Source organism: Marinobacter sp. 3-2 (genome assembly GCF_003751355.1).
Classification (GTDB): domain Bacteria; phylum Pseudomonadota; class Gammaproteobacteria; order Pseudomonadales; family Oleiphilaceae; genus Marinobacter; species Marinobacter adhaerens.
Window position 1 is genome coordinate 56,596 of the sequence record NZ_RJUQ01000016.1, and the last position, 57,671, is coordinate 114,266.

The window sequence follows — 57,671 nt, forward strand, 5'->3', positions numbered from 1 at the left end:
CAGTTGGCTGAGGCGTTCAACTGGCCATCTTCGAACCATTTGATGGACAGATTGTTGTAATCGTAGGTCGTGTTTTTCACCTTGGTGTAAGGCTTGATCCACTCAAGGCGCTTGCCGTGCTCACCCCAGAAGGTATCCGGGTCTTCGACTGACTGACGATACATTTCTTCATACTGTTCCCGGTTCAGAAGGGCCTGTTTGGCCACTTCCGGGCTTACCGGATATACCTGTTTACCAGTCATTGTGCTCCCCCTTTAGTCAGAGTCTGTTGTCATTGTCGGTTTTGGAATTCAGACGTTGAGGCCTCTCCGGCCCTTTAGACGGATAGTGGTAGTTCACCATGCTAGCCACTACACAATGAATTAGACTAACGTCCTAATCCGCCTGAACTTTTAGCCCAAAAAGGTCGGTAACCCGCAAGAAAACAACGGTAAATTGCGCCGAACGAGAAGCTTTTTAAAGGATAGTTGGATTGGAGCCGATGGCAAACCCTGGAAGGAAACGACCACGCATAAAAAAGCCCGGTCGTTGCGACCGGGCTCCTGGGTTCACGCTGCCTTTTTTCGGGCCTTGGCAGAGCGCAGGCTGTAAACCTTGCGCTCCTTGAGGGCGTATCGGTTCAGGCCTGCCAGGTGGATCTTGCGCAGATAGACCGACCAGTCAATCTGGCGGGCATCTACCGGGAACAGCACCTTGTCCAGCTCACCCATCCTCGATGCCAGGGCCAGCAGATCATCATTCCGGAAGATATAGTCTGGCGCGGTGTAGAAACCGAAAATGGTCGCCAGCGAGCGTGTCGTGTCCAGATTCCGGAGCACTTTCAACTCGCGATTCTGGCCCAGCATGCGCAGAACCTTCCCGGTAATGCTCAGTGGAATGCGCACCCCACCTACGACGGCATCGAAAAGTCTGCGATTGACTGCAATGAAGGGTTTGGTCGGCTGTCGGTAGAACAGCTGATCGTATTCGGCGAAGTTGGCTTTGGATTCCGCCATCAGGTGGTCAATAAACTGCCCAAGGGAAACCGGGTTGGAGCTGCCACTGCAACACTGGTAAATCCGGTGACGTGGCGAATCAGCAACGGCTTCAGCCGCCGCCAGGATGATGGCATTGGCCACCAGATCCACGGGAATAACATCGATGACCCCAGCGCGTTTGCCAGGGAAGAGCGTAACCTTCTCGCGGGCATACGCAAGGATAATGGCATCCGCCACCTTCACGCCTTCAATCCAGCCTGGCGCGGGTTCCTCGAGTGCACTTTCAATAATGGATGGGCGCACAATGGTCAGTGCCCGCCCGGACAGGGCCTTGAGCAGGAGTTGCTCACCGAGCCACTTGGTAAAGGTATAGGTATCACTCCAGCCATAATGGTTGGCTTCTCGGATGCCAAGGTCCACCAGCTTCTTTTCCAGTGCCTTGCCGGAGTAGCGGGAACGCACGTCCGCTATCTTGTCCTCCAGCAGCCGGACAAGTTCTTCGATTTCATAGTAACCTTCAGTGCTCCGGGGTATGGCCTCACCTCCCGGCTTGATCACGGTCTCCGTGATCTGTCCGGAATTCATGCCGTTTACATAGCAGGTGGAAACCTGCAGCACCGCCAGCGACTTGTTCTGTCGCGCAAGCTCGGCCACGTTGTCGAGACAACGGGTATTGATGGCAAGCGCTTTATCGAGCTCTTCCCGGAAGTTCACACTGGCTGCGGAGTTGACAACCACATCGATACCGCCAGCCAGCTTTCGGAAACGGTCAGCGGACAGACCAAACAAAGGCTCGGTCACCTCCCCGGTTACGCAATGCACACGATCTTCAATGAAGGTTTCGAAAGCCTCGTTGTCGTCCTGCCGCAGACGATCGAAGACTGACGACGTGGCGATCTCCTCAAAAAAACGATCCCGCGCATCGGGGTGACGTTTGTTTCCACGGATCAGCAGATGAATGCCGCCTATGTCCGGAACGGCGCGAATGAGCTTTTCCAGAACCACCTTGCCGAGAAAGCCCGTGGTGCCGGTAATCAGAACGTGCTTGCCCCGGAGCCGCTCAAGTACTTTTGATGATGCATCGGGATTCAGCTGCTGTGTTGCCATGGGAGAACTCCTTCTCATTTCAATTCGTTGTCGCCGCACACCCGCCAACCAGAGGAAAGTTTGCGAATCAGATTCGACAGATGTGCTGCATATTGCGGGCCACGATTCAGATTGATGCTCAATCCTTGCACAACTTCGGTGACAGAGCGGTGACACACAGCAAAGTTACGCTACAAAAAACGTAAAAAAAATGACGGAAAAAAGGGTGGGTATTTCTGCCTATCGGGAGCCGCCCTGGTCATTGCCGGAGAGAGATCGCAGAAGCTGATCCAGCGAGATATCTGCAGGCTGTTCCTTCAGTACGCGCACCAGGCGATCCTGCTCACCAAAGCTGATGCGATCGTAAAACGGCTCGCGGAGCAGGGATTGATGCGGCTCCGCAGGCTCCGCTTTACGTTCGAGGGGTGAAATCTGGTCCGCCAGCTCGCGAAGATGAATGGCCAGATGATTCTTTCGCTCGGGGCTGAGACTCTCCCACTGGAACGACCCGAGACCGGTTTGCACAATCTCGACGGCATCACTGTCCAGCGTGCTCCCCAGCAGTGCAAAAAGACGGGTAAATGCTTCATAACGCAGCATGGGATCGATCGGCCCTGCATTGAAAACAGACTCAATCTCGCCTACGGCCTGCAGGCACCGATCTTTCAGGGTATGAGCCTCACTTTCGGTTTCAGGCTCCGGCTTGGTCACTGTTTTGAGCGGGCTCTCGGATCCTCGTTTGGACACCTTATGCCAGTAGGCTGCAATGCCAGCCTTTCGTCTCGGCAACTGGGACAGCCGCACATCAAGCATATCTGCGAGGGTATGAAACTGGCGGCAGGAAGGGTCTGAAACAGGCAGAAGCGCGACCGGCTTCTGGTTGAGAACCGACTGCCGAAGGGTCTCGTCCCGCCAGATCCCACCCATATAGTGGAGCGAGATTCCCAGGTGGCGCTGGGCAGCGGCGTCCAGGCGCTGGAACACGGATCGTGCCTGACTGGCGCCCTGGGCCATATTCACCAGAATGCTCGGAACCCGGTTATAGCCCCTGCGCCGGAGAACCTTGATCAGGGAAAAGGCGTCGGTCAGGGACGCGGGGTCCGGGGTCACAACCATGCAGGCCAGCTCTGTCGCGGCAATCATATGCAGCCCGGCAGCCTGCAGCCCGGCAGCCGTGTCGGTAATGACGTAATCGTAGCGGTTTTCCAGGTTATACAGTGCCCGGAGTATGCGAAGGCTCTCCGTTGGCCCCATATCCATGCATTCCTGCACGCCGGAGGCCCCCGGAACAATATGCAGGCCGTAGTCGGTCTCCAGGATGATATCCTCAAGACGGCACTCTCCGGCCATCACATTGGCAAGGGTTTTTCTCGGATAAAGGCCAACCATGATGCTGACGTTGGCCAGATCGGTGTCGCCATCCAGCAACAGAACGCGGTTATCCTGCCTTGCGAGGGTGAGCGCAAGATTCAGGGCGACCGAGGTCTTGCCCACCCCACCCTTGCCACCCGTTATGGCGATGGTGCGAGGTTGGTTCGGATTGTGCTTGACAGGTTCTCTGGCGTTCATCACCGGCAATCTAGGTCCCTGATTTTTCGGTTTTCTGTATTTTAACCTGTAAAAATTCTACACATATCACGAATCAGATAATATATTGCTTAAAAAAAGAGCAATAAGTATTTAATAACGACGGATTATTGTCTAAGCTCTTTTCGGACAATAAGAATGAACGCTCCGTCAGTTACTGACTTGTTTCGCAGCACGGCAGGTAAGCCCATGCACATTGCGCCTGATTTACAGCTACCGAGTCTCCCGGAAGTCACCTTGCGGGCGCTCGATGCTTGTCATCAGGACGAGAGCTACCGAAAAATCAGCGAAATTGTCTCTGCCGATACCGCGCTGGTAGCTCGTATTCTAGCGCTGGCCAATTCCGCACTTTATGGCCCATCTACTCCGATCCGCTCCGTTGACCAGGCACTCCTGAGACTCGGCACCCGACGTTTTCACACGCTGGTGCTGACCGCAGCCCTCCGCCAACTGCTTTTCGAACTGGGCGGTGACGAATGGCAACAACTCAGAGACTTCTGGCGACACTCGCTGACCACCGCGTTGACCGCCCGGGCCCTGGCAACGCTGACCCGTTATCCGGAGCCTGACGAAGCCTTTATGTTGGGCATGCTTCACAACATTGGCGAGCTGATCGCTATTAAAACGCCAGCCACCGAGGCGAAGCAACACTATCTTGATCATCAGTCCGACATCGCTGCGGAACTCGTTGCCTCCTGGGGGCTGGGGCCAATGGCCGCCGATGCCATGCGCTACCAGCAGGCACTACCCTCGGAGCTACGGGATGCCGGACATCTGGTGAAGCTGATCAGCCTGGCCACCCGACTGGCACTCTCCGATGCCGCCGGCATTGCAGCGGCAGGCACGGTATTCGGGCTGAACGAGGAACTGACCCGGGAGATAAATCGCCGCATCGGCCACGAAGTCTCGGGTATGGCTGCATCGCTGGGGATTCCTCTGGAAGAGAATTACTGCGGCGAGAGCGCCTCGCGACAGCTGAAACAGACAATTCTGCGCCAGGCCATGGCAAACCAGGCGATCAACCTTGCCGATCTGACCGGAGAAACCGAGGACATTCTCGCCGAGACGGTCAACAGCCTCACGCTGATCACCGGCTTGCCGGCGCTGTGCTTTGGGCACACAGGCGAAAACCTTGTGCTCCTGTCCGGGACCATTGGCGACATCCCTGACCTGGCGGTCACCGCCAAGCCCGGCGGCAGCGTCCTTACGGAAGCCTTTATTTCTGGCCTGCCAGTCAGCCTTGGTGATCGATCCCCGACAGTACTCGACCGACAGTTGCTGTCACTGCTCCATACGCCCTCCATACTTGCAGTACCGGTTAACAATGGCGGGGACTGCCCTGGTGTCTTCGCCCTGGGCACAGACAACGAGCATCTGCCAACAACCCTGGAACTGGCCGATATCTTCACGGCTCAGTTGGCATCGGTACTGGCAGACCGGGTGCCGGCCCAAACCGGTGCCGAAGCCAGTACAGAGAGCCTGGATCAGGAGATCGCCCGCGACCGGCTGCGTAAACAGGTTCACGAAGTCAGCAACCCACTGACCATAATCCGACAGTATATTTACCAGCTGCGAGGCAGGCTTGAAGATGCGGGTGTCCAGCAGGAGCTGGACGTAATCCGGGATGAGCTGGATCGGGCGGGCAATCTTTTACTGCAAATGAGCCATACTGACACCGTGGATCAGGGCGATGACGGGGTTGAGCTAAATGCCGAACTGGAAAGTCTGGCTCGTATCCTTGAAGATAGTCTGTTCAGCTCAGATAGCCGCAGCCTTCGGTTATCGCTTTGCAGCGAGCCAACGCGGGTTGCGGCTGGCCCCACAAGGATTCGGCAGATTGTGATCAATCTGGTTCGAAATGCGGCGGAGAGCCTGGCGGATGATGGCGGCACGGTTGAAATACGGACGTCTTCGCCAGTGTGGCAGAACCACCGAACCTGGGTTGAGTTGGAAATCTCGGACACAGGCAGAGGAATACCCGGTGAGGTCAGGGACGCCCTGTTTTCACCGGTGAAAACCACAAAGGGAGAGGGCCACAGCGGTTTGGGCCTGAGCATTGTGAAACAGCTCGTTGATGACATGGAGGGCATCATTGCTTGTCGCACGGGGCAGGAAGGGACCACCTTCAGGATTCTGCTGCCAGCGGCCAGCCACAAAAAGAATGAGACCGACTGACGCAGAAACAACGGACACAGACCGATGGCACCTGAACATACTGATCAGCCTTTCAGTCACGGGTTAACGGCACGGATACTGGTAGCAGATGACGAACCCCGCCTGCTCAATACACTGGCTTCGCTGCTGCGTAGCCGGGGTTATGACGTTGCGGAAGCTCACGGGGGCCGAAAAGCCTGCGAGCTAATCGACCAGCAAACCTTCGACCTGGCCTTGCTGGATCTCCGGATGCCCGAGGTCACAGGTTTCGACGTTATGGCACACCTTGCCATCGGGCAGCCGGATTGCGGCGTGATCGTGGTCAGCGGCGAAAGTTCGTTCAGTGCTGTGAGCCGCGCACTGCGGCGGGGCGCCCTGGACTACATCCGTAAACCCTTTGATCCTGAGGAACTGCTGGCCACCGTTGAGAGCGTGATCGGAAAAAAGTCACTCCTCGAAGCCCACGAGCATATCCAGATGCGGCTGGAGAAATCCGAGGCGCTGCATCGTTACATCGTTAACAGCTCTCCTGACATCGTGTTCATGCTTGATCAGGACGGTCACTTTTGCTTCGTGAACAGCAAGGTAGAAAGCCTGCTCGGATATAAGCCAGCGGAACTTTGCGGCCAGCATTTCCGCCACATTCTCGACGACCGGGACGTGACCCGCGGGACGCTGGCCCTGAAGGGACCAAACATCACTGCAGATAACCCTCGAACCCTGGAAGTCCGCCTTAAAACCCGTGGCAGCCGGCGAGCAACCCGTCATTTCGAGATAACCGCTTTTCCCATCGATCCGCAAACCTGGCCGCACTCCGGTAACACGCAAGGAGGCGGCAGTGGCAACGGCGCCACCTATTATGGGACCGCTCGTGACGTTACCGAGAGGAAGGAAGCCGAGGCCTTCATCAATTTCCAGGCCTACCATGACCTTTTAACGCGATTGCCGAACCGTGCACTTTTCAAGGACCGACTTGAGCTGGCGATCACCCACGCCAACCGTGGTGGCCAGAAGCTGGCGGTTATGTTTCTGGACCTTGACCGTTTCAAGGTCATCAACGATACCCTCGGCCACGCGATGGGAGATCGGTTGTTGCAGGCAGTGACCCACCGGCTCGAGAAATGCCTGCGCAAGGGCGACACCCTTTCCCGATTCGGTGGCGACGAATTTACCCTGCTCCTGCCCTCCATCCACAATCACGAAGACGCCAGACAGATCGCCAAGAAGCTGATTGATGCCCTGCGGGCACCTTTTCAACTGGGGGATCACGAAGTCTTTGTGGGTGTCAGTATCGGCATCGCAATCTTCCCCGAGGCCGGCGAGACCATGGATCAGCTGATCCAGAACGCCGACATTGCCATGTACCACGTCAAAGGCAAGGGCAAGGACGGTTACCGCTTCTATTCCGACAGCATGAGTATCGATACGGCCAACAGGCTGAACCTCGAGCGGGATCTGCGTCAGGCCCTTGAACGGGACGAGTTGCGAGTGTTCTATCAGCCCCAGGTGTGCTCAACAACCAACCGGGTCGTGGGTCTTGAGGCCCTGGTTCGCTGGCAGCACCCGGAGCGGGGACTGCTTTACCCGAGAGACTTCCTGCCCCTGGCGGAGGAAACCAAATTGATAGGCCAGCTCAGTGAGCGTGTTCTCGACCAGGCCTGCCAGGATGTCGGCCGCTGGATCCAGGAGGGCCACACCCACCTCCGGTTGGCCGTCAACCTGTCCCCCATACAGGTTGAGCATCCGCGGTTTGTAGAAACCCTGATGCAGCAGGTAAAGGCCCACAACTTCCCGGCCGGCAACCTGGAAATCGAAATCACTGAAAACGTGATCATGAACGATCTGGAACAGATCTCCCAGAAGCTCCGTGAACTGGCAGCTCTGGGTGTCCGGATCGCGATCGACGATTTCGGCACAGGCTATTCGTCACTGAATTACCTGCATCGCCTACCCATTCACACCCTCAAAGTCGACCAGTCTTTCGTGAAAGCCATCCGCAGTGGCGACGACGGTGCATGCATCGTAAACGCCATTGTCGCCATGGCCCACGGACTCAAGCTGGAGATCGTTGCAGAGGGCGTGGAAACCGACGAGCAACTGGATTATCTGCGGAGCCTGGGTTGCCACCAGGTCCAGGGTTTCTTCTACGGCCCTGCCAGGCCCGCCGCCGAGATTTCCAGAACTCTCGGATCCACCAGAGCCAAAGCTGCCTCATTCTGACATACGATTATCGATTGTCAGACACTCCGATATAAAAGCGCGATAGGGTTTGCAAAGTATTGCAGTACGTTACTTTGTGTATCCTGAAATGCGCATTACTGCACATATTTCTCCCACCCTGTTCTCTAAGCTCGAATCCATAGGCGCTGATTACCGGAATGTCCGACATTCTCGGACCAATAACGACAAAAACGGTGACAGCATCCAAGGAACAAGAACAGGCAGCAGTCATCATGCGCGACAAGTACAAATACATCGGTCCCGTCTACGATTTTCTCAGCAATCTCTATAGCGGCAAGAATATTCACCGCTGCAAAACCGCCATGCTGGATGTGGAAACCGTCCGGCCCGGAGACAGGATTCTGTTTGCCGGAGTTGGCCATGGCCGGGACGCCATTCGGGCGGCCGAGCTGGGTGCAGACGTGACCGTGGTGGATTTGTCCGAAACCATGCTGCGGAAGTTTGCCGAAGCTCAGGAAAAAGAGGCGCCACACCTCACGATCCGACGCATTCACAACGACATCATGAAAGTGGATGAGTGCGAGCAGTACGACATGGTCGTGGCCAATTTCTTCCTGAACGTGTTCGATGAAGACATGATGGTCCGGGTCCTCGAACATCTGATACGGCTGGGCAAAGCCGACGCCCGGGTCGTTGTTGGTGACTTTTCCTACCCCACTGGCAACCTGCTTTCCAGAATGTTCAAGAAGCTTTACTGGTACATGGCCGTCTTCATTTTCTGGCTGTTCGCCAACAATGCCTTCCACAAAATCTACAACTATCCCGAGCACATGCAGCGGCTGGGCCTTCAGGTCACGGACAAGAAGCACTTCAAGCTTCTGAACATGAACTGCTACTGGTCCATTCTCGGACGCAAGCAGGCCTGAGCACTTTGCTAGAGATTCACCCAACAAAAACAATCAGGGAGCAGCAGCATGTCGGATCAGATACTCGCACTGGACAGGGTTGGCACACTTGAGAGCGGCTCATTCACGTTTACCGAGCGGGTCGGCTTCCTGAAGAAGTACGGTACCCATTCCCAGTCGTTTTCAACGCTCCAACCGGGCATGCAATATTTTGATGTACCGGGCATGGGGTATATCGCCTACATGCGCAAATGGGGCGGCACCTTCGTGCTCTCGGATCCCGTCTGTGCGCCGGAAGACTTTGGCAACCTGCTGGAAAGCTTCCACCAGCGCTTTCCAAACGCCAGTTACATCCAGGTCTCCAAGCCCGTCGTCGATTTCCTGCACCTGCGATTTGGTCTCTATGGCACCCAGTTTGGCAGCGAATCCCGTATCGATCTGGGCCGCTGGTCCCTCAGCGGAAAGAAAAAACAGATCCTGCGAACCGCTTTGAACCAGGCAGAAAAAAACGGTATTACGGTGAAAGAGCGTTTCAGTGACGATCACACCCGTGAAATATCCGAGGCCTGGATTCGAACCCGCAAATGCAAGAGCAATGAAATCCGCTTTCTGATACGTCCCATGGAAATGGACTATCGCGAAAACGAACGGCATTTCTACGCCTATCAGGACGGCAAGGCCGTTGGGTTTATCTATTTTGACCCGATTTATCGCAACAACGAGATTATCAGCTACGTGCCCAATATCTCCCGGGCCAACGCCGATTTCCGACAGGGCATTTTCTATACCCTGATGGCTCATGCGATGGAGGTCTTCAGGGTGGAAGGCGTGCCTTATCTGGATCTCGGACTGATCCCCCTTTCACTGGATCCTGCAACAGAGCATCAGGAGAGCAGGCTGTTGAAACGCCTGTTGCACGGGCTCTACGAGAAGGGCAATTTTCTATACAACTTCAAAGGCTTGGAGTTTACAAAGTCGCGCTTTAGGGGAGACAACTTCAAGACCTACTGTTGTCACAAACGGTCGATTCCGGCGCTGGAGTTTCTCGCCATGTTCAAGCTGACCCGGTTGCTGTAGCCCCCAGGGGCTCTCCCGGCCAGTGTTCGCTCACCCGTTTGACCTCCAGCCCCAGGCCCGCCATGAAGGGCGCGATGCCCTTCGGTGCCGGCCCTGAAAACAGCGCAGCGCTCACAGGTTGTTTCCCTGCGCTGGCAACTGGGCCTTGAGCAACATCAAGCCGACCGGTCTGTTCCAGCAGCCAGGCTACACGTCGGGCAATGGCCTCGCCCGAGTCCACCCAGAAACGAACCGTCGGCAGACTCGCCCTCAGACTCTCCAGCAACAGTGGATAGTGAGTGCAACCAAGCACCACGGTGTCCACACCGGCCTCTTTAAAAGGCCTCATGGCTTCGCTCAGCTCGGCAAGCGGAACCTCGATTCCGGAAACCAGGTCCTCTGCCCAGCGCACCAGCCCCGGATGGCCAATACGCTCAATCCTGCAATCGCCAGCGAATTCCTCGACCAGCCTGTCGAGATAAGGCCTGCGAACCGTTGCCGGTGTCGCCAGCAGCCCCATTCGCCGATTCACGGACTTTGCTGCCGCCGGTTTGATGGCCGGCACCACCCCCACAACCGGCACCGCCGTCATCGCACGTAAATGCGGCAGAACCACGGTACTGGCGGTGTTGCAGGCCACCACGATGGCGTCTGACGGGTAGAGCTCGAGCGCTCTGGTGATCAGACTGCAAGAACGGTCGATCACAACCGCCTCGGATTTGTCGCCATAGGGAAAGCCTGCGTTGTCTGCCAGATAGACGATTTCCAGTCCCGGCAGTTGCCGGTGAATGCAGGCCGCAACGCTCAGACCACCGACACCGGAGTCAAACACCAGAACCCTTGGAGGTGACTGCCTGCTCAAACCGGAATGCCTCCCCGGGAAATCTCGTGTTCCATGGCCCGGATCAATCGGCCAGAAATGGTGGTTTCCGGTGGTACCGGTGGCGTATCGCCCGGCAGGAACCAGTCGGCATCGGCAAGCTCGTCCTCCTGGAGAACCAGCTCGCCTCCGGCGTAATCGGCGAAGAAGCCGACCATGAGCTGATGGGGGAATGGCCAGGGTTGCGAGGCGTGGTAGCGGATGTTAGTGACGTCCAGCCCGGTCTCCTCTTTCACTTCACGGTGCACAGCGCCTTCCAGACTCTCGCCCGGTTCAACAAACCCCGCGATGAGGCTGTAGAAGTGCCGTTTGACCCGCGAGGACTTCGCGAGCAGAAGCCGATCATCCCGGCGTATGACGACAATCACGCAGGGCGCCAGCCTCGGGTACCAGGGAATGCCACAGGGTTCGCACCACTTGGCCCGCTCACGCGGATGGAAACCGGTTTCCTCGCCGCAGCGGCCACAGAATCGGTGGTCGCGCCACCATTGCCAGACCTGAAAGCCGGTACTGAGCATATCCGCCGGCGCATCGCTAACCATCAAAAGCGCATCCCGCAGCGGTACAACCTCCTGATTACCGACGTCGGTGTCCGGCAGTTCGGTCACGAATACACCGCGCCCATTGTAACTGCCCAGAGATACGGAATCGGACAATTCGCCCCGAAAAAAGCTGCTGTCGCCGCTGTGCAGCCAGCCGTTATCGGGCTTGACCACACCCGATCCCGACAGCGCGAGGATCAGATCGCCGTTTTCCGGCCGGCGGGTCGTCCAGCCCGGTATCCACTGAGTCATTGCGATCACCATTCGATGCATCAACTGGGTTATTGGAAGATCAATCGGAAATGTACCACATTGCCGCACCGGCCAAGAATGAAAGGTCCACCTTTCCGCCCTGTACTCAACCAAGTAAACTTGGCACCTGTTTCGTCAACGGAGTTGCCATTTATGCGTCTTTACCAGGGCATTCGCAGCCTGATCCTGACCCTTTTCCGCAAGATACTGTTTATCTGGGTCCGGACTGATGTCAGCGGCAACAGCGTTGAAGCCCTCGCCCTGGATCCCGACAAACCGGTTTGCTACGTGCTGCAATACAGCTCGCTGTCGAGCCGCCTGGTTCTGGAGCAGGAAGTTATCCGTGCAGGACTTCCTGGCGCCACCGAAGCCCTTCCGGTGAAGAACGGCCCGTCCCACTCCTTCTTTTTCCTCTATCGCCGGATCGGTGGCTTTTTCAGGGGGCGTCAGGCGCCGGCACCCACGAACGAGTTTCAGGCCCTGGTTCGCTACGGTCTCGAACATCCGGACCAGGACGTACAGATTGTTCCAGTGTCCCTGTTCTGGGGGCGCTCCCCGGACAAGGAAAAGTCCCTGGTAAAACTTTTGCTGTCCGACACCTGGTCCATCGCCGGCCGGCTTCAGAAGTTACTGATCATCATGGTTCATGGTCGCAACACCTACGTTCAGTTTAACCAGCCGCTCTCACTGAAACAGGTGATCGACGAATACCGGCACAGCGAGGAGCGGGCCAACCGCAAGCTGGCCCGGATCCTGAGAACCCACTTCCGCCGGGTTCGCCAGGCGGTACTGGGGCCAGACTTGTCCCATCGCCGCACCCTGGTGGCAGGTCTGGTGCGCACCCAGGCGGTCAAGGAAGCCATCCGGGAGACCGCTGCCAGAGACGACATACCACCTGAGAAAGTCCGCGCCAAGGCCTACAAATATGCGGATGAGATTGCGGCGAGCATGTCCGTTGTCACGATTCGATTCATGGAGGTGCTGTTGTCATGGCTCTGGAACCGGATCTACAACGGCATTGCCATCAACAATATCCGGGTGGTGAAGGAAGTGGCGCAAGACAATGCCGTGGTTTACGTGCCCTGCCACCGTTCACACATCGACTACCTGCTGCTGTCCTACGTGCTTTACAAGAATGGACTGATGCCTCCGCACATCGCCGCAGGCATCAATCTCAATATGCCCATTGTCGGCCCGATCCTGCGCCGTGGCGGGGCGTTCTTTATGCGCCGCAGTTTCAAGGACAACCCGCTGTACGCCACCGTGTTTAATGAATACATGCACGTAATGTTCTCCCGGGGCTATTCCGTCGAGTATTTCATCGAAGGCGGCCGAAGCCGCACAGGCCGCATGCTGCAGCCCCGCCCCGGCATGCTGGCAATGACCGTACGCAGTTTCCTTCGGGACCATCGCAAACCGATCGTATTCGTGCCCGTGTACATCGGCTATGAAAAGGTGATGGAAGGCCGCTCCTACCTGGGTGAACTTCGTGGCAAGAAAAAGGAAAAAGAAAGCGTATTCGGTCTTGCCAAGACCGTTCGCAAACTCAGTAACTCCTTTGGTCGGGTTTCAGTCAACTTTGGCGAAGCCATTCATTTGTCTGAGGTTCTGGACGATGTTCACGGTAGTTGGCGCGACGAGGCCTACGACGCCGAGTATCGTCCGAAGTGGCTTAACAGCGCGGTTTCAGAGCTGTCCTTCCGGGTAGCGTCGAACATCAACGCGTCGGTTGCGGTAAACCCGATCGGCATGGCCGCCACGGTTCTTCTTGGCACCGAGCGACTGGCCATGGACGAGGGACAGTTGATCCGCTTGATGGATCAATACGCCGCCCTGCTAAAGGCTTTCCCGTATGCGGAAACGGTAACCCTGCCCGAGGGGTCCGGCAAAGACTGGATCGCCTACTGTGAAGGCATGGGCCTGGTGACGCGCCAGCCGCAGAAGCTGGGCGACATTATTGCCCTCGAAGGCAGCAACGCAATCCTGATGACCTATTACCGGAACAACATCCAGCACCTGTTTGCGCTGCCCTCACTGATCGCCAGCCTTTTCGAGAACAAGGATTCGCTGGGCCGGGACAAGATTGTGTTCCTCGCCAGCGTAGCCTACCCCTACCTGCAATCGGAACTGTTCCTGAAATACCAGCCCGATGAAGCCAGGAAGGTCATCAATCAGTGGATTGATGTTCTCATCGAACATGACTTGCTGAAGCCCCTGGACGATGACCGGATCGGTCGACCCGAGGAAGGTACCGAAGCCATGCTGAGGCTCAGGGTTCTGTCCCGCTTCATCATCCAGACGGTAGAGCGCTACCACATCGCTCTGGGCATTCTCCGCAAATACGGCTCGGGCAAGATCAGCGCCGCCGAACTGGAAGAACAGAGCGCGCTGCTGGCCGAGCGGATGTCGATCCTGTTCGGCCTGAATGCGCCGGAGTTTTTCGACAAGAGCCTGTTCCGCAACTTCATTGCCAATATGCAGAACAATGGCGTTATCACCACCGATGACAATGGCCTGCTCTGCTATGGGGAGGGGCTGGATGAGGTGGCGGACGATGCCCGCCTGGTGCTGAGTGTCGAGAAGCGACAGGCAATCCAGCAGGTCACCATGCTGGGTGCCTGATGGCGTTTACTGCGGTGGCAGCGCCCGGATGGCGTACACATCGTAGCGGCTGCTCTTGCCCTCAATGCGGGTGGTTGGCTCTGCTCCCTCAATGGCCGATGCCTTACGGGGCCGCTTGACCACCACCCGGTAACGGGCGCGCTCCAGAGCGGCCGCGAGCAATTGTGCGGAATCCTCGTCGTCTCCTACGATAGTGCGGAAAACCTGCATTTCCTTTTTTACCAGGGCCGACTTGTCCCGATGCGGAAACATCGGGTCCAGGTAGACAACATCCGCCGCCTCGGTGCCTGGTCGGGCCAGCCATTCAATACTGCTGTCCTCCAGCAGTCGCATGCGCTCGACAATGGCCGCACAATCCACATTCAGGGCTGCGCGCGCAAGGCCATCGGCCAAGAGGGCATGAATGACCGGGTTACGCTCGAACAGGGTAACCGTGCAGCCAAGGCTGGCAAGCACAAAGGCATCCTGGCCAAGCCCCGCCGTCGCATCAACGACATGCAGTGCGGCCCGTGTTTTCTGCAAGCCGACCGCCTTGGCCACCAACTGGCCCGCGCCACCGCCATGCTCCCGCCGATACCCCATCTTGCCGGTCACGAATTCTGCACGCACCGGTCCCGGCGCACCTTTACCAGTCATCTGCAGGCCAAGGCCCTGCTCATCCAGGAACAGTAAAACCGGGAAGTCGCGGATGTCTCTGGGGCGGACGACACCAAGATTCGGGACCCCGAGCGAATCGGCAAGAGCATCGGCCTGCAATCGGTCACCCAATGCACTGCGGGCAACAGCGACGATGTTCTGGAAACGTTCAGAGCGGGCGTACGGAGCGGACGGGGACGAGTCAGGCATCAGACCAGAATATCAATTCCGGCCAGGCTACCATTGCCGCCAGTTTCCTGACCGGCTGCGGCAACAGAGGCAAAGGTCGACAGCGCCCTGGCGGCTGGCAGGGACACTTCGTCTGCGCGGAACCGCTCCAGACGGGCGTCTTCAGCGGCACGACGGGCTTCTACACGCCGCTCGAGGCTTTCGGTCGCATTGCGGTCGCTGACAACACCCTGATTGCCATCGGCAAGGTCACGGCGGGCCGCGTCAGGTGTTTTTTCGGGCGTTGATGCCGGCGCACGGGCCGCATCGCTGCGCTCCCTGACCAGACTGTTGTTGCCGGTCTGGAAATTGAAATTGTTACCCGGGTTAATTCCGCCAATCATGTTCAGATACCGCTGGCCGGATGACAGGAAAACGTGAAATGGAAGTATGGAAGATTATCGCACGGAAGAAAAGACAGCTGGTCAGTTTTTACCCAAAGCGGTTTGCCCGGATCAGACCGGGCGGCCGGGGTCACTATCGACCAGGCAGTTTTTTCCAGGCCACTTCATCCCTGATGTAGACAGGTTGAGCCTGCTCCGCCGGCACCGCCTTGCCCTGCCCGAATGCGATCACCGCCAGGCGCGCAACCCAGGCTGCTCGCAGCACCAGGGTTTCATCGACGGGATCAACGCGCCCTGACACCTCCGCTGGCATGGCGGAGCGGTATTGCCAGCCCGGCCCTGCTCCGCACCAGCGCTCGGGGCCCGCTGGCAGTGTGACTGCCTCGGGTGGACAGACCTGTTCCGAAGCCAACGCCTCAGGCAGTCCTGCCCGGGCAGCGAAGCAGCCCCAATACACCTCGCCCATGCGGGCATCAAAGGCTACCGCAATACCGGTTTCCTCGTGAGGATCCAGAGCATCCATGGCACCCAGCGCCACGGCCTGCAGTGAAGACACCGGCACCACCGGAATGTCCAGCCCCCAGGCAAGACCCTGCACAACACCGGTCGCGATCCTGACACCGGTAAAAGAGCCCGGCCCGCAGGCAAAGGCCAGGGCATCAAGCTCTGCCGGAGCAAGATTCTTCTCCGCCAGAAGCTGCCGCACCATCGGCATCAATAGCCGGGTATGGCCTCTGGGGGCAAGCTCAAAGCGTTCGGAGATTTCGCCATCAACAAGAAGGGCTGCCGAGCAGCCCTCCGATGACGTATCCAGTGCCAACAGTTTCACCGGTGTGAAAACCTCAGGTCAGGATGCCAATTTATTTGAGTTCAGACAGGATCTGGTCGCGAATGCTGTCCAGACTGCCAACGCCCTCGACACGGACGTATTTCGGTGCCGCGGCCGGCTCTTTCGACGCCCAGTCCTGGTAGTAGCCAACCAGCGGTGCAGTCTGGTCGTGGTAGATTTTCAGACGCTTGCGAACCGTCTCTTCCTTGTCGTCCTCACGTTGAACCAGCGGTTCTCCGGTCTGGTCATCCTTGCCCTCGACCTTGGGCGGATCGTATTTCACGTGGTAGATACGACCGCTTCCCTCGTGCACCCGGCGACCGGACAGTCGGCTGACAATTTCTTCGTCATCCACGGCAATTTCGACCACATAGTCGATGGCAATTCCCTGGTCTTTCAGAGCTTCAGCCTGGGGGATGGTCCGCGGGAAACCGTCGAGCAGGAAACCGTTCTTGCAATCAGGCTGTTGAATACGCTCTTCGATCAGCGCGATGATGATGTCGTCAGACACCAGGCCGCCCGTTGCCATGACTTCCTTTACCTGCTTGCCCAGCTCGGACTCGGCTTTCACCGCCGCACGCAGCATGTCACCGGTGGAGATCTGGGGAATATCAAACCGTTCAGTAATGAACTGGGCCTGAGTTCCCTTGCCTGCGCCCGGCGCGCCTAACATGATGATTCGCATAACGCTGTGCTCCCGTTTTAGTCATTATCATTTGAAAAGCTGTGGCAAAAACCCGTGCCTTTGCGACAGCCTCTCCTGCACGGAACAGGTGTCAGCCGAAATCGGCGAAGGCGCATTATACGAAGTCAGCCACGTCAGAGAAAGTCGACCTCCGTATCATGCACCGGAAGTCCGTATTTCCCAGCGAATAACGACAGGGTGTCAGGATGACAGGGAGCTGGCCAGTGCGTCCAGATCCGGAGCCACACGATCCAGTTCAGCATTCAGTTCTTCCACAACATTGGGCGTCAGTCCCAGGCCTTCCAGCAAAGCGGGCACGTCGTCGGGATTGAATTCATCGCCAATACCGCGGTCCTTCAACAGGGCGTTGGCCAGCTGTACCATCAAAACATAGTTCTCGTGCTCGCCATGGTAACCCGATTGTTGATGCACGCCGGCCGCCTTGACCACAGGATCAGGCAGTTGCCATAAGCGGTGGAGGATACCGCCAATAGCGCCATGGCCCACCGACAGGATTTCCTGGCCATTGCCCTGCCCGAACACCTGCTGCTCAAGCGAGTTCATGCTGGCTTCAGGATTCGCTTCGCGAAGCTCATTCAGCTCATCAAATTCGGCCGGGAACAGATGCCCGACCAGCAACAGGCCGAAGTTGTGCAACAGGCCGCAGAGATAGCCCAGCCCCTTTTCGGCGCCACATCGCGGCGCAATGATCTGGCAAAGGAACGCGCAGTACAGGGAGTGGCGCCAGAAATTGTCCATGCCCAGAATGCCGTGACGGGGTACTTCAAAGGCACGAACGGAGGCAATGCCCAGGGCGATGTGGGCCACACGATCGAAGCCCAGCACACGGGTGACCGCCTCCTGCACCGAATTGACCTGGCCGGGATAATTGAACAGTGCAGACCGGGCGTAACGCATGATCTGGGCCGTGAGACTGGGATCAAACTCGATCAGCTCTGCCAGCTCACGAGCCGTCGCATCGGTGTTGGCAGTCAGCCGCAAAATACGCAGCGCCAGGGCCGGCATGGGGGGCAGACGGTAAAGCTTCTGTAGCTTGTCGGCCACTTCCTCGAGCGTCAGCGCCTCGCGGTTGCCGTTACCCGGCCCCCGGATAACCAGGTGGCCCGCCCTGGCACCGGCCAGGGCCAGACGGAAGGATCGGCCATCCATCTCTAGCAGTGAATGATCAGTGCCACTGGAAAACACGACCTGATCCGCCAGCATCACATCCTCGTCCACGATAACGGGCAGCTCGTAAGCCTGTCCGATGGGCGGTGTGAAGCCGGGATCACAGTCACTGAACAGGCGCATGGTCTGCCGTGCGGTCAGCGGCTGGAGACGGCGACCGGTCAGCTGGTGAACGGCATCCGGGTCCAGGGAACTGTCGAACTTGTGCACGGCCATCACGACACCGGTAATGTCGATCAGCAGAGTGGCCTGTACAAAGTTGTCCTGAGACATCCCCGAGGCAATCACTGCCGCATCCAGGCTGGTGACCTGATCTATCGGCAACTCCCGATAAGTGATGCCCTTGCGGGCGAGAAAACGTTCCAATCGTGCAGCCAGAGCCACAGCTTACTCCCTTTGTTCTTGGTCGGTGGCCAGACTACCCGGCCCTGTCCCGGCACTTTTTTCTATTCTGCTGCAAGGTCAGCCAGTATTTCGCATGCCCGCAGCGATACCTGCCATGGTGACTTTCAGTGCTCTTTCCACCAGTTCCGGCACCTCGCCCTTGCCTTCACTTTCCCGGTCCCGCCGCAGCAATTCGGCCTGAAGGTAATGCAGTGGATCCGTGTATGGGTTACGCACCCTCATCGAATGCGCAAAGACGGGTTCTCCCTCCAGCAGATCCGTTTGCTCCTTGAGTTCCAGAAGTCGCTCGATACAACCCTGGAGGCGCACGCGAAGACTCTCCCCAAGGGCTTTCAACCGATCATCGTCCAGCAGCGTCTGCTCATAATAGCTGGCGATGCGCAGATCTGCCTTGGCCAGCACCATTTCCAGCATATCCACATAGGTGCGGAAGAACGGCCAGCCCTGCATCATCTCACGCAATACCGGGAGCCGGTGGTCCCGGGCCGCCTCTTCAAGCGCCACGTCACTGCCCAGCCAGCTGGGCAGCATCAGCCGCATCTGGGTCCAGGCAAAGATCCACGGTATGGCCCGAAGGCTTTCCACGCCGCCGGTGGCCTTCCTCCGGGCCGGGCGACTGCCGAGTGCCAGTTTCCCCAGTGCCTGTTCCGGCGTGACCTGGCGGAAATAGGGCACGAAGTCAGGATTTTCCCGGACCACATCGCGGTAGGCTTTCAAGGACCGCTCGGTAAGCCAGTCCATGGTTTCCCGCCAGCTATCTTCGGGCTGGGGTGGCGGGGCCAGGGTAGCTTCGATAACCGCCGTGGTGTAGAGCGTCAGGCTCTGAACCGCCAGCCTCGGCAAACCGAACTTGAAGCGAATCATTTCGCCCTGCTCGGTAATCCGGAAACTGCCGTTTACCGAGCCCGGCGGCTGGGACAGTATCGCCCTGTTGGCTGGTCCGCCGCCACGGCCAACGGTACCGCCACGGCCGTGGAACAGGGTCAGATGCACGCCATACTGGCGGGCAACGTGGGTAAGTTTCTCCTGGGCCTGGTACTGGGCCCAGGCCGCCATCAGCTGGCCGGCATCCTTGGAGGAATCCGAATAGCCGATCATCACTTCCTGCCTGCCCTGGCAATACTCCCGATACCACTCAACCTCGTACAGCGCAGACATGCTGTCTGGAGCACCACGCAGGTCATCCAGGGTCTCAAACAGGGGCACGACCCGCATCGGAAACTTCATTCCGGATTCCCTGAGCAGCAAAATCACGCTCAATACATCAGAGGGCTTGCTGGCCATGGAGATAACATAGGACCCGAGGGCTTCCGGCGTTTGCTGCGCCACCACTTCACAGGTTGCCAGCACCTCGCCGACCGATTCCGAGGGCTCCCAATTTCGGGGGACCAGTGGGCGCCGGCCCTGAAGTTCCTTCACCAGGAATGCCTGGCGTTCCTGTTCTGACCAGGACAGATAATCCCCCAGGCCAAGATAATCGACCATTTCGGCAACCGCCTCCGCGTGGCGGCTGGCCTCCTGGCGGATGTCCAGACGAATCAAAGGCAGGCCAAAAGTATGCGCCCGGCGGATGGTATCCAGCAGCGGACCATTGGCGATGTCCTCGAGTCCGCACTCAACCAGGGATCGGTAACAGAGCTCCAGGGGACCGGTGAAATCCTCGTTCTCAAAGAGAATACCGTTGGCGTCCGCGGTCTCGCCGTTGACGCTCGCCTCTGCCCAGTCCCGGGTTCTGATCAGCCGCTCACGGAGTTCGGCGAGCACATGGCGGTAGGGTTCCCGGGAGTCACCAACAACGGCCTTGAGCTCGTCGCTGGCCTGCCACATGGACAGTTCGGCCCGCAGCGCCTGAATATCACGAAGATAGAGATCCGCTGCCATCCAGCGGCCAAGCAGGAAAACCCGGCGGGTCACCTTGTGGGTGACATTCGGATTGCCATCACGATCACCGCCCATCCAGGATGCAATGCGGATGGGGGATGCCTGCAGGGGAAGGCCCTTTCCGGTCGCGTCTTCCAGCGACGTATCCAGGCTCCTCAGAAACTGTGGCAGGGCCTGCCACAGACTGTTTTCAATAACCGCAAAGCCCCATTTGGCCTCATCCACTGCGGTTGGTCGCTCCTGACGAATCTCGTCGGTGTGCCAGGCTTCGGTAACCAGTTGAGACAGGCGATTGACGATTTCCTCCCGTTCAGCAGGCATGAGGTCGTCATGGTCCAGACGCGCCAGGCAGTCCGACATCTCGTCGTATTTCATAATAAGGGTGCGACGCGCAACCTCGGTGGGGTGGGCCGTCAGCACAAACTCGATTCGCAGATCCGCCACCCTCTGATGCAGTTCCTCCGGCGTGACATAACCTTGCTTGAGCCGCTCAAACACCTCCCCGAGCGATTCGACCATCAGATCAGACTGGTGCCCGCGTTTGCGACGAATACCATGGTACTGCTCGGCAAGGTTGGCCAGGTTCAGGAACTGGTTGAAGGCACGGGTCACCGGAAGCAGCTCATCATCGCTCAACTTGCGCAGCAGATTGACCAGTCGCTGGCCGGACCCGCTTTCCTGGCGACGGTCGGACTTGGCAGCCGCCCGGATTTCCTCAATCAGCTCGTAGCATTCCTGTCCGGGATACCGCCGTATGCTCTGGCCCAGAAGTTCACCCAGCATTCGTACGTTTTCTCGGAGTTCGGGATGTAGCTCAGTCACATTGACGTCCTTTTGAATTGACGGAGGCGAAGTAAACTTACGATACTAAGGAACAGTCGAGAAAGTCTATTGGCGATTCAAGCCTGTAGCTGCAAGGAGTTATCATGAAGGTCACTGATTTGCCCAAACACTGGGAACAGCAAAAAGAGCCCGTGGAGCGCACCCACGATTATAACCTGCGCCTGCCGCTGGAAGATGCCGCACGCGTGGCTGCACTGGCGGAACTTTACCCGGACCGCAGTGAAAGCGATATTCTGAACGACATGATTGGTGCAGCTCTGGACGATCTGGTACGCCAGAGCCCACTGAAGGACAAGCTGGAAGGGAAAGACAAGTAAATAGCGGCGGGCAGCTTTCGCTGCCCGTGTCGTCAGGCGACTGATTCCAGTTGACGGGCCTTGAGGCGCTGGATGTGCTTCTGGCTCAGGCTGACAAACTTGGGAGTCAGGCCCTGATCTTCGTAGATCTCGAAGCCATCCTCGTCGTACGCCACCACTTTGGTGCCCTGAACATACGGAAAGCTGGTCTCCATTTCGTCCAGTGCTGCAGAAATCAGATCCCGCATCAGATCCTGAGGTGACTTCATCGGATAGAGCGCTGCGAGTTTCTCGAGACGCTTGTGATGCTGGTCAGACAACGCCATGAAGTAGGCGTCTCGGGTAAGCCGACCACGTGCATGCTTGTCCCAGTAGTTGACCAGATCTTTGATTTTCATGGTGCCTTCACTCCTGCATCTTATTGATGGCGCACGGCGCACGAAAACTGTGCATCCGTTTCCGGAAGTGTAGACGAAGCCGTCGGTCCGGGGGCGAGAAAATTGGTAACGGATTGTACTTACCGATCCGCCATTTTCAGTGCTCGTTCTCTCCCCGCTCCACGCCTTTCACCGCCTGCCACACGGCATCCAGCGCCTCCAGAGATTCTTCGTCCATATCGCGACCCTCCCGTTCCAGCACACGTTCAATCGCCCGGAACCGGGCGTCGAATTTATGGTTGGTTCGATTGAGTGCCTGCTCAGGGTTAACCTTCATGAACCGTGCCAGGTTCACACAGACGAACAGGAGATCGCCGAGCTCATCTTCAACGGCATCGGGATCACCGGCCCCCGTCTGTGCGGCTTCCCATGCCTCCTTGAGCTCGTCGATTTCCTCGTGAAGTTTGTCGAAAACCGGGCCAACATTTGGCCAGTCGAAACCGTGCCTGGCTGCCCGTTTCTGGAGCTTCTCGGCCCGAGCCATTGCAGGCAGGGTCCGGGCAATGCCGTCAAGCCGACTTACTGGGGCGCTGGCTTCCGGTGCCGGCTTCATTGCCCGCTCCTCGGCCTTGATGCGCTCCCAGCTTTCCTTGATCCAGGCCTCATCCGGCCGATTATCCGGATCAATGCGGCTTTCCAGGGTCCCTTCCGGAAAAACGTGTGGATGCCGCCTTACCAGTTTGCGCACCAGATGATCGACCACATCGTCAAAATCGAAATGGCCATCTTCCCGACCAAGCTGGGTGTAGAAAATGACCTGGAACAGCAGGTCCCCCAGCTCGTCTTTCAGATGCGGGTAATCCTCTCGCTCAATGGCATCGGCGACTTCGTAGGCCTCCTCCAGCGTGTGCGGCACGATGGTCTTGTAGGACTGCCTGGTATCCCATGGACAGCCCGTCTCCGGATCCCGAAGCCTGGCCATCAGGGTTTTCAGATCCTCGATCGTATAGCTCATCCGCGTTTACGCCTTACATCAATGATATTGGGCAGGTTACGGATCTGCGCCAGCAACCGCGCCAGCTGCTCGAGGCTGGAAATCTCTACCGTCACGGTCATGGTGGCCGTGTTCTCGTCCTTGTTGCTCAGGGTATTAAGCGACAGCACATCACTCTTGGAGGCCGACAACACCTGGGTAATATCTCTCAGCAGCCCGGATCGGTCATAGGCTTCAATTTCAATGTCGACAGGATAGACAGCAGCCTGCCGGCCACCCCAGCTGACCTCAATAATCCGGTTGGGCTCGAACTCACGCAGATTCAGGAACGTCAGGCAGTCCTGGCGATGGACCGTAACCCCACGGCCAACCGTGATGTAGCCACCGATCGCGTCTCCGGGCAGCGGCTTGCAACATTTCGCCACCTGAGTCTTGAGCTTTCCGACGCCCAGGATCTGGATGTCTGATTCCGTATCGTAGGGCTTGCGGCGCTGGGCGCTGAGTTTCAGATCCAGTTGTTCGGACTTGGGCTCCAGCATCTGCTGGGCCACATTGGCGACATGCGTGGGGCGAAGGTCACCGGCTCCAGTGGCTGCAAACATGTCCTCCGCACTTTGGTAATTAACCTTCCTCGCTAGCTCACCAAGATCTACATCGTACAGGGACAGACGCCTGAACTCGTCCTCGAGAATGGCACGACCGTCAACGATATTGCGACCACGATCCTGCTGTTTGAACCAGTGGGTTACTTTGGCGCGCGCCCTGGAAGTCTGAATGTAACCAAGGCTCGGGTTCAGCCAGTCGCGGCTTGGGGCCGGATTGTTGGAGGTCAGGATAAACACCTGATCGCCGGTTTTCAGTGGATAGGTCAGCGGAACGATTCGGCTGTTCACCCGCGCACCGCGGCAGGCGTGGCCGATCTCCGTGTGAACCCGGTAGGCGAAATCCACCGGCGTTGCCCCCTGGGGCAGATCCACCACGTGGCCCTCGGGTGTGAATACATACACCCGATCCGATGCGACATCGGATTTCAGGTGGTCGGCCAGCCCGGACAGGTCGCCCAGCTCCTCCTGCCACTCCAGAACCTGGCGCAGCCAGTTGATTTTGGCATCGTAGCCGGTCGACTTGTTGCCTTTGTCCATGCCCTTGTACAACCAGTGGGCACAAACGCCCAGTTCCGCCTCCTCATGCATGGTGTGGGTTCGGATTTGCACTTCCATGACCTTGCCCTCGGGCCCGATCACGGCGGTGTGCAGGGACTGGTAACCGTTTTCCTTCGGGTTGGCAATGTAATCGTCGAACTCGTTGGGGATGTGGCGCCACAGCGTGTGGACAATACCCAGTGCGGCGTAACAGTCGCGAACCTCCGGAACCAGGATACGTACGGCGCGAACATCGTAAACCTGGGAAAAGTCGATGCCCTTGCGGCGCATTTTTCGCCAGATGCTGTAGATGTGCTTGGCACGTCCTGACAGCTCGCCCTCAATGCCATAGGCTTTCAGTTCGGTCTGCAGGGTTTCAATCACCCGCTTGATGTAACCGTCGCGATCCAGGCGCTTTTCGTCCAGCAGTTTGGCGATCTTTTTGTAGGCGGAACCATGCAGGTACCGGAAAGAAAGATCTTCCAGCTCCCACTTGATGTGACCAATGCCAAGCCGGTGTGCCAGGGGTGCGTAGATATCAAACACTTCCCGGGCGACGCGCATGCGTTTTTCTTCCGGAGCATCCTTTACCGCCCGAATGGCGCAGGTACGCTCCGCCAGCTTGATCAGGGCAACCCGGACATCGTCAATCATGGTGACGAGCATCTTGCGGACGTTGTCCAGTTGGCCTTCGCTCTGGCCCAGAACGTTACCCTTCAGCGGGTGGTGGATGGACGAGATGGCCGCCATCTGCTGCACGCCATTGATCAGGCCTGCCACCTCATCGCCAAATTCCTTGCGGATTGTCTCCAGGGGAACGCGCTCTTCACGCACGGCGCGATAAAGGATCGCCGCCACCAGGCTAGCCTGATCCAGGTGCAGCTCCGCCAGAACCTGGGCCATCTCTATGCCAATCCGGAAGCTACTGGAACCAGGTGCCCACTGGCGATCCTGCCGGAAAGCCTGAAGATCGATTTCCGCTGCCTTTTCGCAGGCCAACCGGAACTGGTCAGCGTCGTCCAGGTGCGTTTGCGAGGCTATCTGGTTTACCCAGCCCTCGATATCCACCTGGCCATCGCCAGTCATTGCGTAGTCTTCGCGAACTTTTACCATATCGGTCTTGTTATTCCTGATGGTTTCCGCAGCCATCCCTGACTGCCCACAACATCGTCAGCCGGAATCCTTCTCAAACAACGCGATGGATTCCACATGGGTGGTGTGGGGGAACATATCCATCACACCTGCGCGCACCAGTCGATAGCCGCTGCGCACCATAACGCCTGCGTCGCGCGCCAGGGTGGCCGGGTTGCAGGAGACATAGACTATTTTTTGTGCCCCGAAGGCCGTGAGGTACTTGCAGATCTCCTCGGCACCGGAACGGGGCGGATCAATCAGAATCTTGTCGAACCCTTCTTTGGCCCAGCTCTGGCCCGTGAAGTCACCGTGCAAGTCGGCACCGTGAAAAGCGACATTGTCGAGACCGTTTAGTTCCGCGTTTTCCCGGCCCCGTACGACCATGGTCTCGTCGCCTTCCACGCCAACAACCTGCCCGGCTCGCGTGGCCAGCGGCAGAGTGAAATTCCCCAGACCACAGAACAGATCCAGGACTCGCTCGCCAGGCTGGACATCCAGCCATTCCACGGCCCTGTGTACCATTGCACGATTGATGCCTGCATTGACCTGGGTAAAGTCCATGGGATGAAATTTCATGGTCAGGTCGAATTCATCCAGTCGGTAGCTCAGCCGTTCCTCATCCCGGCCCGCTGACTCGGGCCAGATCCGATGGACGGTGTCGGGCCCTTTCGGCTGCAGGTAAATATGCAATTCGTGGGCCTGACCAAAGGCGATGAGTTTTTCCCGGTCACCAACCGACAGCTCATCCATGTTACGGAACACCATCACGGCAACGTCGTCGCCACAGGCAATTTCCACCTGGGGGATTCGGCTGTAGGCCTCCAGATCATGAAGCATGTTGCGCAGCGGCAATATCCGCTCGCCAATGCGCGGATCCAGCACCACGCATCGATCGATGTCGGTCAGGAAACTGTTGCGTTTCTCCCGGAAGCCCACCAGGACAGACTCCCGGGCCTTGACGTAACGAACGCCCAGGCGAGCCTTTCGACGGTACCCCAGACTCTCTTCCGAGCGCAGGGGGGCAATCCATTCCTCGGGCTCGATGCCCCCGAAATGGGCAAAATGTTCCCGCAGGGTGTTTTCCTTGAACTCGATCTGGGCATCGCCACTCATGTGCTGAAGGCTACAACCACCACACAGGTCGGCAAACTCGCAGGGGGGTGTCTGGCGACCGGGGGCAGCGTCCAGAACCTCTTCGGTACGCAATTCATCGAACTTGCTTCGACTGGACACCACTTTCGCCATCACGGTTTCGCCTGGCAGGGCGCCATCGACAAATTGGGTTTTGCCGTCCTGACGGGCAATACCCCGGCCATCATGGCTCAGGGTTTCAATCTCACAGCGCACGGGCTCTTTTGGAAGAACCTTCCTGCGTCGTCTGCTCATACTTGGGTCTCTTGATAAAGTCGTATTCAGGCGCCGGGGAACACACCGGTGGAAAGATAGCGGTCGCCGCGGTCACAGATAATGGCCACGATGATGGCGTTTTCAACCTGCCGGGAGAGCTTGAGCGCGGCTGCAATCGAACCGCCGGAGGATACGCCACAGAAAATACCCTCTTCGGAAGCCAGGGCCCTCATCGTGGTCTCTGCTTCTTCCTGACCTACGTCCAGCACCTGGTCGACGCGGGCCGCGTCGTAGATTTTCGGCAGGTAAGCTTCAGGCCAGCGCCGGATCCCGGGGATCGAGGCGCCCTCTTTTGGCTGCAAACCGATGATGCGGATATCCGGGTTGCGCTCCTTGAGGTAGCGCGACACCCCCATAATGGTGCCGGTGGTGCCCATGGAGCTGACAAAATGGGTAACCCGCCCACCGGTCTGCTCCCAGATTTCCGGGCCGGTGGTACGGTAGTGCGCCAGCGGGTTGTCCTGGTTGCTGAACTGGTCCAGCACGGTACCCTTGCCTTCCGCCTGCATCTTGAGGGCCAGGTCACGGGCCGTTTCCATGCCTTCTTCCCTGGTGACCGTGACAATCTCCGCACCATAGGCGCGCATGGATGCCCGGCGCTCCTCACTCATGTTCGCGGGCATGATGAGCACCATGCGGTATCCCTTGATCGCCGCCGCCATGGCCAGAGCGATGCCGGTGTTGCCGCTGGTCGCCTCAATCAGGGTATCCCCTGGCTTGATGTCGCCCCGGCGCTCCGCTTCCTGAATCATGCTGATGGCCGGGCGATCCTTAACCGAGCCGGCAGGGTTGTTGCCCTCCAGCTTGGCCAGAATCACGTTACTCGTCTCACCGGGGAGACGCTGCAGGCGAACCAGAGGGGTGTGCCCGACATAATCTTCAATGGTGGGAAAATGCATATGATAACCCTGTGGTACACTTTTGGCTTCGCATGATACGCGTTATCGCCCCGGTCTCCCAATACAGCTTCTCGCTATATCCATGACCGGCGGCTATATCCGCCACGGGATTTTCCGGTACTGTCGGGACTGATACCACAGTTATCCCTTTCCGGATCAGCTATTCTTAACACGGACGTTTTCCGCTCTGCGACGCGGACAAAAGCAATAATTCAGGATCACGGTATGCGACGTTGGGGCATTCGCAAGAAAGTGTTGGTGGTAACGCTGGTTCCCACCCTGCTGACCACCCTGATGCTGGGGCTGTTCTTCACCTACAGCTGGGTTAACAATATAGAAAGCCTGCTGAAGGATCGGGGCGAATCACTCTCCCGTCAGCTCGCCGCCGGTTCCGAATATGGCCTGTTTACCGCCAATCGCAGCCTGCTCAGCAGCCTCTCCAATGCCCTTCTGGAAGAGCAGGACGTCCGCTCCATCACGTTCTTTGGCAGTGACGGCTCCCGCCTCCTCCATACGGGGCCGGGAAGCTCGGAAACCGTGCAGTCCGGGGAACTCACTGCCGAGCACGCAACCCGGATATCCCGGGAAAACAGCACCCGCTTCATTACCCCCGTTTTTCTCCAGGATCTGATGATCGAGAGCATGCTGGACCCGGATGCTCGCCAGTCGATGTCGAATCTGCGGGAGCCTCTGGGCTGGGTGGTCGTGGAAATGTCCCATATCCGCACCGAAAAAGAGACCTACAAAGCCCTGCTGATCTCCCTGCTGCTGATTCTCGGCGGCGTGATTCTGAGCATGGCCATTGCGCTGCGGCTGAGCCGGGCGTTCACCAATCCGGTGTTCGAACTCAACGAAGCCGTAGCCAGGCTCAAGGAAGGTAAGCTGGATACCCGCGTCTATACTGGCGCAGGCCCCGAGTTCGAGCAGCTGGAATCCGGCCTTAACGCCATGGCGGAGGAGCTGAGCAAGGCCCAGGCTGAAATGCAGCAGAACATTGATCAGGCCACCGAAGATCTGCGGGAAACGCTGGAGACCATCGAAATCCAGAACATCGAGCTCGATTTCGCTCGAAAAGAAGCACTCGAGGCCAGTCGGATCAAATCCGAGTTCCTGGCCAACATGTCCCACGAGATCCGCACACCGCTGAACGGCATCATAGGTTTCACCGAACTGCTTCTGAAGAGTCCCCTGCCACGCCAGCAACGGGACCACCTGAGCACCATTAGGAAATCGTCGGAGATCCTGCTCACGATCATCAACGACATCCTCGATTTCTCGAAGATTGAGGCCGGCAAGCTGATCCTCGACCGGGTACCGTTCCAGTTACGGGATATCGTTGAGGAAGTGATGGTCATGCTGGCGCCTGCGGCACACGCCAAGAATCTCGATCTGGTGCCACTGGTCTATAACGATGTGCCGGACAACATCATGGGCGATCCCCTGCGGGTCAAACAGGTGATCACGAACCTGGTCAACAACGCCATCAAGTTCACCCAGACCGGTGAGGTGGTCCTGCGGGCGAGCCTGGAAGAGGAAGAAGCTGACACCAACCGCGTTACCCTGCGCCTGAGCATTACCGATTCCGGCGTGGGCCTGTCCCGGGCCCAACAGCAATCCCTGTTCAACGCCTTCAGCCAGGCCGATGCCTCCACAGCCCGACAATATGGTGGCACCGGCCTTGGGCTGGCCATCTCGAAGCGTCTGGTGGAAGAAATGGGGGGCAAGATCGGGCTCGAAAGCGAGCTGGGTAAAGGCTCAACCTTCTGGTTTACGCTCACCTCGGAGCTTGCCACCAGTGGTGAAGCCATTGCCCCAAGGGATGCCCTGCGAGGGGAAAGGGTCATTTACCTGGAGCAACAGAAAACCACCGGGCTGGCCGTGGAACACCTGTTAAGGGACTGGGGCATGGTGGTCGACCGGGTAGCGTCACCGGGCGCCCTGCAGGAACACATTGAAGAGGCCCAGAAAAGCCAGGCGGGCTATGCCGTGGCGATTCTGGGCATCACCCGACACCTCCTCAATTCCAGCCAGTACTGCGGGCTTGTCCGTACCCTGGAGATTGAACGGGATTGCCGGACACTGCTATTGACCCCCACCCTTGAAACCCACGACACACCGCTATCGGGACTTGCCAGCGGCCACCTCACCAAACCGGTGTGCCGGGATTCCCTGTACGATGAGCTGCTGCTACTGGTGCACGGCATCAATTCCAGCGGGCGGGTCCCCGAATACGAGATTTCGGCCAACCGCGCAACGACCGCCAATGTTCCGAGAGTGCTGGCCGTGGACGATAACGATGCCAACCTCAAGCTCGTGATGACACTGCTCGAAGACTGCCAACTGGATGCCGAAAGCGCTTCCAGCGGCTTTGAAGCCCTGAGCAAGGCCAGACAGAAACCCTTCGACCTGGTCTTCATGGACCTTCAGATGCCCGGCATGGACGGGGTGGAAACCACTGCAAGGCTGAGGGAGATGGATACCGGCAATCACCGGACCCCGATCATTGCGTTGACTGCCCATGCTCTGGCAGACGAGCAGGAACGACTGACAAAGCAAGGCTTCGATGGCTACATGCCCAAACCCATCAGCAGTGGCCAGCTCAACGACATCATTCATGAGTACACCGGCTACGTGTGCCCGAAGAGCGGCAACGACGGCCGGCTTCCCGTTCCGGAAGTTCGCGACACCCGTCGGGCGCTCCGGCCTTCAACACGCAAAATGCAGCAGGACTGCGTCAGCGTGGACGAAAGCATCCAACTGGCCGCCGGCAAGGCGGACCTGGCCGAAGAGCTGTTCAGCATGCTGCTGGAGCAGGTACATGTGGATCGCGGGCGGATTTCGGAACTCTGGGCCAGCCACAGCATGGATGAGCTACTGGAATGTGTTCACAAGCTCCATGGCGCTACCCGCTACTGCGGTGTACCGGAACTGAGAGCCGCAGCCAACCATCTGGAAACGGCCATCAAATGCTCCGCTCCGGATCTGGAGCACCAGAAAGACCAGCTGCTCTCGGCCATGGAGCGCCTGCAGATCTGGAGCGACCAGACCGATTGGCAGCAGCTGTTCCGGGAACGCCATGAGGCCGCCGAAACGACCTGAGGCTGCCCCGTCTCAGACCCGGCTTCGGGCCTGATCGATGATGGCTTTCATATCCCGGACCGCCTCTTTGAGACCGGTAAAGACCGCGCGGGCTATGATGGCGTGACCGATATTCAGTTCGTTGATGCCATGGATTGCCGCCACTCGCTCTGTGTTGTGGTAATGCAGACCATGGCCGGCATTCACAATCAAACCCTTTTTGCGGGCGTAGGCGACGGCGTCGGCAATGGTTTTGAAGGCGGCGTTCTCGGCGTCAGGTGTTTCGGCCTCGGCATACTCTCCGGTGTGCAGCTCCACTACCGGCGCGCCGCAGCGGACCGCGGCATCAATCTGGACCGGATCCGGATCAATAAACAGTGACACCTCGGCACCAATCCGGGCCAGGCGCTCACAGGCCTTGGCAACGCGGGATTCCTGACCCTCGACATCCAGACCGCCCTCGGTGGTCAATTCCTCACGCTTCTCTGGCACCAGGCAAACACATTCCGGCCGCACCTGTTCGGCAAACGCCAGCATCGCATCGGTTACCGCCATTTCCAGATTCATCTTGGTCTGGAGCACTTCTTTGAGCAGCAGAACATCCCGATCCTGAATATGACGCCGGTCTTCCCTGGGATGGATCGTGATGCCGTCTGCACCGGCCTCCTCGGCCATAAGCGCTGCCTGGACCGGATCAGGGTACCGGGTACCCCTCGCCTGACGGAGGGTGGCAACGTGATCAATATTGACGCCAAGCAGTACTCTAGGATTCATGGGATTCTCCCCGAAGATGAGTGAAAAGGCTGCGACTGTTCAGGGGACGCCCCTGGAGAAGGTAATCGATCAGGACTCGCATGACCCGTTTCGCCAGTCGCCGACAGCGCTCAGATTGCAAATCTTCCCCGGCCAGATCGAGCAAAACATCGCCCGGAAGATTTCGCAGGCGCACCCCGGGCGACAGCCCGGACACTATGCCCTGCTCCGGATCATAACAATACTCCCCGCCGGGCTCGACGGATTGCCCGGTATCCGTGGCACGATCCCAGGCAAAGTCATAGCCGAGGGCGGAGGCAAAGGCGAGTTCGAAACGCCGAAGCACCGGCTCCACATCCCTGGTTTCAGACAGTTGCCCGATGGCATCGATGTAGGCTGCAAAGAGCGTGGGATGGGGATCTGCAGCGGGCAGAATCCGCTGCAACAGTTCATTCAGGTAAAGGCCACTGTAGAGCGACACTGTCCGGGTGATTGTGGGGCCGGCCCGAACATCGACCTGGGTCAGGGTTTTCAGGTCACCCCGGCCAGCCCAATCTACTATGAGAGGCTGAAAAGGTTGTAGCTGGGCTTTCAGTGGACTTTTGGCGCTGTTGGCTCCCCGGGCGATGACGGTCATCCGGCCATGGTTCAGGGAAAACAGATCCACCATGAGACTGGTTTCCCGCCAGGGACGTCGGTGAAGGACATAGGCGGGCTCCTGCAGCTCAGGCCCCTTCATAGCTGCCTCAGAGGTCGTTCATGCCCAGGCTTTTGAGGGCCCGGTCGCTGTCTGCCCAGCCACGCTTCACCTTTACCCAGAGCCTCAGCATGATCTTGCTGTCGAACATACGCTCCATATCCGTACGAGCTTCCTGACCAATGCGGCGCATCCGCTCGCCCTTCTCGCCGATGATGATCTTCTTCTGACCTTCGCGCTCGACCAGGATCAGGGCGGATATGTGCAGGGTCTTACCCTCGCGCTTGAACTCCTCGATCTCCACCGCCACCGAATATGGCAGCTCTGCTCCAAGCTGCCGGGTGATCTTTTCCCGGACAACCTCGGAGGCCAGGAATCGCTCACTGCGATCGGTGATCTGGTCGTCCGGATAGAAATGAATACTCTCCGGCAGGAAACGCCCCACGGCCTCTTCCAGAGGTTCCAGATTGGTCTCTTTCAAGGCCGAAAGCGGAATGATCTCGGCAAACTCGCGCTTTTTCGAGAGCATATCCAGATGCGGCAGCAGGCTTTCCCGTTTTTCGATCTTGTCGACCTTGTTCACCGCCAGGATCACAGGGCATTTCAGGCGACTGAGTTTCTCCAGCACCATCTCATCCGCGGTCGTCCAGGCCAGCTGATCCACCACAAACACCACCACATCGACATCAATGAGCGCCGACGTGGCCGCCTTGTTCATGTAGCGGTTAATGGCACGGGGCTCCTCCTCGTGCATGCCAGGTGTGTCCACATAGATCGCCTGCACCGGCCCTACGGTCTTGATACCCAGCACCTGATGACGGGTGGTCTGCGGCTTGCGGGAAGTGATGCTCAGCTTCTGCCCGAGGATATGGTTCAGCAACGTGGACTTGCCCACGTTCGGACGGCCAACGATGGCCACAAAACCGCAGCGACTGTCCGGGTTTTCCGGACGGGTGATATCGTTCATTACTGGTTCTCCACGCCCAACTCTTTCAGGGCGTTACGGGCTGCCTGCTGCTCGGCCACCCGGCGGCTACTGCCAGTCCCGGTGGTCTTTCGGTCCAGCGACGGCAGCGCACAGGATACATGGAATGTCTGGTTGTGGGCCTCGCCGTCCACGGAAATGACGTCATAGCGTGGCAGCGGAAACTGACGGGACTGGAGATATTCCTGCAAACGGGTCTTGGGGTCTTTCTGGGTATCCTGCAGGTCGAGCTTTTCCAGACGATGCTCGAACCAGCGCAATACCTGTTCCCGGCAGGTATGGAAATCACTGTCCAGGTAGATGGCTCCGATGATGGACTCCACGGCGTCGGCCAGGATGGATTCCCGGCGGAAGCCCCCGCTTTTAAGCTCTCCTGAGCCCAATCGGAGGTATGTGCCGAGCTGGAACTCCCGACCAATTTCGGCGAGTGTAACGCCTTTTACCATCCGGGCCCGCAGACGACTCAACTGGCCTTCCCGGGCTTTTTCGAAGTGCAGAAACAGATACTCGGCAATCACCATATTCACAATGGAATCGCCGAGGAATTCGAGGCGCTCGTTATTCTGATTTCCATAACTCCGGTGGGTGAGTGCCAGCAGAAGCCGCTCTGGCGATTTGAACTGATAGCCGATGCGCCGCTGTAACTGATCCAGATCCGGTTGTGAACTCACTTGCCCTTCATCTCATATTTGTGCTTGAAGTGAACCACCGTATCCACATTGCTGAACAGGTTGTTGCGCACTTCGTAATCAACATTGATAACGACCAGATCGCCGTCTTTATCGACCGAAATATTCTTGGCGTCGAATCCCCGGACATTGTTCACGCTGAGCCGTTTGTTGATCAACGTACGGACCTGGGCGGGCCCCATCTGGGAGAGGCCTTCGGTACCATCCAGGCTTTCCAGCGCTTCCTGAATGGTTATGTCATCCAGATAGGCGGGACCAAGCTTGATCACCAGCGTCAGCAGGCCACCAAAAAACAGCACCATCACCATCATGGTCAATGCCGAGGCACCGCGCTGACGGCCCATGCCGGAAAGATTGTTTTTCTTCATTACGACTGCGCTCCAGATAGTCCGAGTTACTCGATTCCGCCTACACGATCAAAGGATGGCAGACTGGTAAGGGATTTCCAGTGCATCCAGATAGCAAAGGCCTTTCCCACCACCAGCTCGTCCGGGACCGTGCCCCAATAGCGGCTGTCATTACTGTTGTCGCGATTGTCACCCATGACGAAATAATGACCCTCGGGCACCAGCCATTCGCCCTCACCACCGCCGCCAGACCGGCCCATGGTCAGGAAAATGTCGTGCTCTACTTCACCGAGATCCTCGCGGCGAAGTTCCATCGGCGGTAGCCGCGCGATAAACCGGGTTTCCACCCGATCGCCATTGATGAACAGCTGCTTGTCACGGTAGCGGATATGGTCGCCGGGCAAACCGATCACCCGTTTGATATAGTTGGTCTGGCCGTCCTCCGGGTAGCGGAAAACCATCACATCGCCGCGCTGGGGATCGCCGACCGGAATCACTTTGGTGCCGGCAACCGGCAGCCTGAACCCGTAGGCGTATTTGTTCACCAGAATGAAATCGCCGACTTCCAGGGTGGGCAACATGGATCCCGACGGAATCTGGAACGGTTCAACCAGGAAGGACCGGAGGACCAGAACAATAGCCAGCACCGGAAAGAACGATCGGCTAAGGTCAACCAGGTAGGGCTCTTTTGGCTCCTCCGATTCCGCCGGGGAGCCTTCATCCACTGCGTCTCCGGTGCCGCTGGCACGGTAGGCAGCCAGACGACGCTCACGAAGAAACAGCTTGTCCGCCAGCCAGATCAGACCCGTTGCAAAGGTCAGTACCACCAGTACCAGGGGAAAATCGATATCCATCCAGGAGGCCTTTTATTTATCCACTTTCAGTACGGCAAGAAACGCTTCCTGAGGCACCTCGACATTACCCAGCTGCTTCATACGCTTTTTACCTTCTTTCTGCTTCTGCAGCAGTTTCTTCTTCCGGCTGACGTCACCACCGTAGCACTTGGCGGTTACGTTCTTGCGTAGCGCCTTCACGGTGACCCGCGACACAACCTGATTACCAATGGCGGCCTGAATCGCGATATCAAACATCTGCCGAGGAATCAGCTCTTTCATCTTTTCGATCAACTGGCGCCCTTTGTGGTGAGCCTGCTCCTTGTGCACGATCAGCGCCAGGGCATCGACACGCTCGCCGTTGATCAGCACGTCCAGGCGAACCAGGTTGGCGGTCTGGAACCGGGTAAAGTGGTAGTCCAGGGACGCAAAGCCGCGGCTGGCTGACTTGATACGATCGAAGAAATCCATCACCACCTCGGCCATCGGCAGCTCATAGGTGAGCTGGACCTGGGTCGTCATGAAGTGCATGTTCTTCTGGACGCCACGCTTTTCCTCACACAGGGCTATCACATTTCCGATATGCTCCTGGGGCACCAGAATGTTCGCTTCTACGATCGGCTCACGCATTTCCTCAATGGAACCAATATCCGGAAGCCGGGACGGATTGTCTACCGACAGGGTCTCACCCTGTTTGGTAACCACCTCATAGATCACCGTTGGCGCCGTGGTGATCAGGTCGATGTCGTATTCACGCTCCAGCCGCTCCTGGATGATTTCCATGTGCAGCATGCCCAGGAAACCACAGCGGAAACCGAAGCCAAGGGCATCGGAATTCTCCGGCTCGAAAAACAGCGAGGCATCGTTGAGGGTCAGTTTTTCCAGGGCATCCCGGAAATCGTTGTAGTCGTCGGCGCTGACCGGGAACAACCCGGCGTAGACCTGCGGTTTGACTTTTTTGAACCCGGGCAGCATTGGCGTCTGCTCGGCGAACTTCTGGTGAACAATGGTATCGCCTACCGGCGCCCCGTGAATGTCCTTGATTCCGGCCACCACGAAGCCGACATCGCCGGACTCCAGCAGGTCGGTGTCTTTCGGTTTGGGATTGAAAATACCAACCTTGTCGGCATTCCAGGCCTTCCCGGTAGACTTGATGACGATCTTGTCGCCCTTTTTCAGGGTGCCCTCGGTCACCCTCACGAGCGACACGACGCCCAGATAATTGTCGAACCAGGAATCGATGATCAGAGCCTGCAGGGGCGCGCTTCGGTCGCCCTTGGGTGGCGGGATCTTCTTGATCAGATCTTCCAGAACATCTTCCACGCCCAAGCCACTCTTGGCGCTACAGCGGACCGCATCAGACGCTTCAATGCCAATGATGTCCTCGATTTCTGCCGCTACCCGCTCCGGTTCGGCCTGCGGGAGATCCATCTTGTTCAGAACCGGCACAACTTCGAGGCCCTGCTCAATGGCGGTGTAGCAGTTAGCCACGGACTGGGCTTCAACACCCTGCCCTGCGTCCACCACCAGCAGCGCCCCCTCGCAGGCATAGAGCGAGCGCGAAACCTCGTAGGAAAAGTCCACGTGGCCCGGGGTATCGATAAAGTTCAGTTTGTATTCCTGCCCGTCACGGGCGGTGTAATTCAGCGTGACACTCTGGGCCTTGATGGTAATCCCTCGCTCACGCTCGAGATCCATGGAGTCCAGGACCTGCTCCGCCATTTCACGGTCCGTCAGGCCGCCGCAAACCTGGATAAAACGGTCTGCCAGCGTGGATTTACCATGGTCAATGTGGGCGATGATGGAAAAGTTACGGATTCGGCTCAGTTCAGTCACAGACGATGAATACTCAGTTAAGACGAAGGATTGAGCCCGGAAGGGCCGCTACCGGGATCCGGGAACGGCGTGATTTTACCGGTTACCGGCCGCCATTGCCATGATCAGGAAATCAGCGGCCGTTCGTATTGCCGGATAAGGAAACCGATGAGCGCATCCTCGTCCAGCGGATAGCTGAACAGGTTGCCCTGACACTGGGCGCAGCCGTGAGTTTTCAGGAAGCTCAGCTGCTGTGGGGTTTCCACACCCTCCGCAACCACCGTAAGGTGGAGCTTGCGGGCCAGGGCAATCACTGCGGAGGCCACATCCGTGGCACTGACATTGTAGGGAATGTCGCGAATGAACCGGTGGTCGATCTTGATAACATCCAGCGGCAGCTGCTGCAAAGCAACCAGTGAACAGGAGCCGGTGCCAAAATCATCCAGGATCAGGCAGACCCCGAGATCATGGAGTGACACCAGCAACTCCCTGAGCATTCGCGGATCTTCATTGAGCAGCTCCGCCGGCATCTCCAGCTCCAGCCGCTCCGGCGAGACGCCCGTCTCGGTGATGACCTGTCGGATCATGTCCAGGAAGCCCGAATCGGTCAGTTGTCGAACAGACAGATTCACCGCCATTTTCAGGGATTCAAAGCCGGCCCGTTCCAGGGCCTGAACCTGAATACAGGCCTGTCTCAAAGCCCATTCGCCCAGGCGAACAATCAGGCCGGTTTCCTCGGCAAGACCGATGAACTGCTGCGCCGACACCAGCCCCTTCTCCGGATGATGCCAGCGCAGGAATGCCTCAACCCCAATCACCCGCTCACTGGCCAGATCAATCTTCGGCTGGTAATGCAGAACGAAGCGATCGCCATCCAGCGCCGTGGCCAACTCCTCCTGTTGCAGAAGCCGCCTTGCCGCCTTGATGTTCATGGCCGGGGTGAAGAACTGGAACGTATTCCGACCCAGCTCCTTGGCACGATACATCGCCAGATCAGCGTACTTCATCAGGGTTCCGGCGTCCTCACTGTCGTGGGGAATCATGGTGATGCCGATACTGACCGTGATGCCGACTTCGTGATCGTTCAGCCGGATTCGCTGGCAAAGACTGCGCAGAATGGTCTCTGCGACCTTGCCGGCAGCATCGGAGTCACTGATCCGGGACAGCAATACCACAAACTCATCGCCGCCGAGCCTGGCAACCGAGTCCTCCTCACGGACACAACCCACCAGCCACTGCGCCACCTGGCACAGCAGTTCATCGCCGGAATCGTGCCCCAGGGTGTCGTTGATACGCTTGAAGCCGTCGAGATCCAGGAACATGAGGGCAGCCGGCTCACCGCTCCGGCGACTGCGGCTGACCACGTGATTCAAACGGTCCCGGAACAGTTGCCGGTTCGCCAGGCCGGTAAGCGGATCATAGAATGCAAGCCTGTGCAGCTCGGATTGGGCGGCCTTGAGCTGGGTCAGATCTCGCAGGCTAAGCACAACGCCATTGACGCCTGGCACCGACAACATGGCCGTAAAGGTGCCCTCCATATCCCGCCACTGCCCCTTGGCATCACGGATACGGACCCGGATAACCGGCATCTGTTTGCCCGGCGATTGAACGGAATCGTCAAAGCCTCGCTGCAGCTGGGGCCAGTCGTCACCATGAACGAGCTCCTCAAAGTTCAGGGCCTGAACCTGATCCGGCTCGAAGCCAAGGATATCCAGGCTGGACGGGCTCGCGTACAGGGGTTGCCCGGCACGGTCCATCACCAGGGTGACATTGGCTGCGCCTTCGGTAATCGCCCGATAGCGGCCGGCACTGATCTGCGCCATCAGCCGTGAACGGATCAAGGCAAGCACGAAGAGGAACAACAGGGCACTGATCACCAGGCCACTGCCGAGGACGATCGGAGGCCGCGGATCTGAGGCCAGGAAATCAAAGGCGGGCGTGGAGCGCGTCTGCAACAGCCAGTCTCGACCACCATGGCTGATGGTCTGACTCATCTGGAAACTGAATTCGTTGTCCAGGGACCCCAGATTGGAGCCATACATGAGGTTCTGCCGTTCCACGACTCCGGCATCGTAGATCCGGACATCAAGAAACGGCGAGATCAGGCCAACGATGCCGTCGATAAGATTGTTCATCCGGAAGGCACTGAACACATAGCCCGCCAACATCATGCGACGCTCAGCCCGGATCTCGGGCACTTCTCCACCCTGGTAGACGGGGTAATACATCAGAAAACTGGCCTGGTCTTCGCCAAGCTCTTCCTGAACCAGCACCACCTTGGCGGTCACCGTGGGGATAGCATCATCCCGGGCCTGCTCCATGGCCTGGCGATGAATGGGATCGCTGAAGGCATCGTAGCCGAGGGCCCGTCGGTTCCGTTCCGTGCCAGGCTCCAGGTAGACCATGGGGTAGTAGTAGGGACCGCTACCCAGCGGGTTCACCAGGTAATTATGCACCCCTTCCGCGCGGACAGAGGCAATATGATCGGCCATCTGACGTACACCGATACGGCGAACATAGCCAATACCCTGAATGCCCGGGTAGTAGCGGTTGATATCAACCTTGTCCACGTATTCACGCCATTGATCACGGGAAACGTCTCCGGCCACCGCAAACAGACCGGCACTGCCGGCCAGCACCTGCTCGTAATTCAGCAAGCGCTCTTCGATGGCGGATTTAAGCTGGAGCGATTGGGTGCGAAAACGAGCTTCCGTGCGGTCTTCAACCAGCCGGATAGACACCTGCCAAAGCAATAAGGTGACGGCAACGGCTACCGCGAAGACCAGCCAGGCGACCCAGGCATTGCGAAATTCCAGTAGCTTACGGAGAGAGAGTTCCTGTCTGTTCATCATGGGGCTGGTCCGTTCCATGGCCACTCATTTTTATTGATCCGCCGAGTATAACAAAAGCCCCCGAAAGTGTCGTTTCCAACACCTGCGGGGGCTCTATCTCAGGTAATCCGGATCAGCAGAAGGGTATCAGGGCTTCATCACCAGATACAGTGCCCGACCCTGGCGCACCACCCGGACCGATACCGCCTTGCCCTCGGGCAGCGACTGAACAGCCTCGCGGAATTCCTGCACCGATGTCACCTTCTGGCGATTCATTTCCGTGATCACATCGCCCGCACGGATGCCCGCTTCGGAAGCCGCACCCCGTGCAACGTTATTGACCACAACGCCGCCTTCAATACCCATGGAGTCGGCCATATCCGTAGGCAGCGGTTCGACCATCATGCCCAGGGGCGCAGAGCCGGGACCATCACTGTCGCTGGCCGGTGCAGAAGCCTGCTGGCTTCCCTCCTCGGGAAGGCGACCGATTTCAACCTGAAGCTCGATTTCCTCGCCACCGCGAAGCACTCTCAGTTCGGCAGTTTCACCAACCGGCGTGCGGCCAACCATGGGCGGCAAGTCAGAGGAAAGCTGCACCTCGTCGCCGTCATAGCTGAGGACGATATCCCCTGCCTGCAGGCCGGCTGCCTGCGCTGGCGAACCGGACATCACTTCGGCAATCAGTGCACCGCGGGGCCGCTTGAGTCCAAAGGATTCGGCCAGATCACGGTTCACTTCCTGAATCAGCACCCCGAGCCAGCCACGGGATACCGAGCCGTTGTCGCGCAACTGACGGAAGACGTTCATCGCATCGTCAATCGGAATGGCAAAGGAGACCCCCATGAAACCGCCAGAGCGGGTGTAGATCTGGGAGTTGATACCCACCACTTCGCCCTCCAGGTTAAACAGAGGGCCACCGGAGTTGCCCGGGTTGATCGCTACGTCTGTCTGAATGAAGGGCACGTAGTTTTCCGATGGCAGGGAGCGACCCAGGGCGCTGACGATTCCGGCCGTTACCGTGTAATCGAATCCAAACGGCGAGCCAATCGCAAACACCCACTCACCGACTTTCAGATCCCGGGACCGACCTACCTGAACGACAGGCAGATCATCGCCGTTTTCAATTTTCAGCACGGCCATATCGGAACGAGGGTCTGTTCCAACCAGCGTCGCTGGCAGCTCGCGCCGGTCATTCAGCCGCACGATGATCTCATCAGCTCCCTCGACCACGTGATTATTGGTCAAGACATAACCGTCCGAGGAGACAATGAACCCGGAGCCCATGGAGCGGCGTGGCTGGGAGTTGCCAGGCCCACCTCCAAACGGAGACTGGGGGCCGCGGAAAAAATCCTGGAAAAACTCGGGAAGCTGTTCGAGCTGACGCTCATCAAACGGCATCCCGGGAGAGCCGGAATTGCGGCGCGTGGGCTCGGTGGTTGTACTGATGTTCACCACCGCACCGGCGTTATCTTCAACCAGCTCGGTAAAGTCAGGCAGGCTTCGGGCTGAACTCGCCTGACTCCAGCCCGCCAACACCATGGCGGACAGCAAAATCAGCAAAGCGGCCGGCATCCTTCCGGGTATGAAATTACGTGACGACTGGGCAACTGCTGTTGCACTCGACATGTTGTACCCCCTGTTGTGCTTACACCTAGGCGTAGTTTTGGGTTCGGCCCACCGATTTTCAACTTACAAAACCGTAGGGTTTACAGACAGTTTTCAGAGGCTATCCGGCTTACCCGGACCAGGCGGGGCTCATACTCCTTGCCGCCCGCGTCTTGCAGTTTGCGTCCTGCGAAAAAACCCAGAGCCAGGCCAGCGACAGCGGCCAGCATCGCAGCGCCGTCGCTACCACCGGACATCTGGTGCCCGAGGATACTCGCGACAACCATCAGGATCAGTGGGACGGCGTAGACCAGAATGGAAGCACCCAGCAACGCCTGCTCATCGATTCCAATGGTTACTTCATCTCCCACCCTGGCATTGACCGAGTTCGTCACCAGAATCTGGTTGGCGCGCCCGCCCGAGGCAGCCGCCAGGACTTTCTGACCACAACCATTGCGGGCAGCACAACTCTGACAGGCGCTGGTTCGGATCGTCTGGACCCAGACCTTGTCGCCCTTGAGCGCGACCACTTTTCCAGTTTCAGTAATCACGGCTCACCCGCACCCAGGGCCACTGAGTCTTCAATACGCACCGATTCGGCAACCTGGCGCGCAGTCTGCGGAGGCAGCTCACCCACGACGGTAACCAGAAAAGCGCTATCCCCTTCCGTCACCTGGTGCATATAAACGGTGGTGGCGCCAATCAGGGAGGCGCCCGTCGGCATGCTAACCGGGCCAGCCGGCTCAACGAAGACCGAAAAAGCGGCCAGGCCATCGGAGAAGGCAACGGCCTGGCCCTTGCCGGAGCGGGGCGCCGCCGCAGGGACAAACCCTTCCGGGCGCCAGCCAAGCTGCCACCCATCCATACGCTGGACCACCGATGCCGTAACAGCGGGCTCATCCAGCGTTCTGGAAATTTCCCGGCCCTCGGTGCGGATCTCGAATTCGCTATCGGGAATGTCCTCGCCGATGTGCAGGCTGGTGAACTGAAACTGCTCGAGCACTTGCCCCTCGGCATTACGAACGTGACTCTTGACCAGAAGACCGGTGGATTTCTCCAGCCAGAGCCGATGACTGTAGCGGTAGGGATCCTTGGCGCTTAGCGCCACTGAAACCACGTCATACCCTGCAACCCGGTCCTCACCTTTCATTTCCGCCCGATACCAGTGACTGACCGGCATCAGCTGACTGGTGAACGCTTCGGCGAACGGGCCTGACGGAATCACCTGGTCAAGCTTGACGCGGCCTGTCTCAGGAAGCACGCAGACCACATTCATGCCTTTGCGAACAATTTCTCCACTGCCGCCGTCCTGCAGAACCAGCCGCTCCTCTACAACGCCATCATTGTAACGATGGGCAATCTGCATGGAGTGCACGCTCTCGCCCCGGGCGTATACGAACACACCGCGGTAGGACGTCATGTTCAGGGCCGGACCCAGCCTTTCAAGCCAGGCGGATGCCTCGTCTTCGTCCGCGGCAGCCGGCAGCGACCCAGCAAGCGCGAGCAAAAAACCCACGAGCATGGACAGCGCACGGCTTGGGACCATATTAATGAAGACTTGAGGCATGATTAAACTCTCGCTCCGGGATTCAGTAGCCGGCACCGTTGGCACTGACCAGACGGGCATAGCCGACGGCGCCCCGCCCGGCGCCAACACTGTTGTGCTGTGCGTGTTCCAGCAGGTAGCGACTCATATACTCCCACTGTTCCTCATCAAGACCCTGCAGGGCAATTTCCCTGACCGGCTGGTCCTGCACAGGCGTTTCTGGTGCGGCTGCGGTCACCGGCTGAACCGGCCCGGTCGCGGATGAATCCCAGCCGGCACCAGCACCGAACCCGACCAGCAGCGCCATGGCAACCATGGCGGCAGCCGGCCAGTGCCAGCGGCCGGACCTGGTGGCCTGTACGGCAGCTTCAGGCCTGACCGCGGTGGTGCCCCGCCCGTCAAGCCGTTCACGGACGCCCACGCTGACGTCCATACCGTGGGCCGGCGAGTGGCCGTCATGCATAAGGTCGCGAACATCCTGCCAACGCTGCCACTGCGCCCGAACCTCGTCCTGGCGATCGTGGGAAAGCAGGCGACGTACCGAAAGTTCGTCAGCTTCGTCGTCCATCATGGCGGACAGTGTTTCTCTGAGACGATCATCCATGGGATGCAACCTCAATTACGTCACCGAGTGATTGAGTAAAGGCCCGAGATGCCGATCAACCGCATCCCGGGCCCTGAATATTCTTGAACGGACAGTACCGATCGGGCACTCGAGGATACCCGCGATATCCTCATAGCTCAGCCCATCGTATTCCCTGAGCAGAAAGGCAGAGCGCAACTCCTCAGGAAGCTGGGCGATCGCCTTGTTCAATTCTTTCTGGAGCTGTTCCCGTTGCAGGAGCCGTTCAGGCGAAGCGGTGTCACGCAGCCGTGAACCGTCATCGAAATTCTCCGCTTCCGCCGAGTCGGCACTGCCCTGCGGCCGCCGGCCGCGGGATTCCAGGTAATTCTTCGCGGTGTTGACGGCAATCCGGTACAGCCATGTATAGAAGGCGCTGTCCCCGCGGAAGCGCTCGATCGCCCTGAACGCCTTTACGAAGGTCTCCTGGGTCAGATCCATGACTTCCTGACTGTCGTAGACGTACCGACTGATAATTGATGCGACTCTGGATTGGTACTTGACCACCAGAAGATCGAAGGCGGCGCGATCACCATTACGGACCTTGCGCACCAGCTGCAGATCCGTCTGGCTGTCCGGGTGATCGCCCTGTTGTTTCTCTGTATCAGGAGTCATGGACTGGTTGCCGGGGTTCCCTGATTTGATGGCCAGCTGTCCGGCCTGTACCAAGTTTCGCTGCGTCATTGATGCTATCCGGCGTCCGTTCATGAAACGGGCTAGACCACCGGTCAGGCGGCTCACCCTGTCAGGCCAAATAGACAGCAAGCGTAAAGTTTAGTTCAATACACGTCCACATTATGGCCTGCGATAACGACCCGATGCCACAGTCCTTCGAATACGATGTTCTCATTATCGGCAGTGGTGCTGCCGGCCTCACCGTCGCGCTCAATCTGCCGGAGCACCTGAAGGTCTGCGTGGTGAGCAAGGCTCAGATCAGCAGCGGCGCCACGCTCTGGGCACAAGGCGGTATCGCCGCAGTTCTGGATGATCAGGATTCCACCGAAAACCACATCTCCGACACCCTCAATGCTGGCGCAGGCCTGTGCCATGAGGACGCCGTGCGGTTCACGGTCGAACATGGCAGGGAAAGCATCAACTGGCTGATCGATTCCGGTGTCGATTTTACGCGGGATCAGGACGCCCACTACCACCTGACCCGTGAGGGCGGCCACAGTCATCGGCGCATCATTCATGCAGCCGATGCCACGGGGCATGCGGTCTCAACCACCCTCACCTCCCAGGCAGAGGCACGACCAAACATAGAACTCATGTCTGGTCGGGTGGCTGTGGATCTGATCACCAATCGCAAACTGTCCCTGCCGGGAAACCGATGCGTCGGTGCCTACATCCTGAACCTTGAAGACAACCATGTAGAGCTGTTCCGGGCACGATTCACAGTGATTGCCACCGGCGGCGCCTCCAAGGCCTACCGCTACACAACCAATCCGGACGGCGCTTCCGGAGACGGGATTGCGATGGCCTGGCGGGCCGGTTGCCGGGTGGCAAACATGGAGTTCAACCAGTTTCACCCCACATGCCTTTATCACCCCCACGCCAAATCCTTCCTGATCACGGAAGCCGTGAGGGGCGAGGGTGGCCTGCTGAAACTGCCGGATGGTTCCCGGTTTATGGATCGCTTTGACGAGCGTGGCGAGTTGGCGCCCCGCGATATCGTTGCCCGGGCTATTGACCACGAAATGAAACGACTGGGTGCTGATCATCTGTACCTGGACATCAGCCACAAACCCGCCGACTTTATAAAGCACCACTTCCCCACCATCTACGAGAAGTGTCTGGGCTTCGGTATCGATATTACCCAAGAGCCCATTCCCGTAGTTCCAGCCGCTCACTATACCTGTGGCGGAATCATGAGCGATGAACGTGCCCGAACCGATGTTAACCAGCTCTACGTGGTCGGCGAGGCTGCCTTCACCGGGCTCCATGGGGCCAACCGAATGGCCAGCAACTCCCTGCTGGAATGTCTGGTTTATGGCCGTGCGGCTGCGGCGGATATTGCCCGCCGGGAAGCCGACATTCCACCACCGCCAGAGGCACCAGACTGGGATGAAAGCCAGGTGCGGGACTCTGACGAAGACGTGGTAATCTCCCACAACTGGGACGAGCTTCGCCATTTCATGTGGGACTACGTCGGCATTGTGCGGACCACCAAGCGGCTGCAGCGGGCCAAGCACCGGGTGGATCTTTTGTCTGCGGAAATCGGCGAGTTCTACAGCAACTACCGTGTCACCAATGACCTGCTGGAACTTCGTAACTTGGTCACCGTGTCTGATCTCATCATATGTTCGGCACTGCAGCGCAGGGAAAGCCGAGGGCTGCACTACACTCTCGATTATCCGGGACTGATCAATGAGGTGCGTGATACCGTGCTGGTTCCCACCACCTACCGTACACTCGCGCCCTGAACGAACACCGTTTTTACACAGGATTCAATGGTAAACACTATGTCAGAGACACCTGCATCGTCTGAAAAAGCAGAATTCAACCGCCTCTGGTGGCATAGCCGTAGAGGCATGCTGGAGCTGGACAACCTTCTGATTCCCTTCATGGAAGAGGCCTTCCGCGATCTGGACGCTGAAGACCAGGCCCGCTACAAGAAACTGCTCACCTGCGAAGATAACGACATGTTTGAGTGGTTCATGCAACGCAGCCGCCCGGCCGATCCCGATCTTCAACGCATGGTCGACATCATTCTCAAACGTGTCCAGCCGGATTGAACTAACGCTAACGCCCTCCCTGCTGGTTGGCCTGCTTGCGGTGCTGCCATGGGTTTTGCTGCTGGCTTTCCTGGTGATGGCGCTGCTGGCAGGCAAATTCTGGCTTCTCGTTGCAATCCCCATTGCACTGTGGGGCGCTGCCCTGCAGTATCGGTCAAACGGGTTACTTCTGGGCGGTGGTTCCGTGAGTGGTCTCCTGATCGAACACGATAAAATGTATGCCAGAATCGGAGACAAGCAGAGGGTAGAGGTTATTCCACTTGCCTCCAGCCGGATCTGGTCAGGCCTGGCACTCTTGAAACTTCGGCCTGCCGGCACCAGATTCCGCTCATACACTTCACTCCTGCTGGCACCAGTACCCGGAAGCCCGGGCAATGTTCCGGCGGAGGATTTCCGTCGTCTCAGGGTCTGGCTCAGACTGGGCCGCCCCCGGCGATCATCTCACTGATTCAATAACCTGGAGTACGCCATGACCGACACAGACGCTTATGTATCTGCCGTTGCAGAGTATCCCCTGCCGGACAACGGTTGGGCGGATCTCGACAACCGCGTGGTTGTATGCGTCAGCGGGCCGGGCACCGACAAGTTTCTTCAGGGCCAGTTCAGCCAGAACCTCGATGAGGTAATCCCGGAGTATTCGCCGCGCGCGGCCGCAGCAACGCCCAAGGGACGTGCCTACTGCCTCACACGTATGGTCCGTTCAGGCGACGATATCCTGATGGACTTTCCCGCCGAACTCGCTGACGACATCATCAGCCACTTGCGCAAATATCTGATGCTGTTTCGTGGAACCACCATGGAGGTGGTTCAGGAAACGAAGATTATAGGGATTCTGGGCAACGGCCTGGCAGAAACGCTCGCCGGAAAGCCACTGGATTCTCTGAAGGAGCCCGGGGACGCCTGCACGCTCCCTGACGGCATCCTCGTGAAAACGCAATCGACAGCCGAGGGCACACCCCGCTTCGAGTTCTGGCACACTGAAGAGGGCGAAGCAGCACTCCCCGCCAGCGCCCGCATGTCGGCGGCCGACTGGCAGGCCTCCGAAATCGCAGCGGGCGTCGCCTCTCTGACTACGGCCACACAGGAGTCCTTCGTGCCACAGATGCTGAACTGGCAGCATGTGGGTGGCGTGCATTTCAAGAAAGGCTGCTACACCGGTCAGGAAGTGATTGCCCGCATGCACTTCCTTGGGCAATTGAAAAAGAGCCTCTTCCGCTTCCGTATTGAACAGTCAGAAGACCTGCCAACCCCCGGAACCGCATTGTTTGCCGGCGAGCGGTCAGTCGGAGAAGTGGTCAACGCGATCAAATACGGCGACGGCAGCGTTGAATTACTTGCGGTGGTTCGCCACGATGCCGCTGAAAACACCTTGCATCCGGAGGGCCTGTCACAGGTGACGCTGGAGCCAATGCCACTGCCCTACCCGGTGCCCGAAAGGGAAAAAAGCGCACAATCAGATACATAAGTTGACAGGCAAACGCGCCAGAATTTGCTATTTTGCTATGTAATAGCTCACATGTTTGATTATTCCGGCAGGGCCATCAGCCGGAATCTACACGCGGACCTTTACTGACCATGTCGAATATTGTCGAAACCATCAAAGCCGATCTCAACGCTGCCATCGAAAACGATAAGCTGGTGCTGCCCACCCTTCCGGAGGTGGCCCTTCAGGTCAGAGATATTGCGCAATCCGAGGATTCTTCAATCGCCGATCTGGTCAAGGTCATCAGCAATGACACGGCACTTTCCGCACGCATCATCCGGGTAACCAACAGCCCGCTGTTTCGCGGCAGTCGGGCCATCGAAAACCTGAATATGGCGGTCAGCCGACTGGGCATGGCCTACACCAGCAACCTGGCCATGGGCCTGGCCATGGAGCAGATGTTCCAGGCCACGTCCGACATGATCGACAAGCGCATGCGCGCTACCTGGCAGACCAGTACCGAAGTCGCGGGCGTGTGCCATGTTCTTGCGCAACACTACACGAAACTCAAGCCCGACCAGGCTACCCTTGCAGGTCTGGTGCATCTGATCGGTGTGCTACCCATCCTGCGTTATGTGGAAGATCAGGATATCCAGATCAGCAGTATCATGCTGGACAATGTGGTCGATGAGCTGCATCCAAAGATCGGGGCGACCATCCTCAAGAAGTGGGATTTCCCGAAAGAGCTCCAGAACGTTCCCCTGGAATACGCCAACTTCAACCGGGAAGTGCCGACGGCCGACTATGCGGATCTGGTGATGGTGGCCAATCTGCAGCTGGTTGCGGGGTCAGAGCACCCCTGGAATGAAATGGACTGGACGAAGATTTCGGCGTTTGATCGTCTTGGGTTGGATCCGAATATCGACATGAGCGAGGAAGAGGATCTGAACGCTCAGATGGAAGCGGCTATGGCGCTGCTTCAGTAATAGCCGGTACTTCTTGCCCCCTCGCTTTTTGGTGGCTGGCGCGGGGGCGGTGAGCCTTTCCCTCGGGAAAAGAACTCGCTGCGCTCAGACACCTTTTCCTGTCGGGAAAGGCTCACCGCCCCCACACCGATCGAACCTTGGAAGGGCACCTCTTACCTGCCCTTTCAGCTCTTCTTGTATCTCTCGATCAGCTCAGCTTTGCTTGGCAACGCCCAGTTAACGGTGGGCTTTCCCTGCTGCTCCAGCCAGTCGTTGGCCTTTGAGAAATGCTTGCAACCGAAGAAGCCCCGGTAAGCACTAAGGGGTGACGGGTGTGGGCCGTCTAGGACCAGGTGTTTGTTGCGGTCGATGTGCTGGCCTTTCTTTTTGGCGTAGCTGCCCCAGAGCAGGAATACCACGCCTTCCCGCTCGCGGTTGATGGTTTCGATGACTTTGTCGGTGAAGGTTTCCCAGCCTTTACCCTGGTGGGCGCCGGCCTGGCCCTGAACGACGGTGAGGACGCTGTTGAGCAGCAATACGCCCTGCTCTGCCCAGGGCTGCAGGCAGCCGTGGTCGGGGGGAGCGATGCCAAGGTCGTCCTGGATTTCCTTGAAGATGTTTACCAGAGACGGCGGGATGGCCACTTTCGGGCGTACGGAGAAGCACAGGCCGTGGGCCTGGCCGGGGCCGTGGTACGGGTCTTGTCCGAGAATAACGACTCTTACGTTATCCAGGGGCGTGCTGTTGAGGGCGTTGAAGCAGTGTTGGCTCGCGGGGAACAGGACTTTGCCGGCCTGTTCCTCGGCGGCGAGGAATTCCGCCAGGCCCTGCATGTAGGGCTGGCGGAACTCTTCCGCGAGGTGTTCTTTCCAGCCCCGGTCGGGCCTGAGCTGGCTGGCCAGTACCTCAACCGGGCTCATGGATCAGTCCTCGTCTTTCCGGCTTTCCGCCTTGTGCTCCGGGCGCATGGCCGGGAACAGGATAACGTCGCGAATTGACGGCGAATTGGTTAGCAGCATGGCCAGGCGGTCGATACCGATACCTTCGCCCGCGGTGGGCGGCAGTCCGTATTCCAGCGCCATCACATAATCCTCGTCATAGAACATCGCCTCGTCGTCACCGGCGTCTTTCTCGGCCACCTGGGCCTGGAAGCGCTCGGCCTGGTCCTCGGCGTCGTTCAGCTCCGAGAAGCCATTGGCGATTTCGCGGCCGCCCACGAAGAACTCGAAGCGTTCGGTGACGAACGGATTGCTGTCTTTGCAGCGCGCCAGGGGCGACACTTCTTTCGGGTACTCGGTGATAAAGGTCGGCTGCATCAGGCGATGCTCGGCGGTCGCCTCGAAAATCTCGATCTGCACCTTGCCCAGGCCCCAACCTTCCTTGAGGTGAATACCCAGATCTTTGGCGACCTGACGAGCACTGGCGTCGTCCGCCAGCTGATCGGGCTTGATATCCGGGTTGTAGCGCAGGATGGCATCGACCACGGTCAGGCGCTCGAAGGTTTTGCCGAAATCGTACTCAACAGTCTCTTCGCTGCCATCGGCCAGGGTTCGGCTGTTCACCACGGTGGTCGTACCCAGGACTTTCTGGGTAATGGTGCGCAGCATGTCCTCGGTGAGATCCATCAGGTCGTTGTAGTCAGCGTATGCCTGATAAAACTCCACCATGGTGAACTCTGGATTATGACGGGTGGAAAGCCCCTCGTTCCGGAAGTTTCGGTTGATCTCGAACACCCGCTCAAAGCCGCCAACGACAAGGCGCTTCAGGAACAATTCCGGGGCAATACGCAGGTACATGTCGATACCCAGCGCGTTATGGTGGGTCACGAAGGGCCGCGCCGTGGCGCCGCCAGGAATCACCTGCAGCATCGGGGTTTCAACTTCCATGAAGTCCCTGTCGGTGAAGTACTGACGCATGGCGCTGATGATCTTCGAGCGCGCATAGAACACCCGACGACTGTCCTCGTTGACCATCAGATCGACGTAGCGGTGACGGTAACGGGCTTCCGTATCGGTCAGGCCCTTGTGCTTTTCAGGCAACGGGCGCAGGGACTTGGTGAGCAACACGTACTCGTCCATGGTCACGTAAAGATCGCCCTTGCCTGATTTGGACAGGGTGCCTCGCACGCCCACGATGTCCCCCAGATCCCAGTGCTTGGTGTCTTTCTGGACATCCTTGGACGCGTAGATCTGGATCCGGCCAGTCATGTCCTGGACCACCTTGAATGCCTTGCGATCGAGCATCATGCGGCCGGCAATGGCCACCTTGATACCGAGGGACTCCAGCTCTTCCTTGGTTTTTTCACCGTATTTCGCCTGCAGTTCGGCGGCGGTGGCGTCACGACGAAAGTCGTTCGGGAAGGCGTTGCCCTGGTCGCGCATTTCTGACAGTTTGGCGCGGCGCTCGGCAATCAGCTTGTTGTCCTCATGCGGTGCGGCATTCTGAGTTTGATCAGTCATTTTGGCTCACTAGGAATCGGGTTGTCCGGGTTAGCGTGGCAAAGGCGCTGGTTACAGCGCCATTTTCAGGCTGGCTTCGATGAACTTGTCAATGTCACCGTCCAGCACCGACTGGGTATTACTGGTTTCTACCTTGGTGCGCAGGTCCTTGATACGGCTGTCGTCCAGAACGTAGGAACGGATCTGGCTGCCCCAACCAATGTCGGCCTTGGCGTCCTCGGCTTTCTGTTTCTCGGCGTTGCGCTCCTGCATCTCACGCTCAAACAGCTTTGCCTTGAGCTGTTTCATGGCCTGGTCCTTGTTCTGGTGCTGGCTTCGACCAGCCTGACAGGCCACGACAATACCGGTGGGATTGTGAGTCAGACGCACCGCCGACTCGGTCCGGTTAACGTGCTGACCACCAGCGCCGGAGGCACGGTAAACATCCACCCGAAGATCCGCCGGATTGATTTCAATTTCGAAGCTGTCATCCACTTCCGGTGACACAAACACGGAAGAGAAAGACGTGTGCCGACGGTTGCCGGAATCGAACGGTGACTTACGCACCAGACGGTGAACGCCAGTTTCGGTACGCAGCCAGCCATAGGCATAATCGCCCTGGATGTGAATGGTGGCACTCTTGATGCCCGCCACTTCGCCCTCCATCAGTTCGACTATCTCGGCCTTGAAGCCGCGGCGTTCGGCCCAGCGCAGATACATGCGCAAAAGCATGTTGGCCCAGTCCTGGGCTTCGGTGCCACCAGAACCGGCCTGTATGTCGAGGTAGGCGTTGTTGGCGTCCATTTCGCCGGAGAACATGCGGCGGAATTCAAGCTTCTCGAGCTCTTTATCAAGACCCTCAAGATCTGACTCGATCTCGGCAACGGTGCCCTCGTCCTCTTCTTCTGCAGCAATATCCAGCAGGCCCTCGGCGTCTTCCAGGCCGGAGGTGAGGTTGTCGATGGTCTTGACGATCAGTTCAAGGTCCGCGCGCTCTTTGCCCAGGGCCTGAGCCCGCTCCGGGTCGTCCCAGACGCTTGGCTGCTCCAGTTCGCGCTCAACTTCGATCAGTCGTTCACTACGCTGATCGTAGTCAAAGATACCCCCTGAGCGCTTCAGTGCGCTCACGAAGCTCTTTAATCTTCGTCACAATGGGATTGATTTCCATGAAACCCTTACTCGCTCTAGAAAATGGAGAGTAAAAACAGAGGCGGGATTCTACCGGAAATCGGTTTGTAAATCAGCCTGCGGGTTTCCGTGAATCAGGCAAGAGGCTCGAGGTAATCCACCAGAAGCTGGAGATTGGTGCGCCCCCGGAAGGTATTGGCATCCGGCTTGTAAACCACCCGAGCACCGGTACGGGTGTAGTCGGGCACTTCCGGGCCGGTATTAAAGGCAATACCGTCGATGATCCCGCCGCCTTCAACAGGTTGCAACACCAATTTCAGATGGTTTTCGCCGACTATCCGCTGGCTGACCACCCGGAACTCGCCGTCGAACAGTGGCTCCGGGAAATGCTGCCCCCAGGGGCCGGCGCGTTTGAGCAGCGCGGCGGTGTCCAACGACAGTTCACTAGCGCCCAGAGGCCCATCGGTTGTGATCGCCGCCTCCAGGTCCTCGGCCGAGAGGGTGTCTCGAACGGCGCGATCGAAGGCCTCGGAAAAGGCATCCAGATCATCCCTGGCGAGGGTCATGCCCGCAGCCATCGCGTGACCGCCAAACTTTTTCATGATCCCCGGATGACGTGAGTCGACCACGGCAAGCACATCCCGGATATGAAGCCCGGGAATGGAGCGAGCAGAACCTTTGATGTCTACGCCGTTTTCGTCCGGCGCAAAGGCAATGGTCGGTCTATGGGTCTGCTCACGGATACGGGCAGCCAGGATTCCGATAACGCCCTGGTGCCAATCGGTATCGAAAAGCGCAAGCCCCCAGGGCAGTCCATCCAGGTCCAGCGACATTGAAGACAGCAGATCCTGGGCCTGGGCTTTCATGTCTTTTTCTATGGTGCGGCGTTCACGATTGAAGGTGTCCAATTCCCGGGCCAGTCGGCGAGCCTCGTCCGGACTGTCTGCCAGCAGGCAGGCAATCCCGATACTCATGTCATCAAGCCGGCCCGCAGCATTCAGGCGAGGACCAACCACAAATCCGAGGTCGGTTGAGCTGATCGCCGTGTGGTCCCGACCCGCGACTTCCAGCAGCGCCAGGATACCGGGGCGGGCCTCACCCTGACGTATACGGCGCAGGCCCTGCTCAACGAAGATCCGGTTGTTGTGGTCCAGAGGCACAACATCAGCCACGGTGCCGAGCGCCACCAGATCCAGCAGGCACCCCAGGTTAGGCTCGGGATCAGGCAGGCGATTGGTTTCCCGGAGCTGCTTGCGCAACGCTGTGAGCACGTAAAACATGACGCCAACACCGGCCGCGTTCTTGCTCAGGAAAGGACAACCCGGCTGGTTTGGATTGACGATGGCATCGGCATCCGGAAGCTCTTCGCCGGCCAGGTGGTGATCGGTCACCACCACTTTCACGCCAAGTTCCTTGGCCGCTCGAACACCTTCAACCGCGGATATGCCGTTATCAACGGTGACCATCAGGTCTGGGAGCTGACCCTCGTCGCGCAGGCGTTCAATAATACCCGGCGTCAGGCCGTAGCCATCGGCAAACCGGCTGGGAACGCGAAAGTCGATACTCTGCAGACCCAGCATGGAGAGTCCAAGCATGGCAACGGCTGTACTGGTAGCACCATCGGCGTCGAAATCGCCGAGCACAAGCACCCGCTGCTGCTGATCGATAGCCTCGGCAAGAAGCTCAACGGCCCGGTCAATACCCCTCAGAGACAGGGGTGAAGCCAGGTGTTTCAGGGTGTAGCTCAGCTGCTCATCGGAGGTAACGCCACGGGCAGCGTAGAGGCGGCGAAGCAAGGGAGGCAGGTTTTGCCCCCAATCCGGAAAGGTATCGGGCTGGGGGCGACGCAGGATCTTTTTTGGTGTCATACCCGATCAGGCGTTTTTCCAGTGCTTGGCAATGAATGCCTGCACACCGTCGATATTGTTATCCAATACGGTATACCGCTCTTCCCGCTCGAACAGGTCGGCCATATGCGCCGGCAGCGGCGGCTCTACACTGACGCCAGACTCTGCCACGGCATCCGGGAACTTGGCCGGGTGTGCGGTACCCAGGGTAATCATTGGCACCGCCTGATCACGGCGGCAGTTGCGCGCTGCACGGACGCCGATGGCGGTGTGAGGATCCAGCAGATACTCGTTCTGCTCGTAGATCTCACGAATGGTGTCGCAGGTGGCCTTGTCGTCCACCGCATCGCTGTCAAAAAGCTTGCGCGCATGCTTCCAGCGATAGTCCTCGATACTGACGGGCCCCTTCGCAGCGTTTTCCAGCAGGGTTTTAACCGCCAGCCCGTCCCGGCCGTGGAGATCAAAGAGCAGGCGCTCAAAATTGCTGGACACCATGATATCCATACTCGGAGACAGGGTGTGTTCCAGTTGGTGCTGCTCGTATTTGTTACCACTCATGAAGCGATGCAGGATATCGTTACGGTTGGTGGCAATGACCAGCTGAGAGATTGGCAGCCCCATCTTCTTGGCAAGGTAGCCGGCAAAGATATCGCCGAAGTTCCCGGTGGGCACAGAAAACGCCATGCTCCGATCCGGACCGCCCAGTGCCAGGGAGGCATGGAAGTAGTAGACGATCTGGGCCATGATCCGGGCCCAGTTGATGGAGTTGACAGCTGCCAGCTGGGTTTTGCCACCCAGGAACGACTGGTTGCCGAAACTCTCCTTCACCATGCGCTGACAGTCGTCGAAGTTGCCACGCACTGCAATGTTGTGGATGTTTTCACCCTGGACGGTGGTCATCTGACGGCGCTGAACCTCTGACACCCGCTGATAGGGGTGCAGAATGAAAATATCCACGTGCTCGCACCGGCGACAACCCTCAATGGCAGCCGAGCCGGTGTCACCGGAGGTCGCTCCCATGATAACCACGTGCTGCTTGCGCTTCTCCAGAACATAGTCGAGGAGACGCCCTAACAGCTGGAGGGCGAAATCCTTGAACGCCAGCGTCGGGCCGCGGAAAAGCTCCATCACCCACTCGTTGGTATCCAGCTGAACCAGTGGGGCCACGGCCTTGTGGGCGAAAACCGAGTAGGTCTCGTCCAGCATCTTGCGGAAATCATCCGCAGGGATAGCGTCATCCACGAACGGGTACATTACGTTGAACGCCAGCTCACTGTACGAAAGCCCGCGCCAGCTCCGGATTTCTTCCAGATCAAAATGTGGCAGGGATTCAGGAACATAGAGGCCGCCGTCTGTCGCCAGACCGGTCAGCAGAACATCCTCAAAGCCCAGTGCGGGCGCTTCACCCCGCGTACTGATGTATCTCACGTTCGTACCTGTCAGTTGAAGTTTTCAGCGCGGATGCGGACAACATGGCCATCGGTATCGGACAGAGCTTCCAACTCTTCGATCGCACGGTTGATCTGGCGCTCCTGAACGGTGTGGGTCAGGATGATCACCGGAATACGTCCGTCCTTCAGCTCGGATTCCTTCTGCATGATCGACTCGATATTGATGCCATGCTCACTCAGGATGGAGGCAATCTTGGCCAGCACACCCGGACGATCCAGAGCGGTAATGCGCAGGTAGTAGGCAGACTGGATGTCCTCCATGGACAGAACATCCAGGTCTTCCATGGCATCCGGTGAGAAGCCAAGGTAGGGCACACGCAGCTTGCTTTCGGTCGCCACGGCACGGGCCACATCGACGATATCGGCAATAACAGCCGACCCGGTTGCCTCATCCCCTGCTCCGGGACCGTAATACATGGTCTGGCCAACGGCATCGCCATCCACCAGCACCGCGTTCAGGACACCATCAACCTGGGCAATCAGATGACTCTGGGGCACCAGGGTCGGATGCACACGCAGCTCGATGCCATCATCGCGGCGACGGGCAATGCCGAGGTGCTTGATGCGATAACCCAGCAATTCGGCGTGAGCAATGTCATAAGGCGTAATCTTCGAAATGCCTTCGGTGAAGCCTTTCTCGAACTGGAGAGGCACGCCAAACCCGGCCGATGCCAGTATGGTCAGCTTGTGGGCGGCATCAATGCCTTCCACATCAAAGGTCGGGTCTGCTTCGGCGTACCCAAGATCCTGGGCTTCTTTGAGAACCTCGGAAAATTCCCGACCGGCACGCATTTCGGTCAGAATGTAGTTCCCGGTGCCGTTGATGATGCCAGCAATCCAGTCAATGCGGTTTGCCGCCATGCCTTCACGAACAGCCTTGATGACCGGAATACCGCCGGCTACACCCGCCTCGTAAGCCACCACAACACCAGCCTTCTCGGCCGCCTCGAAGATTTCGTTGCCGTGGACGGCAATCAGGGCCTTGTTCGCGGTAACCACGTGCTTGCCGTTGCGGATTGCCCCCAGCACCAGCTCTTTGGCCGCATCGTAACCACCGATGAGCTCGACCACGATATCCACGTCGGGATCGTTCACCACGTCGTAAATGTCGGTGCTGAAGGGCACATCGCCGAGGTCCATATCCTCGCGGGCCCGGCGACTGGCAACCCGGGTGATCCGGATATTGCATCCGGCCCGACCGGCAATCAGCCTGGCGTTGCGGGTCAAGACATTAAAGGTACCGCCGCCGACGGTTCCCAATCCGCAGATTCCGACACTGACGTCTTTCAAACTCTCACCTCTGATCCCGAAGGGGTGCTGATGAATTATATTAGGCGGGCATAGTATACCGATTCAGGCCTCACTGAATAAGCCCTGAATCGGATCCTTCGAAAATACCGTGTAACGCATCCCGTACGATAGGTGCGCCAGGGTTTCAGAGCAGCCCGAGGCCTTCGGCCAGACGCTGGGCCGGGACATAGCCACGAATCATGCTGCCATCTTCCAGAACAATGGCAGGCGTCCCTGTGACCCCTGCCCGGCCACCAAGCTCATACTGCTCGCCCACCGGATTTTCGCAACTTGCGTCGGGTACTGAGCGGCCGGCCTTGGCTGCGTCCATGGCCGCCTGCTGATCGTCAGCACACCAGACCGACTCATACTTCTTGAAAGACGCTGTATTGGGGCCGGACCGGGGAAACGCGTAGTAATTGACGGTAATGCCATAGTCATTCAACTGCGGCACCTCGTCATGCAGCTTCCGGCAGTAAGGGCAGTCGATATCAGTAAACACGCTTACCACGGCCTTTTCGTTTTTCGCCGGGAAGCTGATAACTCCCTCGTTACCATAGTCCGCCATCATTTCGCGACGGGCCTCCGTGCGGGCGGCTTCGGTGACATTGGCAATGCCCTGATCGGTAATCTTGAGAAGATCTCCCGTCATCAGGTACTGGCCATCCTCGGTCGCGTAGATGGTGTCGCCATTGTTGCTCTGAACCTCATAGAGGCCCTTGGCTTCGGATTCCTTTACCGACACCACCTTGAGGCCGGGGACGGCCTGGGTCAGACGCTCGGAAATCCGGTCTTCCACTTCACCGGCACTGACGCTCGCCGCGCCAAAGGCACCCAGGACAACTCCAAGCGCCACAACCACATGTTTCATATTCATTCTGGCAAACAACCTTTTCCAGTAAACAGTTAAACAACCCGGGCAGTATTGGCACAGGCCGGGAATCAATTCAATGCGACAAATACACAAAAAGAAAGTTCACCCCCAATCGCGGAACCGCCCCACGGCTAGCCCCTGGGATGGTGAGCCTGGTGCAGCGACTGCAGTCGCTGACGAGCCACATGG

49 protein-coding genes (2 of these 49 only partly in view) are annotated in these 57,671 nt (G+C 58.3%); 12 read left to right on the plus strand and 37 right to left on the minus strand.

The annotated features are described in order from the left end of the window. From acs to EDB94_RS15730, 3 genes are all read right to left on the minus strand, one after another. A protein-coding gene (acs, locus tag EDB94_RS15720; RefSeq protein ID WP_108018820.1) for an acetate--CoA ligase crosses the window boundary here: on the minus strand, positions 1 to 242 show its start. The gene continues 1,708 nt to the left of window position 1, outside the view; only the first 242 of its 1,950 coding nucleotides appear in the window; the start codon lies at positions 240 to 242; the stop codon falls past the left edge of the window. 306 nt (positions 243 to 548) lie between these two features. Continuing rightward, complete coding sequence (locus EDB94_RS15725; RefSeq protein WP_108018819.1) at positions 549 to 2,084, minus strand: fatty acyl-CoA reductase; 1,536 nt, start codon at positions 2,082 to 2,084, stop codon at positions 549 to 551. A gap of 219 nt (positions 2,085 to 2,303) precedes the next feature. Further along, positions 2,304 to 3,632: an AAA family ATPase gene (locus EDB94_RS15730; RefSeq protein WP_108018818.1), complete on the minus strand. Its 1,329-nt coding sequence runs from the start codon at positions 3,630 to 3,632 to the stop codon at positions 2,304 to 2,306. Positions 3,633 to 3,839: 207 nt separating this feature from the next. Here EDB94_RS15730 and EDB94_RS15735 point away from each other — a divergent pair, with 207 nt between their 5' ends. The 4 genes from EDB94_RS15735 to EDB94_RS15750 all read left to right on the plus strand — a co-directional run bounded on the left by EDB94_RS15735 (position 3,840) and on the right by EDB94_RS15750 (position 9,967). Next, on the plus strand, positions 3,840 to 5,825 hold the full coding sequence (locus EDB94_RS15735; protein ID WP_108018817.1) for an HDOD domain-containing protein: 1,986 nt from the start codon (positions 3,840 to 3,842) through the stop codon (positions 5,823 to 5,825). Positions 5,826 to 5,849: 24 nt separating this feature from the next. Further along, positions 5,850 to 8,024 (plus strand): EAL domain-containing protein, encoded by a 2,175-nt coding sequence (locus tag EDB94_RS15740; protein ID WP_014576301.1) that lies wholly within the window; start codon positions 5,850 to 5,852, stop codon positions 8,022 to 8,024. Between the two features lie 233 nt (positions 8,025 to 8,257). Next, positions 8,258 to 8,911 (plus strand): class I SAM-dependent methyltransferase, encoded by a 654-nt coding sequence (locus EDB94_RS15745; protein ID WP_108018816.1) that lies wholly within the window; start codon positions 8,258 to 8,260, stop codon positions 8,909 to 8,911. A 48-nt stretch (positions 8,912 to 8,959) separates the two neighbouring features. Next, on the plus strand, positions 8,960 to 9,967 hold the full coding sequence (locus EDB94_RS15750; protein ID WP_108018815.1) for a DUF2156 domain-containing protein: 1,008 nt from the start codon (positions 8,960 to 8,962) through the stop codon (positions 9,965 to 9,967). Here the strand turns inward: EDB94_RS15750 and murI are convergent. Together murI and nudC are read right to left on the minus strand one after the other, a co-directional pair. Then, a complete protein-coding gene (gene murI, locus EDB94_RS15755) occupies positions 9,945 to 10,808 on the minus strand; it encodes a glutamate racemase (protein WP_108018814.1) in 864 nt (287 codons plus the stop codon). The two genes, EDB94_RS15750 and murI, sit on opposite strands and share 23 nt — an antisense overlap. After that, positions 10,805 to 11,620 carry an NAD(+) diphosphatase gene (gene nudC, locus EDB94_RS15760; RefSeq protein ID WP_108018813.1) on the minus strand — a complete coding sequence of 272 codons (816 nt, stop codon included), beginning with the start codon at positions 11,618 to 11,620 and terminating at the stop codon, positions 10,805 to 10,807. The genes murI and nudC overlap by 4 nt, the downstream gene beginning before the upstream one ends. Before the next feature lie 153 nt (positions 11,621 to 11,773). Here nudC and plsB point away from each other — a divergent pair, with 153 nt between their 5' ends. Next, positions 11,774 to 14,242, plus strand: a complete 2,469-nt coding sequence (gene plsB / locus EDB94_RS15765) for a glycerol-3-phosphate 1-O-acyltransferase PlsB (RefSeq protein WP_008176145.1) — start codon at positions 11,774 to 11,776, stop codon at positions 14,240 to 14,242. Positions 14,243 to 14,248: 6 nt separating this feature from the next. Here the strand turns inward: plsB and EDB94_RS15770 are convergent, their stop codons facing one another. The 6 genes from EDB94_RS15770 to ppc form a co-directional block, all read right to left on the minus strand. Continuing rightward, positions 14,249 to 15,088: a class I SAM-dependent methyltransferase gene (locus EDB94_RS15770; RefSeq protein ID WP_108018812.1), complete on the minus strand. Its 840-nt coding sequence runs from the start codon at positions 15,086 to 15,088 to the stop codon at positions 14,249 to 14,251. Next, positions 15,088 to 15,450 (minus strand): hypothetical protein, encoded by a 363-nt coding sequence (locus tag EDB94_RS15775; RefSeq protein WP_008176150.1) that lies wholly within the window; start codon positions 15,448 to 15,450, stop codon positions 15,088 to 15,090. The genes EDB94_RS15770 and EDB94_RS15775 overlap by 1 nt, the downstream gene beginning before the upstream one ends. 133 nt (positions 15,451 to 15,583) lie before the next feature. Next, positions 15,584 to 16,279 (minus strand): tRNA (adenosine(37)-N6)-threonylcarbamoyltransferase complex dimerization subunit type 1 TsaB, encoded by a 696-nt coding sequence (tsaB, locus tag EDB94_RS15780; RefSeq protein WP_108018811.1) that lies wholly within the window; start codon positions 16,277 to 16,279, stop codon positions 15,584 to 15,586. Positions 16,280 to 16,310: 31 nt separating this feature from the next. After that, the gene (gene adk, locus EDB94_RS15785; RefSeq protein ID WP_008176153.1) at positions 16,311 to 16,964 is read right to left on the minus strand and encodes an adenylate kinase; all 654 of its coding nucleotides are present in this window, start codon (positions 16,962 to 16,964) and stop codon (positions 16,311 to 16,313) included. 201 nt (positions 16,965 to 17,165) lie between these two features. Beyond that, a complete protein-coding gene (locus EDB94_RS15790; RefSeq protein ID WP_108018810.1) occupies positions 17,166 to 18,536 on the minus strand; it encodes an HDOD domain-containing protein in 1,371 nt (456 codons plus the stop codon). A 78-nt stretch (positions 18,537 to 18,614) separates the two neighbouring features. Continuing rightward, positions 18,615 to 21,260 carry a phosphoenolpyruvate carboxylase gene (gene ppc / locus EDB94_RS15795; RefSeq protein ID WP_108018809.1) on the minus strand — a complete coding sequence of 882 codons (2,646 nt, stop codon included), beginning with the start codon at positions 21,258 to 21,260 and terminating at the stop codon, positions 18,615 to 18,617. Between the two features lie 104 nt (positions 21,261 to 21,364). On the opposite strand from ppc, the gene EDB94_RS15800 reads away from it, so the two are divergent. Further along, a complete protein-coding gene (locus tag EDB94_RS15800) occupies positions 21,365 to 21,598 on the plus strand; it encodes a hypothetical protein (protein WP_008176161.1) in 234 nt (77 codons plus the stop codon). Positions 21,599 to 21,630: 32 nt separating this feature from the next. Here EDB94_RS15800 and EDB94_RS15805 read toward each other — a convergent pair whose 3' ends face one another. The 5 genes from EDB94_RS15805 to cysM all read right to left on the minus strand — a co-directional run bounded on the left by EDB94_RS15805 (position 21,631) and on the right by cysM (position 27,530). Beyond that, on the minus strand, positions 21,631 to 21,975 hold the full coding sequence (locus tag EDB94_RS15805) for a hypothetical protein (protein ID WP_008176163.1): 345 nt from the start codon (positions 21,973 to 21,975) through the stop codon (positions 21,631 to 21,633). Between the two features lie 136 nt (positions 21,976 to 22,111). Then, positions 22,112 to 22,969, minus strand: a complete 858-nt coding sequence (gene mazG, locus EDB94_RS15810) for a nucleoside triphosphate pyrophosphohydrolase (protein WP_108018808.1) — start codon at positions 22,967 to 22,969, stop codon at positions 22,112 to 22,114. After that, on the minus strand, positions 22,966 to 25,203 hold the full coding sequence (gene relA, locus EDB94_RS15815; protein WP_008176168.1) for a GTP diphosphokinase: 2,238 nt from the start codon (positions 25,201 to 25,203) through the stop codon (positions 22,966 to 22,968). Before relA ends, mazG begins: the two co-directional genes overlap by 4 nt. A 57-nt stretch (positions 25,204 to 25,260) precedes the next feature. Next, positions 25,261 to 26,610: a 23S rRNA (uracil(1939)-C(5))-methyltransferase RlmD gene (rlmD, locus tag EDB94_RS15820; RefSeq protein WP_108018807.1), complete on the minus strand. Its 1,350-nt coding sequence runs from the start codon at positions 26,608 to 26,610 to the stop codon at positions 25,261 to 25,263. Between the two features lie 26 nt (positions 26,611 to 26,636). Continuing rightward, positions 26,637 to 27,530, minus strand: a complete 894-nt coding sequence (gene cysM / locus EDB94_RS15825) for a cysteine synthase CysM (protein ID WP_062785533.1) — start codon at positions 27,528 to 27,530, stop codon at positions 26,637 to 26,639. Positions 27,531 to 27,755: 225 nt separating this feature from the next. Here cysM and EDB94_RS15830 point away from each other — a divergent pair, with 225 nt between their 5' ends. After that, positions 27,756 to 30,629: an ATP-binding protein gene (locus EDB94_RS15830; protein ID WP_062785535.1), complete on the plus strand. Its 2,874-nt coding sequence runs from the start codon at positions 27,756 to 27,758 to the stop codon at positions 30,627 to 30,629. 12 nt (positions 30,630 to 30,641) lie between these two features. Here EDB94_RS15830 and pdxJ read toward each other — a convergent pair whose 3' ends face one another. The 13 genes from pdxJ to rpoE all read right to left on the minus strand — a co-directional run bounded on the left by pdxJ (position 30,642) and on the right by rpoE (position 44,015). Then, positions 30,642 to 31,382, minus strand: a complete 741-nt coding sequence (pdxJ, locus tag EDB94_RS15835; protein WP_014576288.1) for a pyridoxine 5'-phosphate synthase — start codon at positions 31,380 to 31,382, stop codon at positions 30,642 to 30,644. Beyond that, positions 31,372 to 32,100, minus strand: a complete 729-nt coding sequence (gene recO, locus EDB94_RS15840) for a DNA repair protein RecO (RefSeq protein WP_062785537.1) — start codon at positions 32,098 to 32,100, stop codon at positions 31,372 to 31,374. The genes pdxJ and recO overlap by 11 nt, the downstream gene beginning before the upstream one ends. A 7-nt stretch (positions 32,101 to 32,107) precedes the next feature. Further along, positions 32,108 to 33,025 (minus strand): GTPase Era, encoded by a 918-nt coding sequence (gene era / locus EDB94_RS15845; RefSeq protein ID WP_062785539.1) that lies wholly within the window; start codon positions 33,023 to 33,025, stop codon positions 32,108 to 32,110. Then, on the minus strand, positions 33,025 to 33,714 hold the full coding sequence (gene rnc, locus EDB94_RS15850) for a ribonuclease III (RefSeq protein WP_008176185.1): 690 nt from the start codon (positions 33,712 to 33,714) through the stop codon (positions 33,025 to 33,027). Before rnc ends, era begins: the two co-directional genes overlap by 1 nt. Further along, complete coding sequence (locus EDB94_RS15855; RefSeq protein ID WP_008176189.1) at positions 33,711 to 34,100, minus strand: DUF4845 domain-containing protein; 390 nt, start codon at positions 34,098 to 34,100, stop codon at positions 33,711 to 33,713. Before EDB94_RS15855 ends, rnc begins: the two co-directional genes overlap by 4 nt. A 26-nt stretch (positions 34,101 to 34,126) precedes the next feature. Then, complete coding sequence (gene lepB, locus EDB94_RS15860) at positions 34,127 to 34,933, minus strand: signal peptidase I (protein WP_014576286.1); 807 nt, start codon at positions 34,931 to 34,933, stop codon at positions 34,127 to 34,129. A 12-nt stretch (positions 34,934 to 34,945) separates the two neighbouring features. After that, positions 34,946 to 36,748 (minus strand): translation elongation factor 4, encoded by a 1,803-nt coding sequence (gene lepA / locus EDB94_RS15865; RefSeq protein ID WP_014576285.1) that lies wholly within the window; start codon positions 36,746 to 36,748, stop codon positions 34,946 to 34,948. A gap of 104 nt (positions 36,749 to 36,852) precedes the next feature. Continuing rightward, positions 36,853 to 39,579, minus strand: a complete 2,727-nt coding sequence (locus EDB94_RS15870) for an EAL domain-containing protein (protein ID WP_062785720.1) — start codon at positions 39,577 to 39,579, stop codon at positions 36,853 to 36,855. Between the two features lie 126 nt (positions 39,580 to 39,705). After that, entirely contained in the window at positions 39,706 to 41,130 is a 1,425-nt protein-coding gene (locus tag EDB94_RS15875) for a DegQ family serine endoprotease (RefSeq protein WP_062785541.1), read from the minus strand. Between the two features lie 134 nt (positions 41,131 to 41,264). After that, positions 41,265 to 41,714: a SoxR reducing system RseC family protein gene (locus tag EDB94_RS15880; protein ID WP_008176201.1), complete on the minus strand. Its 450-nt coding sequence runs from the start codon at positions 41,712 to 41,714 to the stop codon at positions 41,265 to 41,267. Beyond that, positions 41,711 to 42,685 (minus strand): MucB/RseB C-terminal domain-containing protein, encoded by a 975-nt coding sequence (locus tag EDB94_RS15885; protein ID WP_108018853.1) that lies wholly within the window; start codon positions 42,683 to 42,685, stop codon positions 41,711 to 41,713. Before EDB94_RS15885 ends, EDB94_RS15880 begins: the two co-directional genes overlap by 4 nt. A gap of 67 nt (positions 42,686 to 42,752) precedes the next feature. Continuing rightward, positions 42,753 to 43,313, minus strand: coding sequence for a sigma-E factor negative regulatory protein (locus EDB94_RS15890; RefSeq protein WP_008176205.1), 561 nt, complete (start codon positions 43,311 to 43,313; stop codon positions 42,753 to 42,755). 15 nt (positions 43,314 to 43,328) lie between these two features. Then, positions 43,329 to 44,015 (minus strand): RNA polymerase sigma factor RpoE, encoded by a 687-nt coding sequence (gene rpoE, locus EDB94_RS15895; protein WP_008176207.1) that lies wholly within the window; start codon positions 44,013 to 44,015, stop codon positions 43,329 to 43,331. 134 nt (positions 44,016 to 44,149) lie between these two features. On the opposite strand from rpoE, the gene nadB reads away from it, so the two are divergent. From nadB to EDB94_RS15920, 5 genes are all read left to right on the plus strand, one after another. Continuing rightward, a complete protein-coding gene (nadB, locus tag EDB94_RS15900) occupies positions 44,150 to 45,754 on the plus strand; it encodes an L-aspartate oxidase (protein ID WP_181259056.1) in 1,605 nt (534 codons plus the stop codon). A gap of 39 nt (positions 45,755 to 45,793) precedes the next feature. Next, positions 45,794 to 46,066, plus strand: coding sequence for a succinate dehydrogenase assembly factor 2 (locus tag EDB94_RS15905; RefSeq protein ID WP_014576278.1), 273 nt, complete (start codon positions 45,794 to 45,796; stop codon positions 46,064 to 46,066). Further along, positions 46,050 to 46,514 carry a hypothetical protein gene (locus EDB94_RS15910; protein ID WP_108018805.1) on the plus strand — a complete coding sequence of 155 codons (465 nt, stop codon included), beginning with the start codon at positions 46,050 to 46,052 and terminating at the stop codon, positions 46,512 to 46,514. The genes EDB94_RS15905 and EDB94_RS15910 overlap by 17 nt, the downstream gene beginning before the upstream one ends. A gap of 21 nt (positions 46,515 to 46,535) precedes the next feature. Next, complete coding sequence (locus EDB94_RS15915; RefSeq protein ID WP_108018804.1) at positions 46,536 to 47,531, plus strand: folate-binding protein YgfZ; 996 nt, start codon at positions 46,536 to 46,538, stop codon at positions 47,529 to 47,531. A 110-nt stretch (positions 47,532 to 47,641) separates the two neighbouring features. Continuing rightward, complete coding sequence (locus tag EDB94_RS15920; RefSeq protein ID WP_014576275.1) at positions 47,642 to 48,475, plus strand: HDOD domain-containing protein; 834 nt, start codon at positions 47,642 to 47,644, stop codon at positions 48,473 to 48,475. Positions 48,476 to 48,639: 164 nt separating this feature from the next. Here the strand turns inward: EDB94_RS15920 and ung are convergent, their stop codons facing one another. From ung to xerD, 8 genes are all read right to left on the minus strand, one after another. Further along, the gene (gene ung / locus EDB94_RS15925; RefSeq protein ID WP_108018803.1) at positions 48,640 to 49,374 is read right to left on the minus strand and encodes a uracil-DNA glycosylase; all 735 of its coding nucleotides are present in this window, start codon (positions 49,372 to 49,374) and stop codon (positions 48,640 to 48,642) included. Positions 49,375 to 49,377: 3 nt separating this feature from the next. Then, entirely contained in the window at positions 49,378 to 50,913 is a 1,536-nt protein-coding gene (gene lysS, locus EDB94_RS15930) for a lysine--tRNA ligase (protein ID WP_108018802.1), read from the minus strand. A gap of 51 nt (positions 50,914 to 50,964) precedes the next feature. After that, a protein-coding gene (gene prfB, locus EDB94_RS15935) for a peptide chain release factor 2 (RefSeq protein ID WP_099045589.1) occupies positions 50,965 to 52,060 on the minus strand; the annotation gives its coding sequence in 2 pieces (ribosomal slippage) (positions 50,965 to 51,987 and positions 51,989 to 52,060; 1,095 coding nt in all). Positions 52,061 to 52,154: 94 nt separating this feature from the next. Continuing rightward, the gene (gene recJ, locus EDB94_RS15940) at positions 52,155 to 53,888 is read right to left on the minus strand and encodes a single-stranded-DNA-specific exonuclease RecJ (RefSeq protein ID WP_108018801.1); all 1,734 of its coding nucleotides are present in this window, start codon (positions 53,886 to 53,888) and stop codon (positions 52,155 to 52,157) included. Between the two features lie 6 nt (positions 53,889 to 53,894). Further along, the gene (gene thrC / locus EDB94_RS15945; protein WP_014576270.1) at positions 53,895 to 55,295 is read right to left on the minus strand and encodes a threonine synthase; all 1,401 of its coding nucleotides are present in this window, start codon (positions 55,293 to 55,295) and stop codon (positions 53,895 to 53,897) included. Between the two features lie 11 nt (positions 55,296 to 55,306). Continuing rightward, a complete protein-coding gene (locus EDB94_RS15950) occupies positions 55,307 to 56,608 on the minus strand; it encodes a homoserine dehydrogenase (RefSeq protein WP_108018800.1) in 1,302 nt (433 codons plus the stop codon). Between the two features lie 145 nt (positions 56,609 to 56,753). Then, positions 56,754 to 57,485, minus strand: coding sequence for a DsbC family protein (locus EDB94_RS15955; RefSeq protein ID WP_108018799.1), 732 nt, complete (start codon positions 57,483 to 57,485; stop codon positions 56,754 to 56,756). A gap of 128 nt (positions 57,486 to 57,613) precedes the next feature. Continuing rightward, on the minus strand, positions 57,614 to 57,671 hold the 3' end of the coding sequence (gene xerD / locus EDB94_RS15960) for a site-specific tyrosine recombinase XerD (protein ID WP_008176234.1). The gene runs 845 nt beyond the window's last position; only the last 58 of its 903 coding nucleotides appear in the window; the start codon falls outside the window, past its right edge — the gene reads right to left on this strand; the stop codon is at positions 57,614 to 57,616.

Bases quoted from the DNA above. Each gene is read 5' to 3' on its own strand.
- EDB94_RS15725 (WP_108018819.1), bottom strand. From the start codon at position 2,084: ATGGCAACACAGCAGCTGAATCCCGATGCATCATCAAAAGTACTTGAG.
- EDB94_RS15730 (WP_108018818.1), bottom strand. From the start codon at position 3,632: ATGAACGCCAGAGAACCTGTCAAGCACAATCCGAACCAACCTCGCACC.
- EDB94_RS15735 (WP_108018817.1), top strand. From the start codon at position 3,840: ATGCACATTGCGCCTGATTTACAGCTACCGAGTCTCCCGGAAGTCACC.
- EDB94_RS15740 (WP_014576301.1), top strand. From the start codon at position 5,850: ATGGCACCTGAACATACTGATCAGCCTTTCAGTCACGGGTTAACGGCA.
- EDB94_RS15745 (WP_108018816.1), top strand. From the start codon at position 8,258: ATGCGCGACAAGTACAAATACATCGGTCCCGTCTACGATTTTCTCAGC.
- EDB94_RS15750 (WP_108018815.1), top strand. From the start codon at position 8,960: ATGTCGGATCAGATACTCGCACTGGACAGGGTTGGCACACTTGAGAGC.
- nudC (WP_108018813.1), bottom strand. From the start codon at position 11,620: ATGACTCAGTGGATACCGGGCTGGACGACCCGCCGGCCGGAAAACGGC.
- plsB (WP_008176145.1), top strand. From the start codon at position 11,774: ATGCGTCTTTACCAGGGCATTCGCAGCCTGATCCTGACCCTTTTCCGC.
- EDB94_RS15770 (WP_108018812.1), bottom strand. From the start codon at position 15,088: ATGCCTGACTCGTCCCCGTCCGCTCCGTACGCCCGCTCTGAACGTTTC.
- EDB94_RS15775 (WP_008176150.1), bottom strand. From the start codon at position 15,450: ATGATTGGCGGAATTAACCCGGGTAACAATTTCAATTTCCAGACCGGC.
- adk (WP_008176153.1), bottom strand. From the start codon at position 16,964: ATGCGAATCATCATGTTAGGCGCGCCGGGCGCAGGCAAGGGAACTCAG.
- EDB94_RS15800 (WP_008176161.1), top strand. From the start codon at position 21,365: ATGAAGGTCACTGATTTGCCCAAACACTGGGAACAGCAAAAAGAGCCC.
- EDB94_RS15805 (WP_008176163.1), bottom strand. From the start codon at position 21,975: ATGAAAATCAAAGATCTGGTCAACTACTGGGACAAGCATGCACGTGGT.
- mazG (WP_108018808.1), bottom strand. From the start codon at position 22,969: ATGAGCTATACGATCGAGGATCTGAAAACCCTGATGGCCAGGCTTCGG.
- relA (WP_008176168.1), bottom strand. From the start codon at position 25,203: ATGGTAAAAGTTCGCGAAGACTACGCAATGACTGGCGATGGCCAGGTG.
- rlmD (WP_108018807.1), bottom strand. From the start codon at position 26,610: ATGAGCAGACGACGCAGGAAGGTTCTTCCAAAAGAGCCCGTGCGCTGT.
- cysM (WP_062785533.1), bottom strand. From the start codon at position 27,530: ATGCATTTTCCCACCATTGAAGATTATGTCGGGCACACCCCTCTGGTT.
- EDB94_RS15830 (WP_062785535.1), top strand. From the start codon at position 27,756: ATGCGACGTTGGGGCATTCGCAAGAAAGTGTTGGTGGTAACGCTGGTT.
- pdxJ (WP_014576288.1), bottom strand. From the start codon at position 31,382: ATGAATCCTAGAGTACTGCTTGGCGTCAATATTGATCACGTTGCCACC.
- recO (WP_062785537.1), bottom strand. From the start codon at position 32,100: ATGAAGGGGCCTGAGCTGCAGGAGCCCGCCTATGTCCTTCACCGACGT.
- era (WP_062785539.1), bottom strand. From the start codon at position 33,025: ATGAACGATATCACCCGTCCGGAAAACCCGGACAGTCGCTGCGGTTTT.
- EDB94_RS15855 (WP_008176189.1), bottom strand. From the start codon at position 34,100: ATGAAGAAAAACAATCTTTCCGGCATGGGCCGTCAGCGCGGTGCCTCG.
- lepB (WP_014576286.1), bottom strand. From the start codon at position 34,933: ATGGATATCGATTTTCCCCTGGTACTGGTGGTACTGACCTTTGCAACG.
- EDB94_RS15870 (WP_062785720.1), bottom strand. From the start codon at position 39,579: ATGATGAACAGACAGGAACTCTCTCTCCGTAAGCTACTGGAATTTCGC.
- EDB94_RS15875 (WP_062785541.1), bottom strand. From the start codon at position 41,130: ATGCCGGCCGCTTTGCTGATTTTGCTGTCCGCCATGGTGTTGGCGGGC.
- EDB94_RS15885 (WP_108018853.1), bottom strand. From the start codon at position 42,685: ATGCTCGTGGGTTTTTTGCTCGCGCTTGCTGGGTCGCTGCCGGCTGCC.
- EDB94_RS15890 (WP_008176205.1), bottom strand. From the start codon at position 43,313: ATGGATGATCGTCTCAGAGAAACACTGTCCGCCATGATGGACGACGAA.
- rpoE (WP_008176207.1), bottom strand. From the start codon at position 44,015: ATGACGCAGCGAAACTTGGTACAGGCCGGACAGCTGGCCATCAAATCA.
- nadB (WP_181259056.1), top strand. From the start codon at position 44,150: ATGCCACAGTCCTTCGAATACGATGTTCTCATTATCGGCAGTGGTGCT.
- EDB94_RS15905 (WP_014576278.1), top strand. From the start codon at position 45,794: ATGTCAGAGACACCTGCATCGTCTGAAAAAGCAGAATTCAACCGCCTC.
- EDB94_RS15915 (WP_108018804.1), top strand. From the start codon at position 46,536: ATGACCGACACAGACGCTTATGTATCTGCCGTTGCAGAGTATCCCCTG.
- EDB94_RS15920 (WP_014576275.1), top strand. From the start codon at position 47,642: ATGTCGAATATTGTCGAAACCATCAAAGCCGATCTCAACGCTGCCATC.
- ung (WP_108018803.1), bottom strand. From the start codon at position 49,374: ATGAGCCCGGTTGAGGTACTGGCCAGCCAGCTCAGGCCCGACCGGGGC.
- lysS (WP_108018802.1), bottom strand. From the start codon at position 50,913: ATGACTGATCAAACTCAGAATGCCGCACCGCATGAGGACAACAAGCTG.
- recJ (WP_108018801.1), bottom strand. From the start codon at position 53,888: ATGACACCAAAAAAGATCCTGCGTCGCCCCCAGCCCGATACCTTTCCG.
- EDB94_RS15955 (WP_108018799.1), bottom strand. From the start codon at position 57,485: ATGAATATGAAACATGTGGTTGTGGCGCTTGGAGTTGTCCTGGGTGCC.